40 protein-coding genes (1 of these 40 running past the window's edge) are annotated in these 57,671 nt (G+C 60.9%); 26 read left to right on the forward strand and 14 right to left on the reverse strand.

What is annotated here, in order from left to right:
- Both gspM and gspD read left to right on the forward strand, forming a co-directional pair.
- Positions 1-502 (forward strand): type II secretion system protein GspM (gspM, locus tag JFT81_RS00005; RefSeq protein ID WP_201225274.1); only part of this gene is annotated, 502 nt, incomplete at its 5' end.
- Positions 499-2,883, forward strand: coding sequence for a type II secretion system secretin GspD (gspD, locus tag JFT81_RS00010; protein ID WP_201225283.1), 2,385 nt, complete (start codon positions 499-501; stop codon positions 2,881-2,883). The genes gspM and gspD, both read left to right, overlap by 4 nt.
- 1,679 nt (positions 2,884-4,562) lie before the next feature.
- Here gspD and JFT81_RS00015 read toward each other — a convergent pair.
- Positions 4,563-4,970, reverse strand: a complete 408-nt coding sequence (locus JFT81_RS00015; RefSeq protein ID WP_201225285.1) for a hypothetical protein — start codon at positions 4,968-4,970, stop codon at positions 4,563-4,565.
- A gap of 452 nt (positions 4,971-5,422) precedes the next feature.
- Between JFT81_RS00015 and gspE the strand changes: the two genes are divergently transcribed.
- The 4 genes from gspE to JFT81_RS00035 all read left to right on the forward strand — a co-directional run bounded on the left by gspE (position 5,423) and on the right by JFT81_RS00035 (position 22,338).
- Positions 5,423-6,829, forward strand: coding sequence for a type II secretion system ATPase GspE (gene gspE, locus JFT81_RS00020; protein ID WP_201225287.1), 1,407 nt, complete (start codon positions 5,423-5,425; stop codon positions 6,827-6,829).
- The gene (gene gspF / locus JFT81_RS00025; protein ID WP_201225289.1) at positions 6,829-8,040 is read left to right on the forward strand and encodes a type II secretion system inner membrane protein GspF; all 1,212 of its coding nucleotides are present in this window, start codon (positions 6,829-6,831) and stop codon (positions 8,038-8,040) included. The genes gspE and gspF overlap by 1 nt, the downstream gene beginning before the upstream one ends.
- Positions 8,041-8,524: 484 nt before the next feature.
- Positions 8,525-9,637 carry a substrate-binding domain-containing protein gene (locus JFT81_RS00030; protein ID WP_201203142.1) on the forward strand — a complete coding sequence of 371 codons (1,113 nt, stop codon included), beginning with the start codon at positions 8,525-8,527 and terminating at the stop codon, positions 9,635-9,637.
- A 203-nt stretch (positions 9,638-9,840) separates the two neighbouring features.
- Positions 9,841-22,338, forward strand: a complete 12,498-nt coding sequence (locus tag JFT81_RS00035) for a filamentous haemagglutinin family protein (RefSeq protein ID WP_201225291.1) — start codon at positions 9,841-9,843, stop codon at positions 22,336-22,338.
- 47 nt (positions 22,339-22,385) lie between these two features.
- Here JFT81_RS00035 and JFT81_RS00040 read toward each other — a convergent pair whose 3' ends face one another.
- The 3 genes from JFT81_RS00040 to JFT81_RS00050 all read right to left on the reverse strand — a co-directional run bounded on the left by JFT81_RS00040 (position 22,386) and on the right by JFT81_RS00050 (position 24,067).
- Positions 22,386-22,679, reverse strand: a complete 294-nt coding sequence (locus JFT81_RS00040) for a type II toxin-antitoxin system RelE/ParE family toxin (RefSeq protein WP_347340479.1) — start codon at positions 22,677-22,679, stop codon at positions 22,386-22,388.
- Positions 22,660-22,854: a stability determinant gene (locus JFT81_RS00045; protein WP_201203144.1), complete on the reverse strand. Its 195-nt coding sequence runs from the start codon at positions 22,852-22,854 to the stop codon at positions 22,660-22,662. The genes JFT81_RS00040 and JFT81_RS00045 overlap by 20 nt, the downstream gene beginning before the upstream one ends.
- A gap of 265 nt (positions 22,855-23,119) precedes the next feature.
- Positions 23,120-24,067 (reverse strand): transporter, encoded by a 948-nt coding sequence (locus tag JFT81_RS00050; protein WP_201225293.1) that lies wholly within the window; start codon positions 24,065-24,067, stop codon positions 23,120-23,122.
- Positions 24,068-24,277: 210 nt separating this feature from the next.
- Between JFT81_RS00050 and JFT81_RS00055 the strand changes: the two genes are divergently transcribed.
- The 11 genes from JFT81_RS00055 to JFT81_RS00105 all read left to right on the forward strand — a co-directional run bounded on the left by JFT81_RS00055 (position 24,278) and on the right by JFT81_RS00105 (position 35,358).
- Entirely contained in the window at positions 24,278-25,375 is a 1,098-nt protein-coding gene (locus JFT81_RS00055; protein ID WP_201225295.1) for an AraC family transcriptional regulator, read from the forward strand.
- Positions 25,376-25,616: 241 nt separating this feature from the next.
- Positions 25,617-26,504: a Dyp-type peroxidase gene (locus tag JFT81_RS00060; RefSeq protein WP_201225297.1), complete on the forward strand. Its 888-nt coding sequence runs from the start codon at positions 25,617-25,619 to the stop codon at positions 26,502-26,504.
- 10 nt (positions 26,505-26,514) lie between these two features.
- Positions 26,515-27,483 carry a Gfo/Idh/MocA family oxidoreductase gene (locus JFT81_RS00065; RefSeq protein WP_201225299.1) on the forward strand — a complete coding sequence of 323 codons (969 nt, stop codon included), beginning with the start codon at positions 26,515-26,517 and terminating at the stop codon, positions 27,481-27,483.
- Positions 27,484-27,705: 222 nt separating this feature from the next.
- Entirely contained in the window at positions 27,706-28,458 is a 753-nt protein-coding gene (locus JFT81_RS00070) for a GntR family transcriptional regulator (RefSeq protein ID WP_201225301.1), read from the forward strand.
- On the forward strand, positions 28,455-30,185 hold the full coding sequence (locus JFT81_RS00075; RefSeq protein WP_201225303.1) for a fumarate reductase/succinate dehydrogenase flavoprotein subunit: 1,731 nt from the start codon (positions 28,455-28,457) through the stop codon (positions 30,183-30,185). The genes JFT81_RS00070 and JFT81_RS00075 overlap by 4 nt, the downstream gene beginning before the upstream one ends.
- A 27-nt stretch (positions 30,186-30,212) precedes the next feature.
- The gene (locus JFT81_RS00080; protein WP_003225615.1) at positions 30,213-30,458 is read left to right on the forward strand and encodes a ferredoxin family protein; all 246 of its coding nucleotides are present in this window, start codon (positions 30,213-30,215) and stop codon (positions 30,456-30,458) included.
- A 232-nt stretch (positions 30,459-30,690) separates the two neighbouring features.
- Positions 30,691-32,094 carry an ABC transporter substrate-binding protein gene (locus JFT81_RS00085; protein ID WP_201225305.1) on the forward strand — a complete coding sequence of 468 codons (1,404 nt, stop codon included), beginning with the start codon at positions 30,691-30,693 and terminating at the stop codon, positions 32,092-32,094.
- A 399-nt stretch (positions 32,095-32,493) separates the two neighbouring features.
- Positions 32,494-33,276, forward strand: coding sequence for an ABC transporter permease (locus JFT81_RS00090; RefSeq protein WP_201225307.1), 783 nt, complete (start codon positions 32,494-32,496; stop codon positions 33,274-33,276).
- Entirely contained in the window at positions 33,276-34,124 is an 849-nt protein-coding gene (locus JFT81_RS00095; protein ID WP_201225309.1) for an ABC transporter ATP-binding protein, read from the forward strand. The genes JFT81_RS00090 and JFT81_RS00095 overlap by 1 nt, the downstream gene beginning before the upstream one ends.
- Positions 34,121-35,083 (forward strand): HEAT repeat domain-containing protein, encoded by a 963-nt coding sequence (locus tag JFT81_RS00100; RefSeq protein WP_201225311.1) that lies wholly within the window; start codon positions 34,121-34,123, stop codon positions 35,081-35,083. The genes JFT81_RS00095 and JFT81_RS00100 overlap by 4 nt, the downstream gene beginning before the upstream one ends.
- Positions 35,080-35,358: a DUF971 domain-containing protein gene (locus JFT81_RS00105; protein WP_201225313.1), complete on the forward strand. Its 279-nt coding sequence runs from the start codon at positions 35,080-35,082 to the stop codon at positions 35,356-35,358. The genes JFT81_RS00100 and JFT81_RS00105 overlap by 4 nt, the downstream gene beginning before the upstream one ends.
- A 126-nt stretch (positions 35,359-35,484) precedes the next feature.
- Here the strand turns inward: JFT81_RS00105 and JFT81_RS00110 are convergent, their stop codons facing one another.
- The 3 genes from JFT81_RS00110 to JFT81_RS00120 form a co-directional block, all read right to left on the reverse strand.
- Positions 35,485-37,137: a phosphoethanolamine--lipid A transferase gene (locus JFT81_RS00110; protein WP_201226636.1), complete on the reverse strand. Its 1,653-nt coding sequence runs from the start codon at positions 37,135-37,137 to the stop codon at positions 35,485-35,487.
- Between the two features lie 136 nt (positions 37,138-37,273).
- On the reverse strand, positions 37,274-38,011 hold the full coding sequence (locus tag JFT81_RS00115) for a TorF family putative porin (protein WP_201225315.1): 738 nt from the start codon (positions 38,009-38,011) through the stop codon (positions 37,274-37,276).
- A gap of 191 nt (positions 38,012-38,202) precedes the next feature.
- The gene (locus tag JFT81_RS00120; protein ID WP_201225317.1) at positions 38,203-39,945 is read right to left on the reverse strand and encodes an amidohydrolase; all 1,743 of its coding nucleotides are present in this window, start codon (positions 39,943-39,945) and stop codon (positions 38,203-38,205) included.
- Positions 39,946-40,048: 103 nt separating this feature from the next.
- Here JFT81_RS00120 and JFT81_RS00125 point away from each other — a divergent pair, with 103 nt between their 5' ends.
- The 9 genes from JFT81_RS00125 to JFT81_RS00165 all read left to right on the forward strand — a co-directional run bounded on the left by JFT81_RS00125 (position 40,049) and on the right by JFT81_RS00165 (position 50,853).
- The gene (locus JFT81_RS00125) at positions 40,049-40,966 is read left to right on the forward strand and encodes a LysR family transcriptional regulator (RefSeq protein ID WP_201225319.1); all 918 of its coding nucleotides are present in this window, start codon (positions 40,049-40,051) and stop codon (positions 40,964-40,966) included.
- A 154-nt stretch (positions 40,967-41,120) separates the two neighbouring features.
- Complete coding sequence (gene lexA / locus JFT81_RS00130; RefSeq protein WP_201225320.1) at positions 41,121-41,738, forward strand: transcriptional repressor LexA; 618 nt, start codon at positions 41,121-41,123, stop codon at positions 41,736-41,738.
- Positions 41,738-42,355, forward strand: coding sequence for a translesion DNA synthesis-associated protein ImuA (gene imuA / locus JFT81_RS00135; protein WP_053120911.1), 618 nt, complete (start codon positions 41,738-41,740; stop codon positions 42,353-42,355). The genes lexA and imuA overlap by 1 nt, the downstream gene beginning before the upstream one ends.
- Before the next feature lie 7 nt (positions 42,356-42,362).
- Complete coding sequence (locus JFT81_RS00140; RefSeq protein WP_201225322.1) at positions 42,363-43,778, forward strand: DNA polymerase Y family protein; 1,416 nt, start codon at positions 42,363-42,365, stop codon at positions 43,776-43,778.
- Entirely contained in the window at positions 43,775-46,852 is a 3,078-nt protein-coding gene (locus JFT81_RS00145) for an error-prone DNA polymerase (protein WP_201225324.1), read from the forward strand. The genes JFT81_RS00140 and JFT81_RS00145 overlap by 4 nt, the downstream gene beginning before the upstream one ends.
- A 554-nt stretch (positions 46,853-47,406) precedes the next feature.
- Positions 47,407-48,590, forward strand: a protein-coding gene (locus JFT81_RS00150; protein ID WP_207199775.1) for an IS3 family transposase whose coding sequence is annotated in 2 segments (ribosomal slippage) — positions 47,407-47,671 and positions 47,671-48,590 — 1,185 coding nt in all. Because the reading frame shifts where the segments join, the coding sequence is not laid out codon by codon here.
- 522 nt (positions 48,591-49,112) lie between these two features.
- On the forward strand, positions 49,113-49,799 hold the full coding sequence (locus tag JFT81_RS00155; RefSeq protein ID WP_201226637.1) for a CsgG/HfaB family protein: 687 nt from the start codon (positions 49,113-49,115) through the stop codon (positions 49,797-49,799).
- Between the two features lie 29 nt (positions 49,800-49,828).
- A complete protein-coding gene (locus JFT81_RS00160) occupies positions 49,829-50,197 on the forward strand; it encodes a DUF4810 domain-containing protein (protein WP_201225326.1) in 369 nt (122 codons plus the stop codon).
- Positions 50,194-50,853, forward strand: coding sequence for a DUF799 domain-containing protein (locus JFT81_RS00165; protein ID WP_201225328.1), 660 nt, complete (start codon positions 50,194-50,196; stop codon positions 50,851-50,853). Before JFT81_RS00160 ends, JFT81_RS00165 begins: the two co-directional genes overlap by 4 nt.
- A 129-nt stretch (positions 50,854-50,982) precedes the next feature.
- On the opposite strand, the gene JFT81_RS00170 is transcribed toward JFT81_RS00165, so the two are convergent.
- The 7 genes from JFT81_RS00170 to JFT81_RS00200 form a co-directional block, all read right to left on the reverse strand.
- Positions 50,983-51,645, reverse strand: a complete 663-nt coding sequence (locus JFT81_RS00170; RefSeq protein WP_201225330.1) for a flavin reductase family protein — start codon at positions 51,643-51,645, stop codon at positions 50,983-50,985.
- An 11-nt stretch (positions 51,646-51,656) separates the two neighbouring features.
- Positions 51,657-53,144, reverse strand: a complete 1,488-nt coding sequence (locus tag JFT81_RS00175) for an amidohydrolase family protein (protein ID WP_201225332.1) — start codon at positions 53,142-53,144, stop codon at positions 51,657-51,659.
- Complete coding sequence (locus tag JFT81_RS00180; protein WP_201225334.1) at positions 53,141-54,337, reverse strand: amidohydrolase family protein; 1,197 nt, start codon at positions 54,335-54,337, stop codon at positions 53,141-53,143. Before JFT81_RS00180 ends, JFT81_RS00175 begins: the two co-directional genes overlap by 4 nt.
- Before the next feature lie 153 nt (positions 54,338-54,490).
- Complete coding sequence (locus JFT81_RS00185) at positions 54,491-55,543, reverse strand: extracellular solute-binding protein (RefSeq protein WP_201225336.1); 1,053 nt, start codon at positions 55,541-55,543, stop codon at positions 54,491-54,493.
- Between the two features lie 15 nt (positions 55,544-55,558).
- Positions 55,559-56,347 (reverse strand): ABC transporter permease, encoded by a 789-nt coding sequence (locus tag JFT81_RS00190; protein WP_008085891.1) that lies wholly within the window; start codon positions 56,345-56,347, stop codon positions 55,559-55,561.
- Positions 56,344-57,261, reverse strand: a complete 918-nt coding sequence (locus JFT81_RS00195; RefSeq protein WP_201225337.1) for an ABC transporter permease — start codon at positions 57,259-57,261, stop codon at positions 56,344-56,346. The genes JFT81_RS00190 and JFT81_RS00195 overlap by 4 nt, the downstream gene beginning before the upstream one ends.
- Before the next feature lies 1 nt (position 57,262).
- On the reverse strand, positions 57,263-57,671 hold the 3' portion of the coding sequence (locus JFT81_RS00200) for an ABC transporter ATP-binding protein (RefSeq protein ID WP_201225339.1). 677 nt of this gene lie beyond the right edge of the window; only the last 409 of its 1,086 coding nucleotides appear in the window; its start codon lies beyond the right edge, outside the window; its stop codon occupies positions 57,263-57,265.

Below are 57,671 nucleotides of genomic sequence, written 5' to 3' on the forward strand. Positions count from 1 at the left end.
TAACGCTCAGTTGCTGGCCCGTTGGCAGCCGTTGGCGCTGCGTGAAAAGCGCATGGTCGGCGGCATGGCCATTGCGCTGGTCGGCCTGCTGCTGTGGGTCGCGCTGATCCAGCCGCCGCTGAAGAACATCGCTTATTGGCAAACCGAAACGCCAAAGCTGCGCGCTCAGACCGAAGCGCTGGAGGTGCTGTTGCGTGAAGTCAGCGTGCGCCCGGACGGGCAAAGCGTGGCGCAGTCGCTGGAGCAGACCCTGCAGGCCAGTGGCCTGGCCGGGCACTATCAATTGCAAGCCGGGGAGGCGGGCGCATGGCAGTTGACCTTTGACGCCGCACCGGCCGACGCCGTGCTCGACTGGCTGTTGAGCAACCCGGCACAACTATCTCTGCAAGTGGTCGAGGCCCGTCTGCAACGCGCAGACAACACCTCGACCGAGATCACTGCCGGCACTTTGTCAGGCACCGTTCGCATGGATCAGGCGCAGGGCGCTAAGGAAGCTTCATGAAGAGGTCAGGATCCAAACCGGCACGTCTGGCATTGCCGATGTTGCTGATGGCGTTGAGCGCGTGCAGCAATACCACCACACCACAAAACCAGCCGCCGTTGCTGGTCGACAGTGAGCTGGGCCGGCCGTTGGCCAACACCCAGCGCAGCGGCGATGCGGTGCTCGACCGCGAGCGGGCTCAGGCGCAGGCAAGACCTGCGCCGAAGCAACTGCACAACATCAGCAAGAGTGCGCGCAGCGGCGCGGCGGCGTCGGGCATTGCGTTGCCGAGCAATCCTTTGGGCGATCAACCGGTGACGCTGAATTTTGTCGACGCCGATATTCAAGCGGTGGTGCGGGCACTGTCGCGTTCGACCGGGCAGCAGTTTTTGGTCGACCCTCGGGTGAAGGGCACGTTGACGCTGGTCTCGGAAGGTCAGGTGCCGGCGCGGCAGGCTTACGACATGCTGCTGGCGGCGTTGCGCATGCAGGGTTTCAGTGTGGTCGATGTCGGCGGTGTGGCGCAGGTGGTGCCGGAGGCTGATGCGAAGTTGCTCGGCGGGCCGATTTACAGTGCCGATAAGCCGGCGGGCAACGGCATGCTCACGCGCACGTTTCGTCTGCAATATGAGAACGCGGTGAACCTTATTCCGGTGCTGCGGCCGATCGTGTCGCCGAACAATCCGATCAACGCGTATCCGGGCAATAACACCATCGTCATCACCGATTACGCGGAGAACCTGACCCGCGTGGCGCAGTTGATCGCGAGCATTGATTCGCCGAGTGCGATCGACACCGATGTGGTGCAGATCCAGAACGGCATTGCCGCCGACATTGCGCCGATGGTGGCGGATTTGCTGGATGCGCCGGGCAATGATCCGACGCAGAAAATTGCGGTAATTGGTGATCCGCGTTCCAACACCATCATCATTCGTGCGGGCAGCCCGGAGCGCACGGAGTTGGCGCGAAATCTGATCTACAAACTCGATAACGCGCAGAGCAATCCGAGCAATTTGCATGTGGTTTATCTGCGTAACGCGCAAGCGGCGAAACTGGCGCAGGCGTTGCGTGGTTTGCTCACGGGTGAGAGTGATAGCGGCAGCAGCGACAATGCGCGCTCGGTGCTCAGTGCGATGGGCAGCAACACCAGCGGCTCCAGTGGACAAAGTGGCCAGAGCGGCACGCAAACCAGCGGCACAACTTCGACCACGTCCGGCAGCGGCAGCACTGGTGGTAGTTACGCGCAGGGCAGTGGCGGCAGCACCGGCAGCGGCGGCGCTCAGAGTAGCGAACAGAGCGTCGCCTTCAGCGCTGGCGGTGTGACCATTCAGGCCGACGCCACCACCAACACCTTGCTGATTTCCGCACCGGAGCCGTTGTATCGCAACCTGCGTGAAGTCATCGATCTGCTCGACCAACGCCGTGCACAAGTGGTGATCGAAAGCCTGATCGTCGAGGTTGGCGAGGACGATGCCAGCGAATTCGGCGTGCAATGGCAGACCGGTAATCTGGGCGGCAAAGGTGTGATCGGCGGGGCGAATCTGGGTGGTTCGGGGATCAATCTGAATGGTAAAACCAGCCTCGACGTGTTGCCGCAAGGTTTGAACCTGGGCTACGTCAACGGCACCGTCGACATTCCCGGTATCGGCAAGATCCTCGACCTGAAAGTGCTGGCCCGGGCCCTGAAGAGTAAGGGCGGCACCAATGTGCTGTCGACGCCGAATCTGCTGACCTTGGACAACGAAGCGGCGAGCATTTTTGTGGGTCAGACCATCCCGTTTGTCAGCGGCAGTTATGTGACTGGCGGCGGGGGCACCAGCAATAACCCGTTCCAGACGGTGACCCGTGAAGAGGTCGGTTTGAAGCTCAATGTGCGCCCGCAGATCTCCGAGGGCGGCACGGTGAAGCTCGATATCTATCAGGAAGTCAGCAGCATTGACGAGCGTGCGTCGGCCAGTTCGACGTCGGCGGGGATTGTGACCAACAAGCGGGCGATTGATACCAGCATTCTGCTCGATGACGGCCAGATCATGGTGCTCGGCGGCTTGCTCCAGGACGGTTACAGCCAGAGCAACGATGCAGTGCCGTGGTTGTCGACCATTCCGGGGATCGGCGCGCTGTTTCGCAACGAGCGCCGGGCGATCACCAAGACTAATTTGATGGTGTTTCTGCGCCCGTACATCATTCGCGACAGCGAAGCGGGGCGCAGCATTACGCTGAACCGCTATGACTTCATGCGCCGCGCCCAAGGTGGTTTGCAGCCGGAACGCAGCTGGGCGATGCCGGACATGCAGGCGCCGCAATTGCCGAGTGCTGCGCAGGGTGTGCCGGCGGTGGTGCCATCCTCGGGGCCACGCGCCACGATCAAAGCGGTGCCGATCCAGCCGGGGTCCTCATTATGAAACCGGTTCTGCCTAGGAGTGATACCCCTGTGGCGAGGGGATTTATCCCCGTTGGGCAGCGAAGCAGCCCCAAAACCTGCAACCCCATTTCTCCAGGCATACCGAGCGTTTTGGGTTTACGACTGCTGCGCAGCCGAGCGGGGATAAATCCCCTCGCCACAGGAAATCTCATTGCCACAGCCGGCGGTGGTGCCATCCTCGGGGCCACGCGCCACGATCAAAGCGGTGCCGATCCAGCCGGGGTCCTCATTATGAAACCGGTTCTGCCTAGGAGTGATACCCCTGTGGCGAGGGGATTTATCCCCGTTGGGCAGCGAAGCAGCCCCAAAACCTGCAACCGCATTTCTCCAGGCATACCGAGTGTTTTGGGTTTGCGACTGCTGCGCAGCCGAGCGGGGATAAATCCCCTCGCCACAGGAAATCTCATTGCCACTGCTGACGGCTGCGCAGGGCGGGCCGACGGCGGCGCCATCCTTGGGGCCACGCGCCACGATCAAAGCCGTGCCGATCCAGCCGGGGTCCTCATGATGAAACCGGTTCTGCCTAGGAGTGATACCCCTGTGGCGAGGGGATTTATCCCCGTTGGGCAGCGAAGCAGCCCCAAAACCTGCAACCGCATTTCTGCAGGCATACCGAGTGTTTTGGGTTTACGACTGCTGCGCAGCCGAGCGGGGATAAATCCCCTCGCCACAGGACATCTCATTGCCACTGCCGGCGGTGGTGCCATCCTCGGGGCCACGCGCCACGATCAAAGCGGTGCCGATCCAGCCGGGGGCCTCATTATGAAACCGGTTTTGCATCGGAGTGATACCCCTGTGGCGAGGGGATTTATCCCCGTTGGGCAGCGAAGCAGCCCCCAAACCTGCGACCCCATTTCTCCAGGCATACCGAGTGTTTTGGGTTTGCGACTGCTGCGCAGCCGATCGGGGATAAATCCCCTCGCCACAGGAAATCTCATTGCCACAGCCGGCGGTGGTGCCATCCTCGGGGCCACGCGCCACGATCAAAGCGGTGCCGATCCAGCCGGGGCCCTCATTATGAAACCGGTTCTGCCTAGGAGTGATACCCCTGTGGCGAGGGGATTTATCCCCGTTGGGCAGCGAAGCAGCCCCCAAACCTGCAACCCCATTTCTCCAGGCATATCGAGTGTTTTGGGTTTACGACTGCTGCGCAGCCGAGCGGGGATAAATCCCCTCGCCACAGGACATCTCATTGCCACTGCTGACGGCTGCGCAGGGTGTGCCGGCGGTGCTGCCATCCTCGGGGCCACGCGCCACGATCAAAGCGCTGCCGATCCAGCCGGGATCCTCATGATGAAACCGGTTCTGCATAGGAGTGATACACCAGTGGCGAGGGGATTTATCCCCGTTGGGCAGCGAAGCAGCCCCCAAACCTGCAACCCCATTTCATCAGGCATACCGAGTGTTTTGGGTTTGCGACTGCTGCGCAGCCGAGCGGGGATAAATCCCCTCGCCACAGGAAATCTCATTGCCACAGCCGGCGGTGGTGCCATCCTCGGGGCCACGCGCCAGGATCAAAGCGGTGCCGATCCCCTCATTATGAAACCGGCTCTGCATAGCAGTGATACACCTGTGGCGAGGGGATTTATCCCCGTTGGGCAGCGAAGCAGCCCCAAAACCTGCAACCCCATTTTTCCAGGCATACCGAGTGTTTTGGGTTTACGACTGCTGCGCAGCCGAGCGGGGATAAATCCCCTCGCCACAGGAAATCTTATTGCCACAGCCAGCGGTGGTGCCATCCTCGGGGCCACGCGCCACGATCAAAGCGGTGCCGATCCAGCCGGGGTCCTCATTATGAAACCGGTTTTGCATAGGAGTGATACCCCTGTGGCGAGGGGATTTATCCCCGTTGGGCAGCGAAGCAGCCCCAAAACCTGCAACCGCATTTCTCCAGGCATACCGAGTGTTTTGGGTTTGCGACTGCTGCGCAGCCGAGCGGGGATAAATCCCCTCGCCACAGGAAATCTCATTGCCACTGCCGGCGGTGGTGCCATCTTCGGGGCCACGCGCCACGATCAAAGCGGTGCTGATCCAGCCGGGGGCCTCATTATGAAACCGGTTTTGCATAGCAGTGATACACCTGTGGCGAGGGGATTTATCCCCGTTGGGCAGCGAAGCAGCCCCAAAACCTGCAACCGCATTTCTCCAGGCATACCGAGTGTTTTGGCTTTACGACTGCTGCGCAGCCGAGCGGGGATAAATCCCCTCGCCACAGGAAATCTCATTGCCACAGCCGGCGGTGGTGCCATCCTCGGGGCCACGCGCCAGGATCAAAGCGGTGCCGATCCCCTCATTATGAAACCGGTTCTGCCTAGGAGTGATACCCCTGTGGCGAGGGGATTTATCCCCGTTGGGCAGCGAAGCAGCCCCAAAACCTGCAACCGCATTTCTCCAGGCACACCGAGTGTTTTGGGTTTACGACTGCTGCGCAGCCGAGCGGGGATAAATCCCCTCGCCACAGGAAATCTCATTGCCACAGGAAATCTCATTGCCACAGAGAACTCGGGGGACTTCGAAAGATGAGTGCGCTGCCTTACGCCTGGGCCAAGGCGCAGCGGGTGTTGTTGTGCGATGGGGTGTTGACGGTGTGCCCGTCGACGCCGGGGTGGGCGATCAGTGAGGCGCGGCGTCAGTTCGGTGAGGCGCGGATCGAGCGCGTGCGCGATGACGAACTCGACGGCTTGCTCGCCAGCGCTTACGCCGACACCGGCAGTGCCGCGGCCGTGGTAGGCGCGGCGGAAAACGAAGTCGACCTCGACCGCCTGATGCAAGACATGCCGGAAATCACTGACCTGCTCGACACTCAGGACGGCGCGCCGGTGATTCGCATGATCAACGCATTGCTCACGCAAGCGGCGCGCGATGAAGCGAGCGACATCCACATCGAACCCTTTGAAACCCATTCGGTGGTGCGCTACCGCGTCGACGGCACGCTGCGCGACGTGGTCTCGCCGCGCAAGGCGCTGCACGGTGCGCTGGTGTCGCGGATCAAGATCATGGCGCAACTCGACATCGCCGAAAAACGCCTGCCGCAAGACGGCCGCATTGCCCTGCGCGTGGCCGGGCGGCCGATCGATATCCGCGTTTCCACGGTACCGACCGGGCATGGCGAAAGGGTGGTGATGCGTCTGCTCGACAAACAGGCCGGCCGTCTGCACCTGGAAACGCTAGGCATGGACGCGCAGGTGCTGGCGAAACTCGATCACCTGATCCGCCAGCCCCACGGCATCGTGTTGGTCACCGGGCCGACCGGCAGCGGCAAAACCACCAGCCTCTACGCAGCGCTGGCACGGCTCGATGCGAGCACCAGCAACATCCTCACCGTCGAGGATCCGGTGGAATACGACTTGCCGGGCATCAGCCAGATTCAGGTAAACGCCAAGATCGACATGACCTTCGCGCTGGCGTTACGGGCGATCCTGCGCCAGGACCCGGACATCATCATGATCGGTGAAATTCGCGATCTCGAAACCGCACAAATCGCCGTGCAAGCCTCGCTGACCGGCCACCTGGTGCTGGCGACCTTGCACACCAACGACGCAGTGTCGGCGGTGAACCGCTTGATCGACATGGGCGTCGAGCCGTTTCTGCTGGCCTCGTCGATGCTAGGCGTTTTGGCACAGCGTCTGGTGCGACGCCTGTGCAATCAGTGCAAGCAGGAGGACCCGGCGACACCGGGGACATGGCGCCCGGTCGGGTGCGCGGCTTGCAATCAGACCGGCTACAGCGGCCGCACCGGCATTCATGAATTGTTCTGCATCGACGACGACATCCGCACCCTGATCCACCAAGGGGCAGGGGAGCAGGCCTTGCGCGCATCGGCGGCCAAAGCCGGGATGTTCAGCCTGCGTGAGGACGGTGAACGCTGGATTCGCAGCGGCGCCACCGCCCCTGAAGAAATCCTCCGTGTAACACGGGACGCCTGATGAATCGCTATCGTTTTGAAGCCGCCGACGCGACCGGAAAAATCGAATCCGGGCATCTGGAAGCCGACAGTCAAACCGCTGCGTTCAGTGCCTTACGCGGACGAGGACTGACGGCACTCATGGTGCAAAAGGAAAGCAACGTCGCCCAGCACGGCGGGGGCGGTCTGTTCAGCGCCAAACTCTCGGACAACGATCTGGCCTGGGCCACGCGGCAACTGGCGAGCCTGCTCGGCGCCAGTCTGCCGCTGGAAGCGGCGCTGAGCGCGACTGTCGAACAGGCGGAAAAAAAGCACATCGCCCACACCTTAAGCGCCGTGCGTGCCGATGTGCGCAGTGGCATGCGTCTGGCGGAATCGCTGGCGTCGCGACCCCGGGATTTTCCCGAGATCTACCGTGCGTTGATTGCGGCCGGTGAAGAATCCGGCGATCTGGCGCAGGTGATGGAGCGACTCGCCGATTACATCGAGGAGCGCAACAATCTGCGCGGCAAGATTCTCACCGCGTTTATCTATCCGGGTGTGGTCGGGCTGGTGTCGATCGGCATCGTGATTTTCCTGCTCAGCTATGTGGTGCCGCAGGTGGTCAGCGCGTTTTCCCAGGCACGACAGGATCTGCCGGGGCTGACGCTGGCGATGCTCAATGCCAGTGATTTCATCCGCAGCTGGGGTTGGTTATGCGCCGCGTTAATGACCGGGGCGTTCTGGAGCTGGCGCCTGTATCTGCGCAATCCGGCGGCGCGGTTGAGTTGGCATCACCGGGTGCTGAAGCTGCCATTGTTCGGGCGTTTTATCCTCGGCCTGAACACTGCCCGTTTCGCCTCGACGCTGGCGATTCTCGGCGGCGCCGGGGTGCCGTTATTGCGCGCACTGGAGGCGGCGCGGCAGACCTTGTCCAACGACCGCTTGAGCCTGAGCGTCACTGAGGCCACGGCCAAGGTGCGTGAGGGTGTGAACCTGGCGGCAGCGTTGCGCGTGGAAAACGTCTTCCCGCCGGTGCTGATTCACCTGATCGCCAGTGGCGAAAAAACCGGGTCGTTACCGCCGATGCTGGAGCGCGCAGCGCAAACCCTGTCCCGCGATATCGAACGGCGGGCGATGGGCATGACGGCATTGCTTGAGCCGCTGATGATTGTGGTGATGGGTGGGGTGGTGCTGGTGATTGTGATGGCGGTGTTGTTACCGATCATTGAGATCAATCAGTTGGTGCAGTAGCAGATTTTGATGGTGTCTGATTGGGCCTCATCGCTGGCAAGCCAGCTCCCACAGGTATTGGGTTGATCACAAAATCTGGACACAACCAAAACCCTGTGGGAGCTGGCTTGCCAGCGATGAGGCCAGTCAGAGCAACAAATAATCCAATCTTTTTTCAGGGGCTTCAGCATCACCCGACCCCTGATCAAGCCATCCTCGGGTTCTCCTTTCTGTCATCTGCAACCACCCGCCAACGCCTCTAGCCCGATTCAGCCAAACCCTCGATCCAGACGCTGCGCAGCAGCCGACAAACACCCGAGAAAATCCCTTCAGAAACACCCCGCACCTCCCGAGGTTTTTTCCTTTATCTGTCACCGGAAACTGCGAATTTCTCAGTGCGACTTAACCAAGGCCAACGCTAGCGAGGGCCAGTTGAGTCCTCCCAGTGTCATGCAAGCCATCCGAAACCCTGTGTTCCCAAAACCAGTTGAAAAGGAGATTCTTCATGTTCAAGCGCACTCTGATCGCAGCTTCCCTGACCGTTGCCGCTCTGGCTTCCGCTCAAGCCATGGCCGTTACCGGTGGTGGTGCAACTCTGCCTGCCGCTCTGTACAAAGGTTCTGCCGACAGCATCCTGCCAGCCAACTTCTCCTACGCTGCCATCGGTAGCGGCGGTGGCAAGACTGCCTTCCTGACCAACAATCCAGCCGGCTTCAGCACCACCGGCACAGTGCACTTCGCGGGTAGCGACTCGATCCTCAGCGCTGCGGAACTCAACACCTACACCACCACTTACGGCGCTTCGTACGGCCCGCTGATTCAACTGCCTTCGGTGGCCACTTCGGTTGCCATTCCGTACAAGAAAGCCGGTCAGACTGCACTGAACCTGACCAGCGCTCAGCTGTGCGATGCCTTCTCCGGCGCTAAAACCACTTGGGGTCAGTTGCTTGGCACTGCCGACACCACCCCGATCCGCGTTGTTTATCGCAACGTTTCCAGCGGCACTTCGGAAATCCTCAGCCGTCACTTGAACTCGGTCTGCCCGACCCAGTTTGCTACCAACTCCACCTTCACCAACGCTCGTCTGCCAGCCGGTTCGGCACTGCCGTCGAACTGGGTCGGCGTCGCCAACACTTCCGAAGTCGCCACTACCGTGAACGCTGTTGACGGTTCTATCGGTTATGTCGGTCCGGACGGTGTTGACGCCACCAGCAACGCGGTGGTTGCTCGCGTAAACGGTGTTCAGCCAACCTCGCCAAACGTGACACTGGCGCTGTCTTCGGTTGCTCCTCCGTCGTCTGCAACCGACGCAGCCGATCCGTCGAAATGGTCACCAGTGGTGGCTAACCCGACTTCCGGTTACAAACTGGCTGCCTACACCAACTTCATCTTCGGCCAGTGCTACAAGGATGCAGCCGTGGCCGCTGACGTCAAAGCCTTCCTGACCACCCACTACAGCAACCCGGGCAACAACACCGCGACTCAGGCGCACAAATTCGTTGCTGTACCTACCGCCTGGAAAACCGCTGTAACCGCCAACTTCATCACCAACACCTCGGGCAACAACCTGAACATCAACAACACCACCGTGTGCAACACCATCGGTCGTCCTTTGTAAGCTCAGGCTGTCGTAACAAAAGTGGCGGCAACCTTCGGGTTGCCGTCATTTTTTTTTGCCCGACTACTCCTCGAACATGAAGTTTGTGTGACATCCGTTCGGTCGCGGCCTTCGCCAACAGCCTATGTCGTAACAGCAGGTTTTTGCAGGCCTGCGGCATCTTTGGCAACCAAAGTGTGGCAATCAAAAAGGATCTCGTAGTGATGCTCGCTCGCCCATCCCGTCGTCGTACCCATGTTCTGTCCTCCAAGCGTGAAGCCATGGAGCCGACGCTGTGGCTGCTCAAGCCGTTGGCTCACGCCGTGGCGTTGTGTCTGGTGGCGGGCAGTGCGCAGGCGCAGACGGCGTTCAGTTCGAGCTGGTTTGCCGCCAAGGGCGCCGCGCAGCAAGCTGCAGCAGCACGGCCGAGCGTGGGCGGATTACCGGGGATGACGCCGCCGCTGGCTCAACAACAGAAGGCCAATCAGCAGTTGCAGCGCTCGATCCAGACGTTGAACAACACCGTTGCCGCGATTGCCGCACAACAAGCGGCGCAGGCGGCCGGACGTGCTGCCGCGTTGGGCACGGTGCAGTTTGTGCCGGACGGTTTGGGCGAGGGTGGTTTGAAGGTCGATAACAGCCTGGCTCAGGGTTGGCAGAACGCCAAGGGTCCGCAACAGACCCAGGCTGATGGCAAGACCACGGTGAAGATCGAGCAGACCGCCGACAAGGCAATTCTCAACTGGGAAACCTTCAACGTCGGGCGCAACACCACGGTCGAGTTCGCCCAGCAGTCGAACTGGGCGGTGCTTAACCGGGTCAATGACCCGAGCGCGCGGGCCAGTCAGATTCAGGGCCAGATCAAGGGCGACGGCACGGTGATGCTGATCAACCGCAACGGCATCGTGTTCAGCGGCAGCAGTCAGGTCAACGTGCGCAATCTGGTGGCGGCAGCGGCGAATATCACCGATATCCAGTTCCGCGACCGTGGTCTGTACTTCGACAGCACCGGCACGCAGCCAACGTTCACCGATGCCGCCGGCAAGGTATTGGTGGAACGCGGAGCGTCGATTGAAACCCACAAACCGGCGACTTCAACCGATGCTGGCGGCTACGCCTTGCTGCTCGGCAATGAAGTACAGAACGACGGCAGCATCAATACCGCCAAGGGCCAGACCGTGCTGGCTGCCGGTGACCGTTTCTACATTCGCAAAGGTTCGGGCACCGAGAGTAATGCGCTGTCCACCACCTTCGGTAACGAAGTCATTCCCGGTTTCAAGGCCGGCGCCGTGGCAGGCAAGGTCACCAACAACGGTTTGATCCAGTCCGCCACCGGCGACATCACCCTGACCGGTCATGAAGTGGTGCAGAACGGTGTGTTGCTCGCGAGCACGTCGGTGGCCACGCGCGGCACGATTCACCTGACCAACCCGAGTACCGACAGCAACGGCAGCGTCACGCTGGGGCAGGGCAGCGCCACGGCCATCATGCTCGACAGCAGTGATCTCAGCGCCCTCGACAGCCAGCGCGACGCGAGCCTGACCAATGTCAGCGCGAACAACCGGATCCGTGGCGACCAGTCACGCATCGAGCTGCAGAGCGGCGGCACGGTCGAGTTCCAGAGCGGCTCGATCACCTTGGCCACTGGCGGCCAGGTGGCAGTCAGTGCACAACGCCGCAGCGTGGTGCGTGACGGCGCGATGATCGATGTGTCCGGTGCCCCCGGCGTCAAAGTGGCGATGGAAAACAACAACATCAAGATCAACGTGCAAGGCAACGAGCAGCGCGATGCCTCTGTGAACCGCGAGAAAGGCGCGCTCAACAGCAATGACATCTGGGTCGATGTGCGCGAGCTGGTGTACGTGCCGGCAGGCACCAACGGTTATGCCACCGATCGCTGGTACACGGCAGGCGGTTTGCTCGAAGTTGGCGGTTATCTCGGCACGCAAGGCCATAGCGTTGGCGAGTGGATGGCCCAGGGCGGCACGGTGAGTTTTGCCGGCAACGATGTGGTCACGGAAAAAGGGTCGCTGATCAATCTGTCCGGCGGCACGCTGGATGTGCAGAGCGGCGAGATTCGGCAGAGCTGGCTGCGCGGTGCGGATGGCAAACTTTACGAAGTCTCGCGCGCGCCGGGCGATCTGCTCTATACCGGGCTGTACAAAGGCTATGAGGACAACAGCGAACGCTGGGGCCAGACCAGTTACTTCTACAACCCGTTGATCGCGCCGCGCTCACGCTTCGAGTCGGGTTACACCGTCGGCCGTGACGCCGGGCAGTTGGTGGTCGCCACGGCCAACGCCGTGCTCGACGGGCAGATGATTGGCGAGGTGTACCAGGGCGAGCGGCAGAATCAGGCACCGAAACCGGTGCTCGATGGCTATGAACAGAGCCAGACCGCACTGGCGCGCCGCGCACAGTTGATCGTCGGCAGTTATGACCCGACCTGGGTCGCCGCCGCAAGCGGCCTGTTGTACACGCTGAACCCGACGCTGGAGCAGGTGCAAATTGGCGGCGAACGTCCGCTTGCTGGCAGTGATCTGGACCTGACCGGTGCGGTGTCCGATGCGCGCAAGGGCAAGTTGTATCTCGATAACGATCAACTCAATGGCTTCCGGCTCGGTGCGCTCAAGGTCGCGGCCAGAGATCAGGTTATTGTTGACGGTGCGCTGACGGTCGATAGCGGTGGCGACATCACCCTGTACTCCCCGGACGTGCAGATCGGCGCCGACCTGACCGCGCGTGGCGGTAGCCTGCGCCTGGGCAACGTGTTGAATCAGTTCCTCAGTAGCGACACCGCTGACACTCGGCTCACGGCGAAGGCCGATAAGGCGACGCAGGTAAAAGTGGCCGACGGTGTGCGACTTGATAAGCGTGGCGTGTGGAGCAACCTGCGCACCAACCCGGACGACGGCGCCAGTCTTGCGTACTTGAATGGCGGTCTGCTGTCGATCCGCAGCAGTGGTGATATCGATATCGGCGCGGGCAGTCTGCTCGATGTTTCCTCCGGCGGCGCTTTGCTGGCCAACGGCAAGACCCGTGGCGGCAAGGGTGGTGACTTGACGCTGGAATCCAGTGCGATTTCGGCGCCCGGTAAAACCCGACTCGATCTTGCGGGTGAACTGCGTGGCTACGGTGTCACGGGCGGCGGCACGCTGACGGTGCAGGCCAACAAGATCCTCGTTGGCCAGACCGACCAGGCATTGGCCGACAACACCCTGCAACTGTCCGGTGATCTGTTCAGCAAGGGCTTTTCCGCTTACAACCTGATCGGACTGAGCGGGCTGGATGTTGCCGAAGGCACCGCGATTGACATCACCCTGCCGGTGTACCGATTTGGTGATGCCGCGCCGATTCAGGTCAGTGCTGTCGACCCACGGGCGGCGCTCGAGTTGTGGACGCCGACGCTGTTCCAGGAAAACCCGACCAAGGGCCTGCTGACCCAACGCGCCGGCGCCAGCCTGACGTTGCAGGGCGGCGCCAGCCTGATCGGTTTGATCGATGCCGCCAATAGCACGTTGACCCTGGGCCGTGGTTCGCGCATCAGTGTTGATCCGGGGCAGAGCATCAAGCTGCGCGGTGCTGGGCAGATCACCGTCGAAGGTGAACTGAATGCCTGGGGCGGGACGATTGATATTCGTCAGCAACAGTTCGGCTCGATCAACCCGGGCACCTCCAATCAAGTGGCGGATCCGAATACGCACAACCGTTCGATCTGGATCGGCGAGCAGGCCGTACTGGATGTCGCCGGACGCGCCAATACGGCCATTGATGCCCTGGGGCGCACGTACGGTCAGGTCGGCAAGGGCGGCAGCATTATCATCGGTGGCGAAATAGACGCGAAACTGGCGACGGCCACAGCGGCCGATGCCTATGTCATCGTTCGTCAGGGGGCTCGACTCGATGCGTCGGGCAGCGAAGCTGTTGTCGATATCGCCGGTCAGGGGCCGACCCGCGTTGCAACGGATGGCGGGCGCATCAGCTTGAGTTCCTATAACGGCGTGTTCGCGGAGGGCAGCTTGCGTGCGGCGGCCGGAGGTGTCGGCGCTGCCGGTGGGCGTCTGGAGCTGGCGCTTGAGGCCCCTTTGTACATGGACTCGGCAAGCAACGCGGTGCGCGCGCCGAGGGAAGCCATTATCGGCCAGGGCCCGGGGGACACTCGGCTGTCCGCCACTCTGCGACCGGGCGAGGGCGCCGACAGTTTGCGTTACGGCCAGACGCGCCTGAGTGCGGATGAGTTGACGGCCGGCGGTTTCGACAACCTGAGCCTGCTGAGCAACGGCTTGCTGTCGTTTGACGGTGACGTCAATCTGCACATGAACCAGAGCCTCAATCTGTATGCCGGGGCGCTCTCGCTGGCAGAAAATTCCAGTGATGTAGCACGTATCGATTTGCGCGCGCCGTACCTGCGCCTGTCCGGTGTCGGTACTTATTTCGATGCCGTCACCATGACGCGGCCACGGGTGACCCTCAACCCCACGAACCGATTGTCGCAGGCCACGTTCAATGCATCGGCGAACCTGCTGGATGTGGGTAACGGGCTGTCGTTCGGTACGCAGGGTGCGATCTTGCAACAGCAAGGGCCTGCCGTTGCATACAGTCGCCGGGCATTCGGCTTGGTGTCGCTCGACAGCAGCGGTGACCTGCGTTTTCTCGCGCCCAATGACCGTGCCGAAAGAACCCGGCTGTGGACTCCGGGTGACTTGAATCTCGGTGCGGCGCAAATCTACCCGGCCACGGGCGTCCAGGCCGAAGTGCGCGCCGGCTATCAGGGCGCCGATCGGGCGAACGAACACACCCTGCGGATCAGCGGGCGCCGCACGGCACCTGCGGCGGTGCCTTACTCGGTATTCGGCAGTTTGAACCTGACCGCGGGCACCATTGAGCAGGGCGGGGTCATCCGTGCACCGTTGGGCCTGATCACCCTGGGTGACGATGTCCTGACCACCACACATGAGGTGCGCATGTTGCCGGGCAGCGTGACGTCGGTCAGCGCCGCCGGGTTACTCATGCCTTACGGCGGTACCACCGATGACATCGACTATCGCTACAACGACAAGTCTGTCGTCTTGAATGGCATCACCGGCGACACCAATGGCGTGGTCGTCAACTCGCAATACATCGATGTACAAAGTGGTGCGACCCTTGATCTGTCCGGTGGCGGTGACCTTCGCGGTGCCGGTTTCGTGTCCGGGCGTGGCGGCTCCACCGATGCCCGTCTCAATCCGTTGGTACGCAACGCCGCCGACGGCACCTTCAGCTTGCCAGGGCTAGCGAGCAATCCGGTCTACGCCATCGTGCCGGGCAATCAGAGCGTTTATGCGCCGGTGGTGGCAGGGGCCGCTGCAGTGGATCCGCGTGTCGGCCAGCAGATCACCCTTGGCACGGGCGTGCCCGGGCTGGCCGCAGGCACCTACACCTTGTTGCCCTCCAGCTTTGCCCTGTTGCCGGGGGCGTTTCGCGTTGAAGTCAACGGTCAGGCGACCCCGAGCGGCACGACGCGCGCGCTGCAACTGCGCAATGGCTCCTGGACCAGCAGCGGGCAGATGTCGATTGCCAATACCGGTTTGCGTGACAGCCTCGCCAGCCAGGTGATTCTGACCTCTGCCGATGTGTTGCGCCGCTACTCGCAATACAACGAAACCAGCCTGGCCCAATTCATTTACAGCGATGCCGCACGTCGGGGCGTGCCGCGTGCGCTGGCACCCATGGATGGCAAGACGCTGGATTTGCGTCTGAACGCCGGTGGCGAACAAGACATTGCTTTGCTGTTCAACGGGCAGGCGTTGTTCAAGGCCGCCGAGGGAGGCTCGATCGGCACCGCTGTGCTGCGCGGGGGCAATGCCGGCGCGAACTTTGAAATCCTCGGCGCAGGGCATACGCCAAACCCTGACTTCAATGGCGTGTCGGTCTACGCCGACACGCTCAACAATCTCAATGCCGGACGTCTGAGCATCGGTGCGATGCCGAGGGTCCAGTACAACAACGCGGCCAACATCATTGATTTCGTTGGCACCAGCCAAGACATTGTTTTGCGTGAAGGGGCGATCCTGTCCGCACCGGAAGTGCTCTTGCGCACCACCTCGACTCTTGGTGGCATCACGGTCGAGGCGGGGGCGGGAATCAACACACTGGGACGGGGCGATGTGGCCTACGACTCAACGGCGGGCTTTTTCTATCAGCCTGACCAATCCAGCCTGTTGCTCGCTTCCAACGGCTGGACCCACGTTCTGGCGCCGAAAGCGGCCAGCGGCATTTCCGGCGGCGGCAGCATCCGCATTGGTGTCTGCACAACGGCTGTGTGCAGCAATCCGGCAATCCTTTATTCGAATGGCAGTCTGACGGCCGCCACGGATAATCAATTCGAACTCGACGAAGCGGTGCGCTTCGGCACGCGTCAGCTCGCGCTTTCGGTCGGCTCGGTCAACGCCGGCAGTGCCGAGGCGCTGGCAGCGGCAGGCAGTCGCGTACCGGCGGGGTTGATGCTGAACCAGAACGTGCTCAATCGACTGTTGCGGGGCGATACGCAGTACGGCGCACCGGCGCTGGAAACCTTAAGCCTGACCACTCGCGATGCTTTCAATTTCTACGGCAGCGTGAGCCTCGACACCCTCGATCCGCAGACTGGCCAGAGCAAACTGCAGAATCTGCTGCTGGTCACCCCGGCGATTTATGGCTCGGGCGATGCCAGTGATGTGGCGAGCATCCGCACCGCCAATTTGATCTGGAACGGCGCCACGCAAAGTCCTGGCGGCGTGATCACCGCTGGCGCCGGTACGGGCAGCGGCACGCTGGACATTCAGGCGCAACGCATCGAGTTGGGTTTCGGCCCGATGCCGCAGGCGAGCGGCCTGGATCAGAACAATCGTTTGGCGCTGGGTTTTGCCAACGTCAACCTGACGGCCAGCGACCGCATCACCGCCAACCACAAAGGCAACCTGGCGGTGTATCAGGAGCAGGGCGCTTACGATCCGCTCAAGGGTTACAGCTACAGCGGCGGCAACCTGAATCTGCGTACGCCGTTGCTCACCGGTGAAGCGGCGTCGGTGAGTGTGCTCAAGGCTGGCAACAATCTGACGCTCAGCGGTGGCGGGGCTGCAGGGGCGGCGGACGCCCTGGGTGCCGAGTTGAACCTTGAGGCTCGCAACATCGTGCTCGATAGCCGTATCACCCTGGCCAGCGGCAAGCTGACGGTCAAGTCAGAAGGCGATTTGACCCTGGGCAGCGCTGCGGTGCTGGACATGGCCGGGCGTACGCTGCCGTTCAACGATGTGAACAAATACAGCTGGGGCGGCGACGTGTCGCTGTACAGCGCCAACGGCAACATCCGTCAAGCGGCGGGCTCGCGGATTGACCTGTCGGCGAAGAGCAATCAGGCCGGTAACCTCAGCGCCATTGCGTTGGCCGACGCGGCCGGAACCGTCGATTTGCAGGGTGAAATCCTCGGCGGCAGCAGCGGTTATTACGATGCCGGCGGCACGCTGGTGCCATACAAGGCCGGGGGCGTGGACATTCGCGCGCAAAATCTGGGCGCAGATGCCACCGCGCAGTTCGCCGCGCTTAATCAGCGCCTGAACGCCGGACAGGTGTTCGGCAGCCGCAGCTTGCAGCTCAAGCAAGGCAATCTTGTGATCGGCGATGGCCTCAAGGCCGGTGACATCAATGTCTCGGTGGACAACGGCAGCCTGACCGTGACCGGTTTGGTCGATGCCAGTGGCGAGCGCGTCGGCAACATTCGTCTGTCGGCAAAAAACGCTCTGGCGCTGGCCGGCAACAGCGTGCTCGACGCTCATGGTCGAGTCCTGCGCGTCGACAGCTACGGCAAGATCATCGATGCGCCGAACCGCGCCACGGTGGAACTCAATTCCGGTGAGGGTGTACTCACGCTGGCGTCCGGCGCGCGGATCGACCTGCGTCACGGCACCGATGCGGTGCCCGGTTTCCTTGCCGGGCAACACGATGGAATGCTGCGCGGCACGCTGGAGCTGAACGCGCCGCGTCTGGGCAGCAATGACATCGCCATCGACGCCAGCGGTGCGTTGACCATTCAGGGCGCTCGCTCCATTGGCCTCAACGGTACACGCCGCTACACCGATGCCCGTGATGGCGTCGATCAAGCGGTCAGTGGCCGACCGTATCAAGTGATCGATCAAGCCATGCTCGAGCGCATTCACGGTGACAGCAACACCTTTATCAACGCCGCGCTGGGCAACAGCGATCTACTACAACGCAAACTCGCCGGGCTGAACAACGCCACTTACGCCGACGCGTTCCATCTGCGCCCGGGTGTGGAAATCGCCAGCAAGACGGCTGACGGCGACCTGGTGGTGGAGGGCGATCTGGACTTGTCCGGTTATCGCTATGCCAGCCTCAATCCGCACACGCGCTTGAACCCGTCGGTGTATGGCTCTGGTGAGGCCGGTAGCCTGGTCATCCGCGCCGGTGGCAACCTCGATATTTACGGCAGCATCAACGACGGTTTCGCGCCGCCGCCGGAAACTCAGGATGATGCCGGCTGGAAATTGATTGCCGGTGTGCAGCCGTTCGGTGGTGATCTGATCGTGCCGGGCAGCGGTGTTTCGCTGGCTGAAGGGACACAGTTCCCGGTCGGCGTCACGCTCAATTACGACGTGACAATTCAGGGCGCGGTGTTGGCCAGCGGCACGTTGCTGCCGATTCAGGCAGTGTTGGCAGAGGCGTATACCTTTAGCGCCGGCACGGTGTTGGCCGGGGCCATCCATGATGCCAATGGCAACCTGGTGTACGCGGCGGGAACGTTGCTCGGTGACAGTGTGACGGTGCCGGCCAACAGCCGTTTGGGTGCCGGTATCCGTCTGAACAAGGCGACGAGCCTGCAAGCCATGAACTGGCCCAAAGGCGTGCCGTTGCCGGGGGTTTACAACGCCGACCTGCAAAGCGTTTCCGGGGTCAGGCTGAGTGGTTCGCTGGCGTTGCTGCGCGGATCGCTGATTCCTTCCATGACCGACGTGAAACTGGCCGACGGCACTTCACTGATCGAACTGCGGCCGTTCACTGGCGACCAGCAAGGCAAGAACTGGGCGGTGGCCAGCATGCTGCCGGCGGGCAGTGCGTCGTGGTCGATGCGCGTGGTGGCGGGGGCGGATCTTGGTGCTGCCGACAGTCGTACGGTGAGACCGCTGACCCCTGAGGGCAATCTGCGGCTGGCGGATGCTCACTACGGCGTTAAGGTGACGACGTCTGCGGGGAGGCTGGTCTGGGCTGCCGGTAACCAATACGGCTTTCCAGAGTTTGAGCCTGTTTCCGACGATTTTCTTGTCCTGTGCGATATAGAACCGGGTGACTGCGCGCCAATGGCTCGTTGGGTCTGGGCGCCAGGCAGCGGAATGGGCGCCGATTATGAGCCGGTCCCTGACGACTTTCTGGTGCTTTGTGACATCTATCCGGACCTGTGCATCGGCAATAATCCTGGAAAAACTGCCAAGGCCCATACGCAGATGTTCAGCGTCCTGCGCACCGGTACCGGCGATCTCGACCTGATCGCCGCTGGCAACTTGAGCATGGACTCGCCGTTCGGCGTATATACCGCAGGCACCCAGTCAGCCAACGTTGATCCGCTCTACAACCAGAAACGCGGGCATCTCTCGGACAGCAATTCGGTGCTGGGCACGGCGGGTGCTGACTATGAGAAATGGGTCAACGGTGGCGCGGACAGCTTGTATCAAGCCTGGTATCCGCAGATGGGCGGCAACCTGACGATCAACGCCGGGGGCTCGGTTTCCGCCGATTCAGTAGGCAAGAAGGAGCTATTGTCGGGTGGCGGTTTCCGCGAGCAGATTGCCAGCGCGTCAGTGGGTAATTGGCTGTGGCGCCAAGGCACCGGCAACCCGGATGTGCCCACAGCCTGGTGGATCAACTTCGGCAGTTACGCCACTCAGTTGATGACATCCGAGGGCAATACCGAACCGTACCTGGTGGGCTTCACCGGTTTCGGCACCTTGGGCGGCGGTAATATCAGCCTGCGTGCCGGAGGTGACGCCGGTATGCTCAAACCGTTGGGCGATGCCGTCAATTATCCGCGCAGCCAAGGCCTCATCGTTGCCGTGGGCAGCACGGGTCGTGTCGCCAGCGATGGCAGCGTGCAGATGACCGGCGGCGGTGATATGGACATTCGCATCGGCGGCGCACTCAACCCATCGCTGCAAGCGCGGGCCGGGGATAACGGGACTCAGCCGCCGAGGCACGACCTGCAAGGCGCGCTGATCAATTTGCGCGGGACGGCGCAATTGACGGGCGGGGCGCTGGGCGGCATCAATCTGCAATACGGTGCCATTTCACAGTCGCATGATGTCCGTGAAACCCGACCGCTGGATCCTTTCACCTCGACCGCCAGCAACGCTTCCGGTGGTCTGGTGCTGATTCCTGGTGACTCGGGCATGAGCCTCAGCACCCGGGGCGACCTGGTGTTGGGCGGTGCGGCTGACCCCGGTCGGGTGCGTCTGTTCAATGCCTCGCCACTGTTCGATAACAGCGGCAATATTGGTACCGGCGGCATCCTGAGCGGCTTCTCGCTGTGGACCGATCACACAGCCATCGATCTGTTTTCTGCCGGAGGCAATCTCACACCCAGTACTCAGCTGGCGGAGGTTGCAGGGAATCTTACCCCTGTGAGAGGCGCCAATTCCTCGCCCACCGACGGCCGTTTTGTCTATCCGTCGATTCTTCGGGCTGTGGCGGCTCAAGGGTCAATTTATGCCGGTCCGTCGGCGGCATACGGCAAAGGCAACTTCGCGCCGAAAACTGCGTATTCGCTGTTGTTGGCACCTTCGACAGTAGGACAACTCGAGCTGCTGGCCGGCGATTCCATTTATGCCGGCGGCTACGCGATCAATCAATCGGGCGCCAGCCCATTGGCCATCACCACGCCTATCAAACCGGCATTCCAGGCTTTCGCCAGCACTAGCGCCGGGACGCCCCTCACTAGCAACTACGGCAGCGACGGTGTTAAACCTGAGGCTAATTCGCGTTATCCGTTGTTCGCCTTTGGTCCCAACAGCTATTCCGGATTGAATGACGTGCAGGGGCCGGCACGGTTCTACGCCTTGACCGGCGATCTCGTGGGGATACGCAGTGGCGAAACATTGAGTTTCGGCGTGTCGAAACGTACCTGGTATGAAGCGGCAGGCCCGGTCTGGATGATCGCCGGGCGCGACATCGTGGCGTCAGGGACCAACCTGGGCCAACCGACAATCGTACAGCCTGAAGAAATGGGCGTTGGTCGGGAGAATGTCACCTCAAGCGGCAACCTTTTCGTGCATAACGACCCGCGAGACGTATCGCGGGTGTCGGCAGGCCGCGACATTCTTTACAGCAGCTTCGATATTGCCGGGCCGGGCGTCCTCGATATCAATGCCGGGCGCAATATCCTGATGGAGGACCGCGCCAGCATCACCAGCCTTGGCTCGTTGGTGGCCGGCGATAAACAACCGGGCGCCAGCGTGGTATTGCAGGCGGGTGTGGGTGCGCAAGGGCCGGATTACTCCCGGTTCATTGCTCGCTATCTGAATGCGCAAAATCTTGCCAACGCGCAGACGTCGTTGAGCGCGCAACCGGGCAAAGTGGTCAAGACCTACCTCGACGAGCTGCAGAGCTGGCTGACCTTGGGCTACGGCTTCAGCGGTAACGCCGAACAGGCGCAAGCGTTCTACGCCGCGTTGCCAAGTACCGAGCAGGCGATTTTCGCCCGTCAGGTGTACTTCGCCGAACTGCGAGCCGGTGGCCTGGAATACAACGATGTCGATGGCCCGCGCAAAGGCAGTTATTTGCGCGGTCGCAACGCCATTGCCGCGCTGTTCCCGACCACCGATGTGGCCGGCAATCCGATCCGTTATGACGGCGACATCACTCTTTATGGCGGAGCAGGGGTCAAGACGTTGTTCGGCGGCGATATCCAGATGCTCACGCCCGGCGGTGGTCAGGTGTTCGGCATCGAAGGTGCGGCGCCACCGTCGACGGCGGGGATCATCACCCAAGGTTCGGGCAACATTCAGCTCTACTCCGAGGGCAGCATCCTGCTCGGGCAGAGCCGGATCATGACCACGTTTGGTGGCTCGATCCTCGGCTGGTCCGCCGAGGGCGACATCAACGCCGGTCGCGGTTCGAAAACCACGGTGGTCTATACCCCGCCGAAACGCGTGTACGACACCTGGGGCAACGTGACCCTGTCGCCATCGGTGCCGAGCACCGGCGCCGGTATCGCCACGCTCAACCCGATTGCCGAAGTGGCACCGGGGGACATCGACCTGATCGCGCCGCTGGGCACCATCGATGCGGGCGAGGCGGGGATTCGCGTGTCGGGCAACGTCAACATCGCAGCACTGACGGTGGTCAACGCCGCCAACATCTCGGTGCAGGGCAAGGCAACCGGCGTGCCGGTGGTCTCGGCGGTGAATACCGGGGCGATCACCTCGGCCAGCTCCGCCGCGTCGTCGGCGACCCAGGCGGCAGAAGACGTCGCCCGTCAGCAACAAGCGGCGTCGCGGCAGAATCAGGCCTCGGTCTTCACCGTGCAGGTGCTGAGCTTCGGCAACGAACAACTGGCCCCGACCCGCGATGGCGCCAGCCGCGCACCAGCCCCGGGGTACAACCCGAACAGCCCGGTGCAAGTGTTGGGGGCAGGGGCGCTGGATGAACAGGCGAAGCAGCAGTTGACCGAGGAGGAACGCGGGCAACTGACGCTGTAAAAGACTCTCGTGTAGTACGTTTGGGCGGCCGTTTGGCCGCCCTTTTTTTATGCTGATGAGCTTCGTGGGTATTTTTGTCGGGCGTGGACCAGCGTCAGTATTCTGATGCGCCCGTTCACTCGATAGACCAGCAGATAGTTTGAATTAACTACCATTTCCCGAGTACCTGGCGCTCGACCGGATCTGTAACCATAGGGGATTGATGAAAGCCTTTGCGTTGCTGTACCCACCTTGTGTTGCAGAGCCGCTGAAGCGTTTGAGTTGTGTTGTTCGACGTAATCGATGATGTCAGCCAGATCGTCCAGAGCCTGATCGCTCCATTCAAGCGGCAGCGTGTCGATTCTTGCGTCTCTCTTCTAATAATTGGTCGAGCAACACCATAGCTTCCTCGTGAGGTATGCCCGGACTAGGATCATCCAGTGCAGCCTGCACCTTGGCACGAAACCAGCGATCGTAGCTCTCGGCCTCTTCTTCGGATTCGAAGTCAGAGTAAAACGGGGAAAGTAATAGGCTCATAGTGATCTCCGTGATCAATCTCAGCAGTCTAAGGAGGATGTGGCTCGCTTTCGTCACTGGCAAGACGAGGGGGCCAGTATCCCGAAGCGCTGGCGCAAAAGATGTCAGACGCTTCTTTCCCTCAACGAGGAATTCCAATCGGCTTTGTAGGCTCGGTCATAACCGCCTGTAGGAGCTGCCGCAGGCTGCCATCTTTTGATCTTGCTTCTAAAAACAAAGTCAAAAGATCGCAGCCTGCGGCAGCTCCTACAGGGGGACGCGGAGGTTAAAAGGCGTAGGGGATGCTGACTTTGGCCCAGAGCATTTCCCCTTCCGGTCGGTTCTCCACGTCGAATTCCTTGGCCCAGCGAATCTCCGCGCTGGCGTATTTGAGGAAGGTGAAGTGCAGCGCCGGGCCAATCGCAAACACCTGACCGCGCACGCCATCGTCCACGTCCTGCCCGGCAAACTGCACGGTGTGGCCGAACTGTTTGTCGTCGGTGGTCTGCTTGAGGTAGTAGCCATTGAGCCCGAGCATCACGTCGTCGGTGATCTTGTAGCTGGCCGAATAATCGAAGTGGAAGATCTGCCCGGACTTGTAATCGGTGTCCTTGTTCTTCTCGTTGAAGCTGTAGGTGGTCTTCATCGAGACTTCGGTGCGTTCGGTCGGCAGCCAGGTGAAGGAGAACAGCGGTTTGTAGGTGTAGAAATTGTTACTGGTGTTGGCCAGCCGATCGACGCTGTATTCGCCGGTCGGCACGGTGACTTCCAGGGCGGCGCCGAGGGTCAGGTTCTTGCCCATGTCCCACAGAATGATCGGCGCAACGGTGGTGTCGCCCATGCCTTCGCGAGTGTCACTGAGGCCGAACACTGAGACTTCCTGCTTCAACCACGGCTGGGCGATGTAGCCGGCCAGCCGTCCGCCGAAGACGCGCACCGGGCTCAGGTAGTCGAGGCGCGGAATCACCGCCGTGGACTCGATCTCGACATTCGGCACCTTGCCGCCCAGCGAACTGATGTTGAGCTTTGTCGACTTGTAATGGTTGTAGTAGAGATTGAACGCGACCATGTTCTCCGGAAGGCTGTTGACGTCCAGCGGCAGCATGAAGAAGCCGTCGGTGCCGGGGCCAATGTTGTCGACGCCGGCTTCGGTGGCCAGTGCCGGCAGGGTCGCGGTACAGCCCAGTAAAGTCAGGGCCAGGCGCAGGGGCAATGTCGCGCGGTTCGGGTGCATATCCGTCCTCATTATTATTGTGTTTTGGCGCAACGCCGGCACATGGCACGCCCGGCACTATAGAAATAAGCGCTTGGCACCCGGCGGGGCAGGGTATTGGCGGACAGTTAGGGGGACTTCTGCGGACAGTCGGCCAACCCTGTGCTAACTTCCTTCGACATAACCGGTTACAAAAATAACAATCAAGCGTGATCCGGAATGTCAGCCCCCATGAACGTAAAAGTCCAAGACCCGACCTTTGAATTGGCGCTGGTGTCGCCGTTCCTCCTGCAGACCCTCGCCGAAGTCGCGCAGAACAAGGGCGTCGATCCCGAAAGCCTGTGCCGTGGCCTGGGTTTTACCCTCGAAGATTTGCAGGATCCGGCGCAACGGATTTCCTATCGCCAGGCTGTGGCGATGATTCAGCGTGCGCTTAAGGGGCTGCCCAATCAGGGCCTGGGCCTGTGGGTCGGCGCGCAGAATGTACTCGGCACGCTGGGGCTGCTCGGCCATGTTCTGTCGCTGTGCAAGACCTTGCGCGATGCCTTTGCCCTAGGGATTCGCCATCAGCACACGTCGGGCGGGATTGTGGTTTCGAGCGTCGATGTGGTCGGTGAACAGGTGCATCTCGATGCCGAATGCCGCTTGCCGTTCGCCGATGTGCAGGTGTTCGCGGTCGAGGAATTTTTCGCTAGTTTGCTGGTGTATGGTCGCGCGTTGGCGGGAACCGATTTCAAGCCGATTGCCGTTGAATTCATGCATGCCGCGCCGGATTACCTCAGTGAATACCATCGCCTGCTGGGGCCCGACGTGCGCTTCGGTTGCCTGCATAATCGCATGCTGATTGATGTGCAATGGCTGGACGTGAATCTGCCCAATCACCATTCGCTGGCGCTGCGTCAGGCGGTCGCTTTGCTGGAGCTGGAAGCGGCGCAGGTGCATCAGAAGCTTGATCTGATTCAGGCGGTGGAACGGGCGATTGCCCGGGATCTGAGCCGGGGCAGCCATATCGAAAAGATTGCCGGTGATTTGAACATGAGCAGCCGCACTTTGCGTCGGCGCCTGACCGAGCATGCGCTGACCTTTGAAGCCTTGCTGGAGCAAGTGCGCCAGGCGCGCACGCTAAGTCTGCTGGCCAATCCCGATATGCCGATCGAGCGGATTACTGAAGAAGTCGGCTACAGCGATGTGCGCAGTTTTCGCCGGGCATTCAAGCGCTGGACGGGCATGAGCCCGAGTGCGTGGCGCCATGACGCAAACCCTCACCCCAGCCCTCTCCCAGAGGGAGAGGGGGCCGACCGAGGTGTCTTGCGAGTTACATCGACCTGAAAGATTGCGTCGATTGTGGACTTGAGAGAATGAAGGCCGACCGAGGTGTCTTGAGTCATGCACTGACCTGAAATTATGGATTCACGGATGCGCGTCCAAGACGGTGTAGATCTCTAATATCCCCCATCCAGTTCCCTCTCCCTCCGGGAGAGGGCTAGGGTGAGGGGCTTTTGACTCCATCCAAACCCCCACAAATCCCCCGGCCACAGGTAAACTCCGCGCACTTTTTCAAGGAGTTCACATGAGTTACTACCAGCCGGGCATTCTCGCCACCCCCGTTCCTGCCCAAGCACGCCACCTGTTTTTCGCCCTTGAGTCGGTAGAAGCCCTGCCGCAGGCGATCGATAACCTGATCAATCAGGTGGATGGCAAGTCGGCGGTGGTCGGTTTCGGTGAATCCCTGGCCAAGGCCCTCAACGTCCAGATCGAAGGCCTGCGCAGCTTTCCGGCCATGACCGGCGTTGGCGTCGAGAACCCATCGACCCAGCACGCGCTGTGGGTCTGGCTGCACGGCGTCGACCGTGGCGACCTGCTCAACCGTTGCAACGCCCTCGAAGCCGCATTGGCCCCGGCGTTGCGTCTGGTGGACATGCAGGAAGCCTTCCGCCACAAGGACGGCCACGACCTGACCGGCTATGAAGATGGCACCGAAAACCCGCACGACGAAGCCGCCATCGCGGCCGCCCTGCAAAGTGCCGGCACTGATGGCATGGTCGGCGGCAGCTTCGCCGCGATTCAGCAGTGGCAGCATGACCTCAAGGGTTTCCACAAACTGTCCGCCGACGACAAAGACAACATCATGGGCCGTCGCCTCAGCGACAACGAAGAGATCGACGACGCCCCGGTTTCTGCCCACGTCAAACGCACCGCGCAGGAGAGCTTTGCGCCGGAAGCGTTCGTCGTGCGCCGTTCGATGCCGTGGATCGAAGGTGATCGCGCTGGCCTGATGTTCCTCGCGTTTGGCTTCTCGCTGGATGCCTTCGAAGCGCAACTGCGGCGTATGAGCGGTCTGGAAGACGGCATCACCGACGGTTTGTATCGCATCAGCCGGCCGATCACTGGCGGCTATTACTGGTGCCCGCCGCTGAAGGATGGTCACCTCGATCTGCGCGCCTTGCGCATCGGTTAAAGGAGTCGACATGAACGTGGTGCGCTGGGGCATGATCGGGTGTGGCAGCGTCGCCGAGCGCAAGAGTGGGCCGGCCTTCTACAAGGTGCCCGGTTCGGCGCTGGTGGCGGTGATGGGCCGACGTCTTGACGCGGTGAGCGATTACGCCGCGCGCCACGGTATCGCTCGCGTCTACACCGACGTCGATGCGCTGATCAACGATCCCGAAGTGGACGCGGTGTACATCGCCACGCCCCCCGACAGCCACCACGCTTACAGCCTGAAAGTCGCCGCTGCCGGCAAACATTGCTGCGTGGAAAAGCCGATGGCGCTGAACGCCGGGCAAAGCCGCGAGATGCAACAGGTGTTCGCCGAGGCTGGTTTGCACCTGTTCGTCTCCTACTACCGCCGTTCGTTGCCGCGATTTACGCAGGTGCGGCAATGGTTGGAGGAGGGGCGTATTGGTGACGTCCGCCACTTGAGCTGGACGTTGACCAAGGCGCCGTCGCCGGCGGATCTCGATGGCCGTGATAACTGGCGCACCGATCCTGCAGTGGCCGGTGGCGGTTACTTCGCCGACCTGGCCAGCCATGGCTTTGACTTGTTCCAGTACCTGCTTGGCGACATCGTTGAGGTGGCTGGATTCACGGCGCGTCAGGCCGGTTTGTATGCAGCGGAAGACGCCGTCAGCGCCAGTTGGCGATTCGCCTCCGGGGCGCTGGGCATGGGTTGCTGGAGCTTTGTCGCGGATCGGCGTGAGGATCGGGTCGAAATCATCGGCAGCCTCGGGCGGATCAGTTTTTCGGTGTTCGATGATCATCCCGTGCAGTTGCACGCCGACGAACAGATCAGTCTGGAAATCCCTCATCACGAACACATCCAGTGGCATCACGTCCTCGGCATGAACGCGCACATTCGCGGTGATTCCAAACATCCCGCCGTCGCCGAACAAGCCCTCAAAACCGATTGGGTCATGGACCAGATCCTCAAACGCCACTGACCTTTACTGACCTTCACAAACCCCCTGTGGGAGCGAGCCTGCTCGCGAAGGCGGCGTGTCAGTCACCATCATTGCTGAAAGAGCCACCGCTTTCGCGAGCAGGCTCGCTCCCACATTGGCAGTGCGTCGTCGTATCTAAGGTTATGCCCATTCGGTATTTCTCAAACTTGTCATAACGTCTCTAAGATCACGTCATAACTCGTTATAACAAGTGATCCCGTGATGACCGATAACGTTCTCTCCCTAAGCAGCGTTCCTTTGCACACTCAACTGCGCGACGTCCTCCGTGCGCGCATTCTGGACGGTGAATACCCGCAAGACAGCCAGATGCCTTCCGAAAGCGAACTGGGTGCGCTGTTCAAAGTCAGCCGCATCACCGTGCGCCAGGCACTCGGTGATCTGCAAAAGGAAGGGCTGATCTTCAAGATCCACGGCAAAGGCACTTTTGTTGCCAAGCCGAAAACCTTTCAAAACGTCAGCAGCCTGCAAGGCCTCGCCGAGTCCATGACCGGGCGTGGCTACGAGGTGATCAACCGCCTGCGCAGTTTCAAATTCATCCCCGCCGATAAACGCGTCGCCGAGCGTTTGCAAGTCGCGGAAGGCGAGACCGTGGCGCAGATCAAGCGCGTACGGCTGATCAACCGCGAGCCGATCTCACTGGAAATTACCTACCTGCCCAAAGCCGTTGGCGAACGGCTGGAGAAGGCTGATCTGGTCACCCGCGACATCTTCCTGATACTCGAAAACGACTGCGGCATTGCCCTCGGCCACGCCGATCTGGCGATCGACGCGGTGCTGGCCGACAGCGACCTGACCCAGGCGCTGAACGTCGAGGCCGGCTCGCCGATCATGCGCATCGAGCGTCTGACCCACGACGCCAACGGCCAGCCGCTGGACTTCGAACACCTTTACTACCGTGGCGACGCCTTCCAGTACCGCCTGCGAATCGACCGGCAAAAAGGAGCGCAGGCATGACCCGCAATGTTCTCGAACAGGAATACGACATCGTCGTTATCGGCGGTGGCACTGCCGGCCCGATGGCCGCGATCAAGGCCAAGGAAAAGAACCGCGACTTGCGCGTGTTGCTGGTCGACAAGGCCAATGTCAAACGCAGCGGCGCGATCAGCATGGGCATGGACGGCCTGAACAACGCGATCATTCCCGGCCACTCGACGCCGGAGCAGTACACCAAGGAAATCACTATCGCCAACGACGGCATCGTCAATCAGGCGGCGGTGTACGCCTACGCCACGCATAGTTTCGAAACCATTGAGCAACTCGACCGCTGGGGCGTGAAGTTCGAAAAGGACGAAACCGGCGATTACGCGGTGAAAAAAGTCCACCACATGGGCGCCTACGTGCTGCCAATGCCAGAAGGGCACGACATCAAGAAAGTCCTTTATCGGCAGTTGAAACGCGCTCGGGTCAACATTACCAATCGCCTGGTGTGCACGCGATTGCTGACCGACGAGGAGGGCACCGTCAATGGCGTGATGGGCTTCGATTGCCGCACCGCCGACTTCCATGTGATCAAGGCCAAAGCGGTGATCCTCGCGTGCGGCGCGGCCGGACGCCTTGGCCTGCCGTCCTCGGGTTACCTGATGGGCACCTACGAAAACCCGACCAACGCTGGCGATGGTTACGCGATGGCCTATCACGCCGGGGCCGAACTGGCGAACCTCGAATGCTTCCAGATCAACCCGTTGATCAAGGATTACAACGGCCCGGCCTGCGCTTACGTCACCGGTCCGTTGGGTGGCTATACCGCCAACAACAAGGGCGAACGCTTCATCGAGTGCGACTACTGGAGCGGACAGATGATGTGGGAGTTCCACCAGGAGCTGGAAAGCGGCAACGGCCCGGTGTTTCTCAAACTCGATCATCTGGCCGAGGAAACCATTCAAAACATCGAGGAGATTCTGCACAGCAACGAACGCCCGAGCCGGGGCCAGTTTCACGCCAATCGCGGCACCGATTACCGCACGCAAATGGTCGAGATGCACATCTCCGAAATCGGTTTTTGCAGTGGTCATTCGGCGTCCGGTGTGTGGGTCAACGAGCGTGCCGAGACCTCGGTGAAAGGCTTGTACTCGGCCGGTGACATGGCCGCCGTGCCGCACAATTACATGCTTGGCGCGTTCACCTACGGCTGGTTCGCCGGGCACAACGCTGCGGACTTTGTCGCCGGGCGCGAGTTTTCCACGCTGGATGCCGAGCAGATCGAAAAGGAAAAAGCGCGGGTCTACGCGCCACTGGATCGCGAAAACGGTCTGCCGCCCGCACAGGTCGAGTACAAGCTGCGTCGCTTCGTCAACGATTACCTGCAACCGCCGAAAGTGACCAAGAAGATGCAGATCGGCCTGCAACGTTTCAGCGATATCGAGCGCGACCTCGAGCAGATGAAGGCCAACAACGCCCACGAACTGATGCGCGCGATGGAAACCAGCGTGATCCGCGATTGCGCCGAAATGGCCGCCCGCGCCTCGTTGTTCCGCGCTGAAAGCCGCTGGGGTTTGTACCACTATCGCGTCGATCACCCGCAGCGCAACGACAGCGAGTGGTTCTGCCATTGCCACCTGAAGAAGGGCGATGACGGCCAGATGACCAGTTTCAAGAAAGCCGTCGAGCCTTACATCATCCCGCTCGATGCCGAAGAAATGCAGGCCTACGACCGCTTGCGAGTCGGTGCTTTTGCCGCGTGATGCATCACTGAAAAGAGAGTCCGAACCATGGCCTATCAAGCCCAGGAAATCTTCTTCCGCTCCAATGCCCCCGTCACCGTGGACGAGGACAAATGCATCGCCGAAAAGGGCTGCACCGTGTGCGTTGACGTCTGCCCGATGGACCTGCTGGCGATCAACCCAGCGACGCAAAAGGCTTACATGGCGTTTGATGAATGCTGGTACTGCATGCCGTGCGAGAAGGATTGCCCGACCGGCGCCGTCAAAGTCGACATCCCCTATCTCCTGCGTTGAAACCAAATCCACTGTGGGAGCGAGCCTGCTCGCGAAGGCGGCGTGCCAGTCACCATCATTTTTGAATGAAAAATCGCATTCGCGAGCAGGCTCGCTCCCACAGTGGAATCGAGACAACCCAAAGCCATCCGGTGAACCCCGGACGCTGGAATCACCGAAAACCCCTCGTTTCCCACCGCGCCCTGATCGCGGCGGAGACGAACTCAAATAAACGATTCGAGGGGAAACAACCATGTTGCGTGCAGCAATCGCCGGTCTGGTACTGGCCTCATTTACCTTGTCGGCCTCAGCCGAAACCATCCGCATCGCCATCGGCACCCAGGACACCACCATCAACTGCGCCGCAGGCGGTTTGCTGATTCGTGAACTCGGTCTGCTCGACAAATACCTGCCCCACGACGGCGCCTACAAAGACGCCAAATACGATGTGCAGTGGAAGAACTTCACCAGCGGCGCGCCGCTGACCAACGAGATGGTCGCCGGCAAACTCGACTTCGGTGCCATGGCCGACTTCCCCGGTGCGTTCAACGGTGTGGCGTTCGAAACTGCCGGCAAACACAGCCTGTTCATCAGTGTGCTGTCGGGCAGCATCAAGGGCAGCGGCAACGGCATCGTCGTGCCGAGCGCGTCGGGCGTGCAGTCGCTGAGCGAACTCAAGGGCAAGACCATCTCTGTGCCGTTCGCCTCCACGGCACACGGCATGTTGCTGCGTGCGGTGGCGGCGCAGGGCTGGGATCCGCTGAAAGATGTGAGCATCATCGCCCAGCCGCCGGAGGTCGCCGGCTCGGCATTACAGGCCGGCAAGATCGACGCTCACGCCGATTTCGTACCTTTCGCCGAACTGTTCCCGAGCCGTGGTTTTGCTCGCAAGATCTACGACGGCGCCCAGGCCAATGCGCCGACGTTCCATGGTGCGCTGGTGGATCAGGCGTATGCGAAGAAGTACCCGGAGATCGTCGTTGCTTATTTGCGGGCGAGTATCGAGGCCAATCAACTGCTCGCCGCCGAACCAGAGAAGTACAGCGAGCTGATCGCCAAAGTCACCGGCGTCGATGCCGAGGTCAACTACCTGTTCCACGGCCCGCTTGGCGTGCAGACCCGCGACTTGAGTTGGAAGCCGGAATACCGTCAGGCGGTCGGCACCGCCATCGACACGTTGAAGCTGCTGAAGAAGGCCGACCGAGGCCTCGATCTGAATACCTTCATCGACGATCAATACATCCGTGCGGCGTTCAAAGCGTCGAATCTGGATTACACGACGCAGTTGGGCAACTACGCGCAGACGCCGTTGAAAACCACGGATGCCGCGACCGGTAAAGCGATCACTGACTTCAGCCACGTCGCCGAAATCTGGGTGCGCGGTGAGAGCAAGGTGCGCCAATACGCCTCGGCGGAAGAAGCATTCACTGCGTTGGCTGCGTTGAAGCAGGAAGGCAAAAACATCCGTGCGGTGTATGCGCAGGCCAGTGACAGTGGGATCAAGTTATTGGCCGATCAGGCGTGGTTTGCCAGCGATGCCAAGGGTCGCTTGAGTGCGTTCCTGCTCAAGGGCCAGGCCCAGCAATTTGCAGCGGCGCAGGGCGGCAAAGTTTTCGACTTCAGCGATGCCACCACCCAGGCGGTTGCCACCCGCTAAAACAGATCAAGAGCCCCTCACCCTAGCCCTCTCCCAGAGGGAGAGGGGACTGACCGATGTGTTTGGGCGAGGTACGCCGACTTGAAATACCGAGTCGAACTCAGGTTTTGAAAAGCATGAGGATGGGGTCGTTATTGAGCCGACCCCAGGTTTTGAAAAGCACGAATATCGGCTCCTTCTTGAGCCGAACTCAGGTTTTGAAAGGCATGAAGATTGGCTCCTTCTTGAGCCGAACTCAGGTTTTGAAAGGCATGAAGATTGGCTCCTTCTTGAGCCGAACTCAGGTTTTGAAAAGCACGAATATCGGCTCCCTTTCCCCCTCGCCCCCTTGGGGGAGAGGGCTGGGGTGAGGGGGTAAATCTCAGCCATCACACAGATCCAGAACTGGAAACCCGATCCATGAAATCACCCACCCTACGCTGGATATCAAGAGCTGCATCCTTGCTGCTCTGCCTGCTGTTCTGGCAACTCGCCGCCAGCCATCACTGGAACCTCGGCCTCGTCACCTTCGCCAACGTGCCGACACCCATCGCGGTGATCGAAGCGGCGCTTGGCCTGGGCGACTCCGGCAAGCTCCTGCAACACCTGACCGCCAGCCTCAGCCGTGTCTTCGCCGGCTACCTCGCGGCGCTGATCATCGGCATCGCCCTGGGCCTGGCCATCGGCCGCTCGAAATGGGCCGAAGACCTGCTGTTGCCACCCCTGGAAGTTCTGCGCCCGATCCCCGCCGTGGCGTGGATTCCGCTGGCGATCCTGATGTTCCCGTCGTCCGAACTGTCGATGGTGTTCATCACCTTCACCGGCGCGCTGTTCCCGATTCTGCTCAACACCGTGCACGGCGTCGAAGGCGTCGACCCACGCCTGATTGCCTCAGCGAAAAGCCTCGGAGCAGGGCGCCGGGCGATCCTGCTGGAAGTGATCCTGCCCGGCGCCGCGCCGAGCATCATCACCGGTCTGGCGATCGGCATGGGCACGTCGTGGTTCTGCCTGGTCACCGCAGAAATGATCTCCGGCCAGTTCGGCATCGGTTACTACACCTGGGAGTCCTACACCATTCAAAACTATGCCGACATCGTCGTCGGCATGCTCTTGATCGGTGTGCTGGGCATGGGCAGCAGTTTGCTGATCAAACGCCTGGGCGGGTTGTTCACGCCTTGGCATCGACCGCGAGGAAAAGCCTGATGAGCGTGATGCAAACCCCGGAAGGGCGGATCGATATCCGCCAGTTATCCATTGTTCTTGGTGAAGGGCTGCAAGCATTCGAAGCCGTGCAAGGCCTCGACTGCCAGATCGAGCCAGGCCAGTTTGTGTGCATTCTCGGCCCGTCCGGTTGCGGCAAATCGACCTTGCTCGGCGCCTTGGCCGGGCATCTCAACGCCCATGCCGGCAGCCTGAAAGTCGATGGCAGTGAAGTGTCAGGCCCATCACCGCAGCGCGGCATGGTGTTCCAGCATCACACGCTGTTTCCGTGGCGCACGGTGCGCGACAACGTCGCTTTCGGCCTGAAAATGCGCGGCATCGGCAAGGCTGAGCGCCATCGCGCTGCCGATGACATTCTCAAACTGGTCGGCCTCGAAGGCTTTGCAGAGCGCTGGCCGGATCAGCTGTCCGGCGGCATGCAGCAACGTGTCGAAATCGCCCGTGTGCTGGTCAATCGCCCGCGCCTGTTGCTGATGGACGAGCCGTTCGGCGCGCTGGATGCGCTGACCCGTCTGAACATGCAAGAGCTGTTGCTGGACATCTGGACGCGCATCCGCACCACCGTGGTCTTCGTCACCCACGACATTGACGAAGCGCTGTTCCTTGCCGACCGATTGCTGGTGATGAGCGCACGGCCGGGGCGAATCATCGAAGACTTGCGCCTGGATTTCGCCCGACCCCGCACCAGCGAATTGGTCACCAGCCATGAATTCTCCCGACTCAAGCGCCACTGCCTCGACCTGCTGCGCCACGACGATGACCGACCGCTGCCGCGCCTCAATCCGCTCGGCTTGCCTCCCGAAAATCCTTTACCGCGATTTGCCTTATGACCTCTATTTTTGCTGTGACCGAAAACCCTGACATCCTCGCCCTGCAACCGCGCCTGACTGCTGAAGATGCTGGCGTGCGGCGCATTGCGCTGATTGATCTGGCCGATCTGGAAGAGCCCGATGGCCTGCTCTGGCTGGTGGATCGCCTAAGCCTGGATCCTGCTGAAGAAGTCCGCGCTGAAGCCGCGCGGTTGCTGGAAGCCTGGGAGGATGAGGACGTTGTGCAAGCGTTGTGCGAGGCACTGACCGATTCGGCGCCTGCCGTGCAATCCGCCGCCGCGCAGAGCTTGAGCCTGCTCAAGACTGAAGCGGCGGGGCGAGTCATTTTGCCGTGGACCGACCACGCTGACGTCGGCGTGCGTATGGCCGCGTTCCGCGCCTTGCGCGAATTGCGTTTCGCCAATGCCGCACCGGCGGCCGTCGCAGCGCTGAACGATGCCGACGCCAGCGTTCGTCGCGAAGCCGTCGGCGTGCTGGGCTGGCTCAAACAACTTGACGCGTTACCGGCATTAGCCCGATTGGCCAGCGATGACCCCGACACCGAAGTACGTCGCGCCGCCACCGGCGCTCTGGGATTGGCCTCCAGCGCCGAAGTCCTGCCGGCTCTGCGCCATGCCTTGCAGGACGACGCCTGGCAAGTGCGCGAAGAAGCCGCGACAACCTTGGGCAAAGTTGGCCACATCGACGCTGGCCCGGCCTTGATCGAAGCACTGGGCGACGACTACTGGCAAGTCCGCTTGCGCGCCACTCGCAGCCTCGGGCGTTTGCGTTTCGCTCCGGCGCTGGACGCCTTGATTGACACCCTCGGCCATCGCATCAGCAACCTGCGCAAGGAAGCCGCACTGGCCTTGGGTGAACTGAATGATCGCGGCGCTGTGGCCGCATTGCAGGCTGCGCAGGATGACGGCGACCCGGAAGTGCGCAAAGCCGTGCGCATTGCCCTGAGTCAGTTGCAATGAACCCGCGGTCGGTGGGGAATTCGCAGAGCGAACGTATGCTGCGTTTAAGCTGGCCTGACGGTCGCGAACAACAACTCGATCACGCCGAATTGCGCCGCCAATGCCCGTGTTCGCAATGCCGCGCGTTGCGCCTGCGCGGCTTGACGCCAATGGTCGATGACCGCATCCGCCTGATCGAACTCAACCCCCAGGGCTACGGCGTGCAACTGGTGTTCAGCGACGGCCACCAACGCGGGATCTACCCGTGGGCCTACCTGGCAAACCTCAATTCTTAGATTCACCACCACTCCCTTGTAGGAGCAGAGCTTGCTCGCGAAGGCGGTGTGTCTGCCAACATCCAGGGTGACTGACCTGGCGCCTTCGCGAGCAAGCTCTGCTCCTACAAGAGATTGTATTGCGGGTTATTGCGCGGCAGTCATTGCAGGTCGGCAGCTGTGGAAGATATCCAGCCCCGGCTGATACAGCGAGGTCTTCACCTCAAACAACCCCAGCACCGAATGAAACAGATTGTCATGGCTCAGATCCGCCTGCCCGGTCTTGCCTTGCAGACAACCGCGATCAATCCCTTCACTCGCCAACGTGCCATTGCCAAACCACATCACCATCGGCACATGGGTTTGCGCTTCAGGCGCCAGCGCATACGGCGCCGCATGCAGATACAGGCCGTTCTCGCCCAATGATTCGCCGTGGTCGGAGACATACACCATCGAGGTATCCAGCGAATCCTGATTGCGCTTGAGCAGTTCAACCACCTTGGCGAGGAAATGGTCGGTATACAGAATGGTGTTGTCGTACACGTTGACCAGTTCATCACGGCTGCAACTGCCCAACTGGTTGGTGTGGCAGATCGGTTTGAAACGCTCCATGTCTTGCGGATAGCGCTCGTAGTACTCGGGGCCGTGGCTGCCGTCGGCGTGCAGGACGATGATCGCGTGGCCCTTGAGGCTGTCGATGTAGCCTTGCAGATCGGCCAGCAAAGCTTCGTCGAGGCAGTTGTTGCCATCGCAGAACGGCCCCGGCTGATTCTTCGCGATGTCACGGTGCGGCACGCGCAGGCAGGTGCCTTTGCAGTCGCTGTTGTTGTCCAGCCAAAGCACCTGCACGCCGGCACGCTGGAGAATGTCGAGCAGGCCTTCGTAGGTCTTGCCTTTCTTGTCGCTGTAATCCTCGCGCGGGAACATCGAGAACATGCACGGTACCGACACCGCCGTCGACGTGCCGCAGGAGTGCACTTGGGTGAAATTGAGGATGTCCAGTTTGCTCAGTTCAGGGTTGGTCTCGCGCGCATAACCGTTCAGCGAAAAATGATCGGCACGCGCGGTTTCACCGACCACGAAGACCATCAGCGATTTTTTCTCGCGGTTGGCAGCCTTGGCGCTCATCACCGCGTCTTCGCCGATGGCTTGCACCACGAAGTGCTTTTTGATGCCCAGGCGTTGCTTGGTGTATTTGCTGATTGCGTAGATGTAGTTGGTCGGGTTGATGAAGTGGGTGAGCTTGTCTTCTTCGCGAAAAATTGGCGCGTACGTCGAATAGAACGCGCCTACCGAAGCGCCGATCACCAGCACGCAAGCGACGATCACCAGAATCTTGTTGAGCAGCCCGCGAAAGAATGGCCGGTAGCGCACCGGCCAACGCCAGATCAGCGCCGCTGGCAGTACACCGAGCAGCAGCACGTAGGCCAGCAGTTTGCCGTTGAACAGCGCGGTGGCTTCAGATGGGTTGGTTTCGAAAACGTTCTGAATCATCACCGTGTCGATGGTGATCCCGTATTCGTTCATGAAATAGGCGGCGCAGGCCGAGAGCAGGGCGACCACGCTGAGCGCCGGTTTCAGCGTCCAGCGAAACGACACCAGGGTCAGCAGCAGCGTGATGGCGGCCCATAGAAACAGCCCGAAAGAAGCGAAAAACGCCACTTTGTGCGCGCCTTGCAGGGTGATCAGCGTCCCTAGCGCCTTCCAGGTCGCCAAGTTGTATAACGCCACCAGTGCCAGGGAAAACAGCAGCACCAGTCGGGTAGATGTGATGGACGGTAAACGCAGTCCGTTGCCCAAAGCCATTCTTGTTCTTCCTCTACGCAAATAGAAAACACACACGGTTACGCGTGTAACTGTAGAAGAACATTGGTAAAAATTCCGTAAACATCCCGTAACAAATGCCCGCCCCCTGTAGGAGCAGATTAGGTCTGGGTCAGAAGGATTTGCTGACGCTGGCGACCACGGTGGCGGTGCAGACGTCCTTGAAGCCCCAATTGCTCAGGCACTGGCTTTGCGACAGATCGGTGTCGATGTAGCTCAGGCCCAACACCACACCGGCCAGATTGTGAGTGAGTTTGACTTCCCATTCGCGGTACGACTCTTCGGCGCTGCCGGACGCCGAGTACAAGTGCGGATCCTTGAAGTCCATATTGCCGTAACGCAACTTCAGCCCTGATTCGTAAGGCAGCTCGGTTTCATAGCTGATGTAGCTGTACAGCGAGCTCTGTTTGCTATCGATCCCCGGCGCATCACTGGAGTAATACGCCGCCAGTTTCACGCCATAAACCCCGAGAATCCCGTAGACCTCGCTCTGGTTGAACTGGCTTTCCTTGGGGTAGGCATATTTGATGTAACCCAGATCGAGGCTGACATCCTCGGTGGCCTGCCACAGCCAACCCGCGTAGTAGTCGACTTCCTGACGGGTTTTCAGGCCGCCGCCGAAATCGACGTTCGAGCTCCAAGCGCCGAGGTACAGGCCGCTGCTGTGAGCGAGGGTCAGACCGGCCTGCATGGCGGGATCATTCTGGGTCTGCGAGATGCCACGAGTGCGGTAATCGCTGGCCAGGGTCAGATCCACCAGCAGCGCAAAGTCGTCGTTCAAAGGGATCGCTTGGCTGCTCAAGGGCAGCACGCTCAAGAAACTCAGGGCGAACAGGGGCAAGGCTTTCATGTGAAGTCCCGATGTTGTGATTATTGTTGGGCAGTACGAAGTTTTGTAGGAGCCGAGCTTGCTCGCGAAGGCGGCCGTTCATTCAGCATTGATGTCGACTGAACTGACGCTTTCGCGAGCAAGCTCGGCTCCTACAGGGGGTGTGGCGAAAAGGTGATTTCAGGCCCGCGACATAGGGCGAGACCTTGTTGTTATTGAGCCGCGGTATAGACCTGACGGCCGCCGAACCAGGTTTGCAAAACTTTGGTGTCATGCAGGGCTTTGTTGTCGACGCTGAACACATCACGATCAAGCACGATGAAGTCTGCCTGCTTGCCCGGTGTCAGCGAGCCGATCTGTTTCTCCAGGCCGATGGTTCGCGCCGCGTTGACGGTGTAGGCGTAGAACATGGTTTCACGGTCCAGACGCTCGTCGGCATTGAGCACGCCCAGCGGGCCGACGCGGGTGATGGCCTGGGCCATGGCATTGAAGGGATTCGGCGAAGACACCGGCCAGTCACTGGCGCCGGCAATCGTCGCGCCCTGTTTGAGCAACGAATGCGCCGGGTATTGATAGCGAAAGGCGAGGGCGCTGACGTACGGTTTGATCATGTCGGTGGTGTAGTCGTCGGCGCTGGCCCAGAGCAACTGCATCGAAGCGATCACATTGAGCGGCTTGAAGCGCGCGAACTCTTTCGGGTTGACCATTTGCAGGTGGGTGATCGAGTGGGTAATGCCGCTCTGGCGATCCTTGCGCGCCTGTTCGATGCCATTCAGCGATTCACGCACTGCGCGGTCGCCAATCGCATGGATATGCACCAGCCAACCACGCTGGTCAATGGCACTGACCAGCTCGCCGAAATGCTGCGGATCGATCAGTAATTCACCCTGTTTGTGCGAGTTGCTGTACGGATCGATCATCGCCGCGCTCTGCGCCGGGAACTCGATCACGCCGTCGGCGAAGATCTTGATGCCGGGCAAGGTCAGATTGGCAATGCCCTGAAATTGCTGGCGAACCTTGTCCAGGGTATCGAGGTCGGCGGGCACGCTTTTCGGGTTGGCCACCAGCAGTGCGGCGACGTGCACACTCATGTCGCCGCTTGCCGACAGCGCTTTATATGCCGGCAGCACACCGACGGTTTTTTCGGTGGGCTTGAGCGCAAATACCGCCTCGCCCGGTGCGGCGTTGGCGGCCGGGTCCATCCACGCGGTGATGCCGAGGCTGTTGTTGAAACGCACCGCTGATTTGGCAGCGTTCAACATGTCGGTGGGGCTCGGCACCGGCATTTTCGAGGCGACGCGATCCCAACCGGCATCGACCACGAAGCCGTTGGGCTCGCCACTGGCCAGTTTGCCGAGGGTGTCCTTTTCTGCGTCGGGCAGGGTCTTCAGCAATGCTGCATCAATGCCAGCGAGTTTGAGCATCACATTGTTGGCCCATGCGGTGTGGTGATCGCTGCCGATGAACACCACCGGCACGCTCGCCCATTCGCCGCTGTTGAAGGTTTTGCCCAGCGCTTCAGCCTGTGCCCAATAAGCCGAACTCATGCCGGCAATGCTCAGCACATCGCCGTGTTTGGCTTTGCCGTCTTCGCGCCAGCCGCGCAGGCGTTTTTCCAGCTCATCGAGGGCGACGACTTCGTCCTCCATGTTGGCCGACACCATTTCCAGCCCGCCGAAAATCGCGTGGGAATGGCTGTCGATCAGGCCGGGCATCAGGGCTTTGCCCTTGAGGTCGATGACTTGGGTGCCGGGTTCGATCAAGGCTTTGATCTGCGCATCTGTGCCGACTTTCAGCACCTTGCCGTTTTCCACGGCCAGTGCCTGAACCTTGGGTTGCGCACGGTCGGCGGTGAAAATCTTGCCATTGAGCAGGATCAGATCAGGCGCGGCCATGGCTTCCATCGAGGCAAAACTTACAGCGACAACCAACAGCTTCGGGATGAATCTTTTCATTGAAGATTTCCTTGTTATTGCGTCTGATGGCGAGATTAGTGGCTGGAAGCGGCTGACAGAACGCCTCCCGCACGAAAAACGTTTTTGCCTGAATGGAAAAAGCATGGACAAGTTGGGCGCATTGAAAATGTTCGTGGTCACCGCGCAGCTCGGCAGTTTCAGCCGCGCCGCCGAGCAATTGGGCAAGACCCCCTCGGCCCTGACCAAAGCGGTCAACCATCTGGAGTCTGAACTCGGCGCGCGGTTGTTCGAGCGCAGCACGCGGCGGATTTTGCTGACCGAGATTGGTCGGGTGTATCTGGAAACTGCGCGGCTGGTGTTGCAGCGGCTGGACGAGGCCAGCGAAGAAATCGAGCAGTTGCAGCATGGCTTGCGCGGCAGCCTGAAAATCACTGCGCCGCTGGCCTATGGACGGGCGTTTCTCGATCAGGTGTGTGACGGTTTTTTGCAGCAATACCCGCAGATCAGCCTGCAAGTGGATCTGTGTGATGCGTTCGTCAATCTGCTCGAAAGTGGTTATGACCTGGCCTTGCGTGAAGGCCACGATGACTTGCCGGGGCTGATTGCGCGGGTGGTGGGCAGCAATCGTCTGGCCCTGTGCGGCAGTCCCGAGTATTTGGCGCGTAAGGGTTTACCGGTCAATCCGCAGACCCTCGAACAGCATGAATGGCTGCTCTATCAGCACCCTTTGCTCAGCCGCGAATTCTGGTGGGCCGAGCGCGACGGTCAGCGCCATAGCCTTCCCCAACCGGCGACGCCGCGGTTGCGCAGCGACAATTACGATCTGTTGCTGGCCAGCGCTCTGGCCGGGCGCGGTTTGCTGCACACGCCACTGTGGAGCGCTGCGCCGTACATCGCCGACGGGCGACTGGTGCGGGTCATGGCTGATTACGAGATCGACCCGGATACTTTCGGCCCGCACATTCTCGCGGTGTACCCGAGCCATCGGCGGGCCACGGCCAAAGTCGTGGCGTTCATCGATTACATCGCCGCCTTCCTCGCCGAACGCCACCTCAACTGACGTCAAATCCCCTGTAGGAGCTGCCGCAGGCTGCGATCTTTTGATGTTTTTTTTAAAGGCAAGATCAAAAGATCGCAGCCTTCGGCAGCTCCTACATGGATTTACGGGGATCCTGACCTGCGGTGCTTGTCAGGAAAATCCTACAGGAGTACAAATGTACTCCATGACCAACCTCACTCCCCGCCGTACCGCCATTCTGACTTTTATCCGCGATCGCATCGCCGAGCACGGTCAGCCCCCAAGCCTCGCTGAAATCAGCGAGGCTTTTGGTTTTGCTTCGCGCAGCGTGGCGCGCAAGCATGTGCTGGCGCTTACCGAAGCCGGGTTTATCGAAGTCAATCCGCATCAGGCCCGAGGCATTCGTTTGCTTGGGCAACCGGCGCGCCCGGAGTTGCTCGACATTCCCGTGCTCGGCCGCGTCGCTGCCGGTGCGCCGATTGGCGCCGATGCCGACATCCATAGCCGCTTGCTGCTCGACCCGGCGCTGTTCTCGCGCACGCCCGATTACATGCTGCGGGTGCAGGGCGACTCAATGATTGAGGACGGCATTCTCGACGGCGATCTGGTCGGCGTGCGGCGCAATCCCGAAGCGCTCAACGGCCAGATCGTTGTCGCGCGGCTCGACGGTGAAGTCACCATCAAACGTTTCGAACGGCTCGGCGATGAAGTGCGGCTGTTGCCGCGCAACCCGGCGTATCAGCCGATTGTCGTGCGCGACGATCAGGATCTGGCCATCGAAGGGGTGTTCTGCGGTCTGGTGAGGCAAGGCTGATGGGCGCCGTCGTTGCGTTGGATACGCTGTTCAATGGCGGCCAGGTCTGGAAGGGCCGGCCTGCGCCACCGGCTGCCAGCCCACAACCGACCGGGCATGCAGCGCTGGACGCGGCACTGCCCAGCGGTGGCTGGCCGGAAGCGGCATTGAGCGAAATCCTGTTGGCCGGCCCCGGGGTCGGCGAGCTGCAATTGGTCTGGCCGACGCTGGCGCGGCTGTCGGCAGCGGGCGAGCGCATCGTGCTGGTGGCGCCGCCGTTCGTGCCGTACCCGCAAGCGTGGGAGAACGCCGGGGTCGACCTGCGTCAGTTGTCGGTGATTCAGGCCAGTGAGCGCGATGCCTTGTGGGCGGCGGAACAATGCCTGCGTTCGGGCAGTTGCGGCGCGGTGCTGTGCTGGCCGCACAAGGCTGATGATCGCGCCTTGCGGCGCTTGCAGGTGGCGGCGGAAACCGGCCAGACCCTGGCGTTTGCCTGGCGCCCGTTGAGCGAAGCGGTCAACCCGTCGCCCGCCGCGCTGCGCATTGCCATCGACGCCAAACCTGCGCAATTACGCGTCCTCAAGTGCCGTGGCGGACTCGCGCGCACCGCGCCGATTGCCTTTGCCGTGGGTCACTGAGGTCGCCATGCGCTGGGTGTGTATTCTGTTCCCGCAATTGGCCCTCGACGCCGTGCTGCGTCAGCGTCCCGATCCCGATGAACCGTTGGTGCTGCTCAGTGGCCCGGCCCAGCGGCGGGTGCTGCAAGCGGTGAATCCGGCGGCGCGCAAACTCGGTTTGCGTCCCGGCCAGTCGATGACCGCCGCCCAGGCCATGAGCAAAGGTTTTGTCACCGCTGATTACGAGGCCGCCGAGGTCGAACACTGGCAGCAGTTTCTCGCCGCGTGGGCCTACGGTTTCAGCGCGCAGGTCAGCGTGCATTACCCGCGCACCGTGGTGTTCGAGATCGAGTCGAGCCTGGGCCTGTTCGGTTCCTGGGCGCAGTTCGAAGCACGGTTACGCAAGGAACTGACCGATCTGGGCTTCCGCCATCGCATCGTCGCCGCACCGAATCCAGTAGCGGCGCGAGTGTTGGCCAACGCTTATGACGGTTTGGTGGTGCCGGACGGCGAAGCCTTGCAGCATCACCTCGGGCAATTGCCCGTCGACCGCGTTGGGCTGGAACCGGGCGTAGCCACGGCGTTGTCGCGCATGGGCCTGCGCAACCTCAGTCAGTTGCAGAACCTGCCGCGTCAGGCGCTGGCCCGGCGTTTCGAAGCGCAGATGCTCAAACACCTCGACACCTTGTTCGGTGCGCGGCCATTGGCGCTGGAGTTTTACCTGCCGCCCGATCGATTCGATGTACGCATCGAACTGAATTTCGACGTGCAATCCCATCAGGCACTGCTGTTCCCGTTACGCCGTTTGACCGGCGATCTGTCGGCATTCCTTTGTGGGCGCGACAGCGGCGTGCAGCGTTTCGACCTTCATCTGGAGCACGCCGGGCTGCCGGACAGCGTAATCAAGGTTGGCCTGCTCAGCGCCGAACGTGACCCGGCGATGCTCTTTGAGCTGGCGCGTGGACGGCTGGAGCAAGTGCAAGTTGAAGCGCCGGTGCGCGGTTTTCGCTTGCGCGCCGAGGATCTGCCGAGTTTCGTGCCGCAGTTTCAGGAGCTGTTCGACGACCGTCCGCAGCAGACCTTGCCGTGGGAGCAGTTACGCGAGCGCCTGCGCGCACGGTTGGGCGATGATGCGGTGCAAGGGCTGCGATTCCAGGCCGATCATCGGCCGGAGTGCGCGTGGCAGAACGGTGTCGATAAACAACGTTGCGCAGGCTTGCCGAGTGTCCAGCGTCCGGGCTGGTTGCTCGGTGAGCCGCAAAGCGTGCCGCAAGGTTCGGCGCGAATCCTCATGGGCCCGGAGCGCATCGAATCGGGCTGGTGGGACGGCGACGATGTGCGCCGCGATTACTACCTGATCCAGAACCGCGCCGGTCAGCAGGGCTGGGCCTATCGCGCGGTAGGCGAGGGCGGTCCGTTGTGGCTGCAGGGCTGGTTTGCATGAACGCTGGCTATGCTGAACTGCACTGCCTGTCGAATTTCAGTTTTCAGCGCGGTGCGTCCAGTGCTCTTGAGCTGTTTCAGCGCGCGAAAAAACACGGTTATCAGGCGCTGGCGATCACCGATGAGTGCACGCTGGCCGGGATTGTTCGGGCGTGGCAAGCGGCAAAATCGGTCGAATTGCCACTGATCATCGGCAGCGAAGTACGTATCGAAAACGGCCCGAAACTGGTGCTGCTGGTGGAGAATCTTGCCGGCTACCAGGCGCTGTGCGGGTTGATCACTCGTGCCCGCCGACGCACGCAGAAAGGCCAGTATCAGGTACTGCGCGAGGACTTCGACGAACCGCTGTCGGGCTTGTTGGTGCTGTGGGTGCCTGATTCGGTGGATCAGGTGCAAGAGGGCCGCTGGCTGAAGCAGACCTTCGGCGAGCAACTGTGGCTGGCGGTGCAGTTGCATTGCGGGCAGGACGATCAGCGACGGTTGGCGGCGTTGTTGAGTCTGGCTGCTGAGCTGGGAATGACAGCGGTGGCCAGCGGCGATGTGCACATGCACGCCCGTGGCCGGCGCGCCTTGCAGGACACCATGACGGCGATCCGTCATCACGTGCCGGTGGCCGAGGCGGGATTGCGCCTGCATCCCAATGGCGAGCGGCATTTGCGCAGCCTCGAAGTGTTGCGTGAACTGTATCCGGCGGCCTTGCTGGAAGAGTCGGTGAATCTGGCCCGGCGCTGCACCTTCGATCTGAGTGAATTACGTTATCAATATCCCAAGGAACTGGTGCCCGAGGGGCACAGCGCCAGTTCCTGGCTGCGCCACCTGACCGAAGAAGGCATTGCCTGGCGCTGGCCCAAAGGCCCGCAAGCCAAAGTGCTCAAGCAGATCGACGATGAGCTGCAACTGATCGCCGAACTCGGCTACGAAAGCTACTTCCTCACCGTGCATGACGTGGTGCGCTTCGCCCGTGAGCAAAAAATCCTCTGTCAGGGCCGTGGTTCGGCGGCCAACTCGGCGGTGTGTTTTGCCCTGGGCATTACCGAAATCGACCCGGATCGCACCACGCTGCTGTTCGAGCGCTTCATGTCGAAGGAGCGTAACGAGCCGCCGGACATCGACGTCGATTTTGAGCACGAGCGCCGCGAAGAGGTTCTGCAATACGTGTTTCGCCGTTATGGCCGCCGTCGTGCGGCGCTGACGGCGGTGGTCAGCACCTATCACGCCGCCGGCGCGGTACGCGATGTGGCCAAGGCGCTGGGCCTGCCCCCGGATCAGATCAATGCGCTGGCCGATTGCTGCGGCCACTGGAGCGATGAAACACCGCCGCTGGCGCGATTGCTCGAAGGTGGATTTGACCCTGACAGCCCGGTGCTGCGCCGGGTGCTGAGCCTGACCGGGCAACTAATCGGCTTCCCTCGGCATTTGTCGCAACACCCCGGCGGCTTCGTGATTTCCGAGCAGCCGCTGGACACGCTGGTGCCGGTTGAGAACGCGGCGATGGCCGATCGCACGATCATTCAGTGGGACAAGGACGACCTCGATGCGGTCGGCCTGCTCAAAGTGGATATCCTCGCGCTGGGCATGCTCAGCGCGATTCGCCGCTGCTTCGACTTGCTGCGTCGTCACCGCAATCTGGACCTGAGCCTGGCGAACATCCCGGCCGAAGACAAACCGACCTACGAGATGATCAGCCGCGCCGACACCATCGGCGTGTTCCAGATTGAATCCCGCGCACAGATGTCGATGCTGCCGCGCTTGAAGCCGGCGAAGTTCTACGACCTGGTGATCGAAGTGGCCATCGTCCGCCCGGGGCCGATTCAGGGCGGGATGGTCCATCCGTATCTGCGGCGTCGGAACAAGGAAGAAGAGGAGACCTATCCGTCGCCAGAACTTAAGGTGGTGCTGGAAAGAACCCTCGGCGTACCGCTGTTTCAGGAACAGGTGATGCAGATCGCCATCGTCGCGGCAGACTACAGCCCCGGCGAGGCCGACCAGTTGCGCCGTTCGATGGCCGCATGGAAACGCCACGGTGGTCTGGAACCGCACAAGGCGCGCCTCGCCGCTGGCATGAAGAAAAACGGCTACACGGAAGAGTTCGCCGCGCAGATTTTCGAGCAGATCAAGGGCTTCGGCAGCTACGGCTTTCCTGAGTCCCACGCCGCCAGTTTTGCCTTGTTGACCTACGCCAGTTGCTGGCTCAAGTGCCACGAACCGGCGGCGTTCGCCTGTGCGCTGATCAACAGCTGGCCAATGGGCTTCTACAGTCCCGACCAGATTCTGCAGGACGCGCGTCGGCATCAGTTGCAGATTCGCCCGGTGGACGTGCGCGCCAGCGACTGGGATTGCAGCCTGGAAACCACCACCGGCGCGCAACCGGCGATTCGTATGGGTCTGCGCATGATCAAGGGTTTTCGCGAGGACGACGCCCGGCGTATCGAAGCGGCGCGCGAGCGTGGGGCGTTTGCCGATGTCGCCAATCTGGGGGAGCGGGCGGGGCTCGACAGCCGAGCGCAGGCGTTGTTGGCCGATTCCGGGGCATTGCGCGGCTTGGCCGGGCATCGTCATCGGGCGCGCTGGGAGGTGGCGGGGGTACAGAAACAACTCGGTTTATTTGCTGGGTTGCCGAGCCCGGAAGAGCCTGATGTAGTGCTGCCCAAACCGAGTGTCGGTGAAGATCTGCACGCGGACTACACCACGATAGGCACCACGCTGGGCCCGCACCCGCTGGCGCTGCTACGCAGTGAGTTGAAGGCGCGGCGCTGTCGAAGTTCGCAGGAATTGCTCGACTTTGAACACGGCAGGCCGGTGAGCGTTGCCGGGCTGGTCACCGGGCGGCAACGGCCGGGCACCGCCAGCGGTGTGACCTTCGTGACTTTGGAAGACGAGTTTGGCAACGTCAACGTGGTGGTTTGGCGCGACCTGGCCGAGCGTCAGCGCCAGGTGCTTGTGGGCTCGCAGCTACTCAAGGTCGATGGCCGCTGGGAGCGCTCAGGCGAAGTGCGCCACTTGATCGCCGGACGCCTGAGCGACCTGAGCCCGCTGCTCAATGGCATCCGCGTACAGAGCCGCGATTTCCATTAGCGCACTCCGATCGTTCCTACGCTCTGCGTGGTAACACCTCCCGTGGCTGCATACCTACGCAGAGCGTGTGAATGATCATCCTGCAGGAGCTGAGCTTGCTCGCGAAAGCGGTCTGTCGGTCAAGAATGAGTTGCCTGACACAGCGCTTTCGCGGGCAAGCCTTGCTCCTACAAGGTGGGCGTCGATCGTTCCCACGCAAAATGTGTGAATGATCGTCCTGTAGGAGCTGAGCTTGCTCGCGAAAGCGGTCTGTCGGTCAAGAATGAGTTGCCTGACACAGCGCTTTCGCGGGCAAGCCTTGCTCCTACAAGGTGGGCGTCGATCGTTCCCACGCAGAATGTGTGAATGATCATCCTGTAGGAGCTGAGCTTGCTCGCGAAAGCGGTCTGTCGGTCAAGAATGAGTTGCCTGACACAGCGCTTTCGCGGGCAAGCCTTGCTCCTACAAGGTGGGCGTGGATCGTTCCCACGCAGAATGTGGGAATGATCGTTGCAGTGGTCTAATTTCCCCGGACACCCCGATAGGTGGAAAATACATCTATCGAGGAGTTACTCATGACCAAAAAACGCAGGGCATTCGACGACAGCTTCAAGCTGCAAGTCGTGAAGATGATCAAGGATCAGGGGCTAACCGTTACGCAGGTTTGCCAAGATCTGAACATTGGTGAGACAGCCGTTCGACGCTGGGTTCAACAGTACGAGGCAGAGCAATTGGGGCAGGCCGGAATCGGCAAGCCATTGACGGCAGAGCAACAGCGCATCCGGCAATTGGAACAGGAAAATCGCCAGCTCAAGATGGATAACGACATCTTAAAAAAGGCTACGGCCTTCTTTGCCCGCGAGCTGAAGTAAGGTATCGACTGGTTCGGCAGCTGCAACAGAAGGCCTACTCAGTGACACATGTCTGTCGGTTACTGAGCATCAGTCGCTCGGGCTTCTATGAGTCGCAAAAGCGTGCTGATGCGCCCGTCCGGCAGAGTTGTCCTGTCGTTTTGCAACTCAAGGCGTCTTTTGCCGAGAGTGGTGGCTGCTACGGCAGCCGGCCCTTGCGCGACGCTTTGCGCGGCAAAGGCCTGTTTGTTGGGCTGTATAAAATCCGCCGTTTAATGCGTACCAATGGGCTACGTTCGGCTTGGAAGCGTAAGTTTGTGCACACGACCGATAGCAATCATGATCTGCCGATTGCCGAAAATGTACTGAGCCGAAAATTTGATCCGGCAGCGCCAAACAAGGCTTGGGTGGCAGACATCACCTACATCCGCACCCGCAGTGGCTGGCTGTATCTGGCCGTGGTGTTGGACTTGTTTTCGCGCAAGATCGTGGGCTGGTCGATGGCTCCGAACATGCCGGCAGAGCTGGTGTGCACTGCGATGCAACTGGCCATCGCACAGCGCCAACCGCCGCCAGGCCTGATTGCCCACTCGGATCGTGGCAGCCAATACGCGAGTGCAACTTACAGAGAGTTACTGGCAAGAAACGACATGCAGCAGAGCATGAGCCGTAAAGGTAATTGCTGGGACAATGCGGTGATGGAACGCTTCTTCCTGAGCTTGAAAATGGAGCGGGTATGGCGACGTGACTACGCCAATCATACCGAAGCGATCCGCGACATCACCGAGTACATCGTTGGGTATTACAACAACGAACGGCTTCACTCGAAACTGGGATATCTGCCACCTACCGTCTATGAGCGGGCGATGGCGTCAAAACCACCTATCGAGGTGTCCGGAATTAGTTGACCACTGCACGTCCTGTAGTAGCTGAGCTTGCTCGCGAAAGCGGTCTGTCGGTCAAGAATGAGTTGCCTGACACAGCGCTTTCGCGGGCAAGCCTTGCTCCTACAAGGTGGGCGTGGATCGTTCCCACGCAGAATGTGGGAATGATCGTCCTGTAGTAGCTGAGCTTGCTCGCGAAAGCGGTCTGTCGGTCAAGAATGAGTTGCCTGACACAGCGCCTTCGCGGGCAAGCCTTGCTCCTACAAGGTGGGCGTCGATCGTTCCCACGCAAAATGTGTGAATGATCATCCTGTAGGAGCTGAGCTTGCTCGCGAAAGCGGTCTGTCGGTTAGGAATGAGTTGCCTGACACAGCGCTTTCGCGGGCAAGCCTTGCTCCTACAAAGGTTGGTCAATGATATGGCGTCAAAAATTATTTAACGCTGTTCGACATAGTGGCACTTTGTCATAATGCCGCCCCTTTTCCGCTCCCCACCACGTTGCCGTGCCGGGATACCCCTGTTTTTCAAAAGGAATACTCAGTGAGAATGATCTCCCGGATGTTGGTTTCAGGCGTTGCGATTGCCGTGCTCGGCACAATCGCCGGCACGTTGTCCGGTTGCGCCACCGAAAGCTCCCGCGCGCTGCCGGTGGCCAAGGTTGAAAGCGCCACTCAAGTCTGGACCGGCGTGCGTGTGCCAATGGCCGTGGGCAAGTTCGACAACCGCTCCAGCTACATGCGCGGGATCTTCTCCGATGGCGTCGACCGTCTCGGCGGTCAGGCCAAGACCATTCTGATCACCCACTTGCAGCAGACCAACCGCTTCAGCGTGCTGGATCGCGACAACATGGGCGAAATCCAGCAGGAAGCGGCGATCAAGGGCCAGGCCCAGCGCTTGAAGGGTGCTGATTACGTCGTGTCCGGTGACGTCACCGAGTTCGGCCGCAAAGAGATTGGCGATCATCAATTGTTCGGCATTCTCGGCCGTGGCAAGACCCAGATCGCCTATGCCAAGGTCAACCTGAACATCGTCAATATCAGCACCTCCGAAGTGGTCTATTCGACCCAGGGTGCGGGCGAGTACGCCTTGTCCAACCGCGAAATCATCGGCTTCGGCGGTACTGCGGCCTACGACTCGACCCTTAACGGCAAAGTCCTCGATCTGGCCATGCGCGAGGCGATCAATCGTCTGGTTGATGGCATGAACGCCGGTGCCTGGAAGCCGGGCAACTGATCGACGCCCATTGCATGGAGCAACACCCAATGAATCTGACTTTGTCGCGCTCGTTGATGGCGCTGACGCTGGCTGCCAGCGCCTTGCTGGCCGGTTGTGCCGGCCCGAAAACCCTGTACCAGTGGGAAGACTACCAACCACAGGTCTACGAATACTTCAAAGGCGAAGAGCCGAAAGAAGCCCAGGCCGAAGTGCTTGAACGCGACCTGCAAAAGATCCGCTCCACCGGCAAAGCCGTGCCGCCGGGTTACCACGCGCACCTTGGCCTGCTGTACCTGAGCATGGGCAAGGACGATCAGATGGTGCAGCAGTTCCGCACCGAGAAAGCGCTGTTCCCCGAGTCCGGCCCGTACATGGATTTTCTGCTTAAGAACGCCAAGACCGGAGATGCCAAATGATCTCGCGTACCCTCAAGTTATTAACTGCGGCACTGGCTTTGACCGTACTCGGCGGCTGCGTCGCGCCCAAGTCCGTTGACTATTCCGCCTACAAACAGGCTCGGCCAAAGACCATTCTGGTGCTGCCGCCACTGAATACGTCGCCGGACGTGAAGGCGTCGTACAGCCTGCTGTCGCAAGTGACGTTTCCACTGGCCGAGGCTGGTTACTACGTGTTGCCGATTGCGCTGGTGGACGAAACTTTCCGCCAGAATGGCCTGACCACCCCGGACGACATCCATCAGGCACCGGCCAACAAGCTGAAGGAAATCTTCGGTGCCGATGCGGCGCTGTATATCACCGTGACCGAGTACGGTACGCGTTACATGGTGATCAGCAGCGAAACGGCGGTGACGGCGACCGCGAAACTGGTTGACCTGAAAAGCGGCACCACGCTGTGGACCGGTTCGGCGCGAGCGTCGAGCGAAGAGGGCGGCAACAACGGTGGCGGTGGTCTGGTCGGCATGCTGATTACTGCGGCGGTGAAGCAGATCATCAACAGTTCGACCGACGCCGGTTATCCGATTGCCGGCGTAGCGAGCAATCGCCTGCTCTCGGCGGGGCATCCGGCAGGCCTGCTGTACGGCCCGCGTTCGCCGAAGTACGGCACGGACTAGAAACGCCATAAATCCCTGTGGGAGCGAGCCTGCTCGCGAAAGCGGTGTATCAGACAAATAATGTTTGAATGACAGACCGCTTTCGCGAGCAGGCTCGCTCCCACAGGGGTGATGCGTTTCTCTGCTGGTTTATTTGGACTGAGGCCAAAAGCGTTCGCCACCGCCCGGCGCTTCCGTCCACGCTTGCAACGAGCGGGTCGGCAGGTCGAAGTAATCGCGGGTGCGCGCATAACCATGGCCGCCCATGCGCCCGATGGCATCCAGCCCCAGCTGATCGATGTACAAGGTTTTCGGGTCGATCAACTCATCGCGCACGTGCGCCATCAAGACCTCACCAAAAATAATCTCTCGCGACTGACCGATGTTAAGCGCCATCATCCGCCGACACTCCAGTGCCACCGGGGCTTCTCCGATGCGTGGGCATTTGACGGTGGTGCCGGCAATCGCCGTCAGTCCCGCCGCCGTCAATTCATCGAACCCCGGTGCAAACGGCACGGCACACACATTCATCGCTTCCACCAGCGCATCGCTGACGATGTTCACGGTGAATTCCTGATTCAACTGAATGTTGCGCGTGGTGTCCTTCGGGCTCTGGTCGCCGTAATTCTCCACGCCGAGCGCCAGAATCGGTGGATCCGCCGACAGCGCATTGAAGAAGCTGAACGGCGCGGCGTTGACCCGGCCCTCGCCATCGATGGTAGTGACCAGGGCGATCGGCCGGGGCACCACACTGCCGATCAGGATTTTGTATTTTTCCCGTGGGCTGAGCTGGCTGAAATCGAAACTGTGCATGGCAGAACTCTCTAGGAAAGTGGATCGATTGCGCTCAATGGCGCGTCGGCGCTGTAGTCATCGGCGAACGGAATGGCCGGCTGGAACAGGCTTTTCCAGTCCGGTCGGGCAAAGGCTCGCTCGCTGTGGCTGCGCATCAGTTTTTCGTATTGGCGTTGCGCCTGGCGTTGCAGGGCGGGGTAGTCGACACCGTTGACCTGACCGTCGTGCATCACGCAGCGACCGTCGATGTAACTGGCGATGCAGTCGTCGCCACGCCCGGCCAACAGCAGGTTTTTCAGCGGATCGAACAACGGCCCCAAGTGCAGACCGCGCAGGTTGAACACAGTGATGTCGGCCTTGGCACCGGGCGCCAGACGTCCGAGGTCATCACGACCCAGCGCTCGCGCACCACCAAGGGTGGCGGCGTTGTAGAGGTCGAGACTACTGGTCAGCGCCGAACCACCCTCCATCAACCGCGCGATGTGCAAACCGTGGCGCATGTTTTCCAGCAGATCGGCCGGCCAGGTATCCGTGCCGAGGGCGAAGTTGATGCCCTTGGCCCGATAACGTCCGAAGGCATTCAGCGCCTCGCCATCGCGGGCGAACACCAGCGGGCAATGCACCAGACTCGCGCCGCCATCGATGACCCGCTGCAAGTCGTCATCCCCCGTGGTGTAGATGCCGTGCGGTAACAGGCTGCGCGGCGTGAGCAAGTCCAACTGCTGCAACCAACCCAGCGGTGATGTGCCGCGCAATTGCTCGACCATCGCCACTTCGCCAGGCGCCTGACAGCAATGCAGGCGCATCGGCGCGTTCAGTTCTCGGCTCAGCGCGGCGGTGCGTTGCAGCAGCGCCGGGGTGCAGGTCTGGATGCGATCCGGCAGCAGCGCGCCGCGAATCAAACCGCCATGCGCGCCATCGAAATCCTTGAAGAAGCGTTCAGCCGCATCCAGTCCGGCCAGCCCGCGCGCCTCTTTCCAGTGATGGGCGAGGCTGCCGTCGGCCTGCCAGTAACTCATGCCGCTCATGTAGCAAGGACCGAGGTAAGTGCGCAGCCCCAGCTCGCCTGCCACATCGGCAACGGCGGCAAACTCGTCGTAAGTTTCCGCCCACTCGCGGTAGTACATCGAGGTGATCGGCATGGCTGTGGTGATGCCGTTGCGGATCAACTGGGTAAAGGCGTAGCGGTATTTGAAAACCTCTTCTTGCAGGCTATAAGTCTCACGTGGGCCAGCGGCCAGATACTCGGAAGACCACATGCGCCCCATGCTGCGTTCGTCGCCGTTATCCAGGGTCAACACTGTGGAGTCGAGATCGCCCAGCGCATCGAGATCGATAAAACCCGGGCCGATCAACGCATTGCCGTAATCGATCCACTGATCCACCGGCCCCGTATAACCCCGTCCGACGAACTCGATGCGCGACCCAGCGAACACCACTTCGCCGTCGCGCCACAGCACATGCTGCGTGCCGTCGAAACCGACCACGCAACTGGCTTTCAAGCCGATGCGTTTCACAGACGGCTGCTCAACAGGCGGCCACCCTCGGCGATCAGTGCGCCACCGCGATAGACCTGACGCAGTGGACGCGACACCACCGCCTCACCCAAGGTCTCGACCGGCATCAGCAAAAAGTCCGCCGGCCGGCCAATCGCCAACCCGTAACCCTCAATCCCCAAGGCCCGCGCCCCATTGGCCGTGGCGGCCTCAAATGCTGCCGCCAGCTCATCGTCCTTGCCCAGATCGAATCGGAACGCCAGCAACATCGCGCGTTCGAGCATGTCGCCATTGCCCATCGGCGACCACGCATCACGAATGCCGTCGGAACCCAGGCAGACATTCACCCCAGCTCCACGCAATGCCAAAAACGGTGGCACGGCGGTGTCGGCCGGCGCCGAACTCATCAGCGAAATCCCCAGCGCCGCCAAACGTTCGGCGACCGGTTTTACCTGACTCCACGGCAACATGCCCAGGCAATAGGCGTGGCTGATCATCACGCGGTTTTGCAGGCTGAAACGCTCGGTGTAATCGGCAATCAGCGCGATCTGCCACAGGCCCAGTTCACCCCTGTCGTGCAGGTGAATATCCACGCCACGCCCAAACTCAGCCGCCAGTTTGAAAACGAAATCCAGTTGTGCGATCGGGTCGTTATCAATGCCGCACGGGTCGAGCCCGCCGACGTTCTCCACGCCCAGCGCCATGGCTTCGCGCATCAATTGGGCGGTGCCGGGGCGGCTGATCAAACCGGTTTGCGGAAACACCACCAGTTGCAGATCAATCAGGTCTTTGTAGCGCTCACGCAATTGCTGCATGGCTTCGACGTGACGCAGGCCGAATTCTGGATCGATGTCGACGTGGCAACGCATCGTCAGCGAGCCGCGCGCGATGCAGTTTTCCAGCAGCGCGCCGGCGCGTTCGGCTATGGGGGCTTTTACTTCGCGCAGAATGCGGCGTTCGTTGCTGATGTAGTCCTTGAGCGTCGGGCCGGCGCTGTTCGGGCGCCAGGGTTGGCCGTAGAGGGTTTTGTCGAGGTGGACGTGGCTTTCGACCAGGGCGGGGGTGAGGAGTTGGTTGTGGCCGTCGATGTCGGTGGCGCCCAGCGGTGCATTGTTGGCCGGGCGGCGTTGAGTGAAGCGGCCGTTTTCGATCAGCAGGTCTTCGGCGGGGGCGCCGTAGGGGCGCACGTTACGGAGCCAGTGTGGCTGGGTCATACAAACCTCATTCAGGTCTTCAAATTATGTGTTGGCCGGGCGGGCCTCTTCGCGAGCAAGCTCGGCTCCTACACGGAATGGTTTGATCACACATAACCTTTGTAGGAGCAAAGCTTGCTCGCGAAGGCCGCACCTCGGTTTCAAATCAGGCACTCAACCCTTGAGCTTCGACCAGATCCGATCCTGCAGCTCGCGCGCCTTGTTGCTGCATTCCTTCTCGGGACGCAGGCGCGAGGCGTATTCCTCGGGCATGTTGATCGCGTCCATGACCTTCCATTTCGGATCGAGCAGATGATCGCTTTGAATGCCGTTGGCGTAGGCAATGGCGTTGGACACGGCCGCCGCGTTTTCCGGTTTCATCATCCAGTCGATGAAGATCTTCGCGTTGCCCGGATGCGGTGCGCTTTTCGGCACGGCAAAGTTGTCCTGGAACATCGCCACGCCTTCACGCGGATACACGTACTTGATCGTGCTTTTCTGCAAGGTGGCCCGCGCGGTAGAACCGTTCCAGTTCTGCATCATGATCACCTCGCCGGAAGCCATGCGGTCGACAGTGTTGTCGGAGCTGTACATCTTCAAGAACGGCTTCTGTTTTTGCAGCAGTTCAAGGATGCGCTTGGCGTCCTGCGGGTTTTCGCTGCATTCGTCGACGTTCAGGTAATGGCTGGCGGCATTGATCACGCTGCTCGACGTATCCAGCGCGGCGAGCTGGCCTTGCAGCTCTTTGCGCGGTTCAAAGAACTCCTTCCATGAATCATCCAGCTTGCCGCCCGGCACCCGCGCACTGTCATAGGAAAACCCGGTGGTGCCCCACAGATACGGCGCCGAGAACTTGCGGCCGGGGTCGAAACCCGGATCGCGGAACGGCCCTTTGACGTACTGAAAGTTGCTCAGGGTCGGCGTGTCGATTTCCATCAGCAGATCCTGTTTGATCAACGTCTGCATGATTGATTGCGACGGTACGATCACGTCATACGCGGCTCCGCCGGCCTGCAATTTGGCGAGCAGGGTTTCGTTGCTGTCGTAACCATCCATGGTCACCTTGATGCCGGTTTCTTTTTCGAACTTGGCCAGCAGATCGACCGGGTAGTAATCAGTCCAGTTGTAGAAAAACAGCTCTTTCGGCTCGGCGGCATGAGCGCCAAACGCGGTGAAACAACTCAGGGCCAGACCGGATACAGCCAAACGCATGCTTTTCATCTTCATGAGAGCGCTCCAGATTTATTGTTGTTTACCGCGTTGACCCAGCCAGAAGGCCAGGACCACCAGCACGATGGAAATCACCAGCATCAGTGTCGAAATCGCGTTGATCTCCGGCGTCACGCCGGCCTTGATCGCTGAGAAGATGTACACCGGCAACGTCGTAGAACCGGGGCCGGCGACGAAGAAGGTCATGATGAAATCGTCGAGGCTGACCACGAACGCCAGCACCGCACCGGACAACACCGCGGGCCACAGCAGTGGCAAGGTCACGCGACGAAACACCTGCCACGGATTGGCGTACAGATCGTTCGCCGCTTCCAGCAGGCTCTTGTCCAGATCGTTGAGTCGTGCCCGAATCGGTAAATAAGCGAAGGGAATGCAGAAGCCAATGTGCGCAACGATCACTGTCAGCAACCCGAGCTTGATGCCCAACGCCATGAACAGCAGCAGGGTGGCCACCGCGGTGACGATCTCCGGCAGGATCAGCGGCAGATTGATCCCGCCCTCGACCATTTTCTGTCCGTAGAAAGGTCGATAGGTCGCCAGCGCCGCCAGCAGCGCAATCGCCGTGGCGCACACCGTGGCGATGGTTGCCACGATGATCGAATTCAGCGCCGCGGTCTGAATCGACGGGTTGGCCAGAATCCGTCCGTACCAGGCAAACGAGAACTCGGTCCACACCGTCGCCGAGCGGTTGGCGTTGAAGCTGTAGGCGATCAACACAAAGATCGGCAGATACAGATAAGCCAGAATCAGCAGGCTGATTTCACGGGTTGCCGGGAGTTTTTTCAGGTGCAGAGAAATCATGCTTTGGCTCCCCGATTGAGGGTCTTCGACGTATGGCGGCTGTACAGCGCGTAGAGCACCAGCGACACCAGCAGAATCGCCAGCAACAGGAACGACAGCGAACTGCCCAGCGGCCAGTTGCGCGCGGTGCCGAACTGCTGCTGGATAAGATTGCCGATCATCAGCGTCTTGCCGCCGCCGAGAATCGCCGGGGTGATGAAGGCGCCCAGACTCGGCACGAACACCAGCAGCGCACCGGCAATCACGCCCGGCATCGACAGCGGCAGGATGATCCGCCGCAAGGCGTGCCAGCGGTTGGCGCCGAGGTCGTAGGCGGCTTCGACCAGACGCCAGTCGAGTTTTTCCAGGGTCGAGTAGATCGGCAGGATCATGAACGGCAGAAAGCTGTAGACCAGGCCGACGCTCACCGCGAAATCGTTGTAGAGCAGGGTGATGCCGCCGGCACTCGGCAACAGCGCGTTAAGACTCTGTGCGACCCAACCGTGTTCGCGCAGGATGATCGGCCACGCGTAGTTGCGGATCAGCAGGTTGGTCCAGAACGGAATGGTGATGAGCAACACCATCAGATTGCGTCGACGCGGGGTCAGACTCGACATCCACAGCGCCACCGGAAAACCGAACAGAAAGCACAGTACGGTGGTGCCACCGGCCTGCAGCACCGAACGCAACAGCGCTTGGGCGTAGACCCAGTTCAGTTCGAGTTCGCCATCAAAACCTTCCTGGAAAAACAGTTGCACGTAGCTTTGCAGTTGCCATTGCGCCTGCCAGTCGACGCCACCGTAGGTGTTGCGCGGCAACAGGCTGATGTAACCCATGATCCCCAGCGGAATGGCGATCAGGGCGAGCAAGGTCAACACCACCGGGCTGAGCAACAGCGCCCGGTTGAGAGCGGGGGAAGTGCTGCTGACGCTCATCTCAGGCCTCCATCAACAGGCAGGCGTGCGGCGGCAGATGCACGGCGACGCGTTCACCGACCGCGCGGCCACGGTTCAGGCCTTCGTTGTTTTCGCGCAGCATGACTTTGATGTCATTGTTCAAGCGGCACTGGTACAGCGTTGCGGTGCCGACATAGAGCACCGCTTCGATGACGCCACGCAGGTGATGTGGCTGGCTGGCGTCGACCAGTTGCGAACGCTCGGGCCGAAACGCCAGTTGCACGCTGCTGCCGTCGAAACCCTGCGGCTGGCAGGCAATCTCCACTGGCATGCCGTTGGGCACGAAGAGCTTTTCGTTGTGCTCGCCGTGTTTCAGGTGGCCGGGAAGGAAGTTGATATCGCCGATAAACTGCGCGACAAAGCGGTGTTTTGGATGCTCGTAGATATCG

The organism is Pseudomonas sp. TH43 (genome assembly GCF_016650635.1).
GTDB lineage: Bacteria > Pseudomonadota > Gammaproteobacteria > Pseudomonadales > Pseudomonadaceae > Aquipseudomonas.

Excerpts from the sequence above, each read along its gene's own strand:
- gspD (WP_201225283.1), top strand. The coding sequence starts at position 499 with ATGAAGAGGTCAGGATCCAAACCGGCACGTCTGGCATTGCCGATGTTG.
- JFT81_RS00015 (WP_201225285.1), bottom strand. The coding sequence starts at position 4,970 with ATGCAAAACCGGTTTCATAATGAGGCCCCCGGCTGGATCAGCACCGCT.
- gspE (WP_201225287.1), top strand. The coding sequence starts at position 5,423 with ATGAGTGCGCTGCCTTACGCCTGGGCCAAGGCGCAGCGGGTGTTGTTG.
- gspF (WP_201225289.1), top strand. The coding sequence starts at position 6,829 with ATGAATCGCTATCGTTTTGAAGCCGCCGACGCGACCGGAAAAATCGAA.
- JFT81_RS00030 (WP_201203142.1), top strand. The coding sequence starts at position 8,525 with ATGTTCAAGCGCACTCTGATCGCAGCTTCCCTGACCGTTGCCGCTCTG.
- JFT81_RS00035 (WP_201225291.1), top strand. The coding sequence starts at position 9,841 with ATGCTCGCTCGCCCATCCCGTCGTCGTACCCATGTTCTGTCCTCCAAG.
- JFT81_RS00045 (WP_201203144.1), bottom strand. The coding sequence starts at position 22,854 with ATGAGCCTATTACTTTCCCCGTTTTACTCTGACTTCGAATCCGAAGAA.
- JFT81_RS00050 (WP_201225293.1), bottom strand. The coding sequence starts at position 24,067 with ATGCACCCGAACCGCGCGACATTGCCCCTGCGCCTGGCCCTGACTTTA.
- JFT81_RS00055 (WP_201225295.1), top strand. The coding sequence starts at position 24,278 with ATGAACGTAAAAGTCCAAGACCCGACCTTTGAATTGGCGCTGGTGTCG.
- JFT81_RS00060 (WP_201225297.1), top strand. The coding sequence starts at position 25,617 with ATGAGTTACTACCAGCCGGGCATTCTCGCCACCCCCGTTCCTGCCCAA.
- JFT81_RS00065 (WP_201225299.1), top strand. The coding sequence starts at position 26,515 with ATGAACGTGGTGCGCTGGGGCATGATCGGGTGTGGCAGCGTCGCCGAG.
- JFT81_RS00070 (WP_201225301.1), top strand. The coding sequence starts at position 27,706 with ATGACCGATAACGTTCTCTCCCTAAGCAGCGTTCCTTTGCACACTCAA.
- JFT81_RS00075 (WP_201225303.1), top strand. The coding sequence starts at position 28,455 with ATGACCCGCAATGTTCTCGAACAGGAATACGACATCGTCGTTATCGGC.
- JFT81_RS00080 (WP_003225615.1), top strand. The coding sequence starts at position 30,213 with ATGGCCTATCAAGCCCAGGAAATCTTCTTCCGCTCCAATGCCCCCGTC.
- JFT81_RS00085 (WP_201225305.1), top strand. The coding sequence starts at position 30,691 with ATGTTGCGTGCAGCAATCGCCGGTCTGGTACTGGCCTCATTTACCTTG.
- JFT81_RS00090 (WP_201225307.1), top strand. The coding sequence starts at position 32,494 with ATGAAATCACCCACCCTACGCTGGATATCAAGAGCTGCATCCTTGCTG.
- JFT81_RS00095 (WP_201225309.1), top strand. The coding sequence starts at position 33,276 with ATGAGCGTGATGCAAACCCCGGAAGGGCGGATCGATATCCGCCAGTTA.
- JFT81_RS00100 (WP_201225311.1), top strand. The coding sequence starts at position 34,121 with ATGACCTCTATTTTTGCTGTGACCGAAAACCCTGACATCCTCGCCCTG.
- JFT81_RS00105 (WP_201225313.1), top strand. The coding sequence starts at position 35,080 with ATGAACCCGCGGTCGGTGGGGAATTCGCAGAGCGAACGTATGCTGCGT.
- JFT81_RS00115 (WP_201225315.1), bottom strand. The coding sequence starts at position 38,011 with ATGAAAGCCTTGCCCCTGTTCGCCCTGAGTTTCTTGAGCGTGCTGCCC.
- JFT81_RS00120 (WP_201225317.1), bottom strand. The coding sequence starts at position 39,945 with ATGAAAAGATTCATCCCGAAGCTGTTGGTTGTCGCTGTAAGTTTTGCC.
- JFT81_RS00125 (WP_201225319.1), top strand. The coding sequence starts at position 40,049 with ATGGACAAGTTGGGCGCATTGAAAATGTTCGTGGTCACCGCGCAGCTC.
- lexA (WP_201225320.1), top strand. The coding sequence starts at position 41,121 with ATGTACTCCATGACCAACCTCACTCCCCGCCGTACCGCCATTCTGACT.
- imuA (WP_053120911.1), top strand. The coding sequence starts at position 41,738 with ATGGGCGCCGTCGTTGCGTTGGATACGCTGTTCAATGGCGGCCAGGTC.
- JFT81_RS00140 (WP_201225322.1), top strand. The coding sequence starts at position 42,363 with ATGCGCTGGGTGTGTATTCTGTTCCCGCAATTGGCCCTCGACGCCGTG.
- JFT81_RS00145 (WP_201225324.1), top strand. The coding sequence starts at position 43,775 with ATGAACGCTGGCTATGCTGAACTGCACTGCCTGTCGAATTTCAGTTTT.
- JFT81_RS00155 (WP_201226637.1), top strand. The coding sequence starts at position 49,113 with ATGATCTCCCGGATGTTGGTTTCAGGCGTTGCGATTGCCGTGCTCGGC.
- JFT81_RS00160 (WP_201225326.1), top strand. The coding sequence starts at position 49,829 with ATGAATCTGACTTTGTCGCGCTCGTTGATGGCGCTGACGCTGGCTGCC.
- JFT81_RS00165 (WP_201225328.1), top strand. The coding sequence starts at position 50,194 with ATGATCTCGCGTACCCTCAAGTTATTAACTGCGGCACTGGCTTTGACC.
- JFT81_RS00170 (WP_201225330.1), bottom strand. The coding sequence starts at position 51,645 with ATGCACAGTTTCGATTTCAGCCAGCTCAGCCCACGGGAAAAATACAAA.
- JFT81_RS00180 (WP_201225334.1), bottom strand. The coding sequence starts at position 54,337 with ATGACCCAGCCACACTGGCTCCGTAACGTGCGCCCCTACGGCGCCCCC.
- JFT81_RS00185 (WP_201225336.1), bottom strand. The coding sequence starts at position 55,543 with ATGAAGATGAAAAGCATGCGTTTGGCTGTATCCGGTCTGGCCCTGAGT.
- JFT81_RS00190 (WP_008085891.1), bottom strand. The coding sequence starts at position 56,347 with ATGATTTCTCTGCACCTGAAAAAACTCCCGGCAACCCGTGAAATCAGC.
- JFT81_RS00195 (WP_201225337.1), bottom strand. The coding sequence starts at position 57,261 with ATGAGCGTCAGCAGCACTTCCCCCGCTCTCAACCGGGCGCTGTTGCTC.